The following is a 55,768-nucleotide window of genomic DNA, read 5'->3' as shown; positions in this document are numbered from 1 at the left end:
GGCCGATGTCGTTGTGCGCCAGCGTGATGCCGCGGCCGTTGCCGACCAGGATGCCGACGCAGTCCTGGTACTCCTGGCCGACGTAGGAGATCGCGTTGTCGGAGACGGTGTCGCCGGAGGTCATGCGGGCGGGGTCGGTCAGATAGAAGTCGTCGAACTCGCCGACGCTGACGCCGCTGCCGGAGGTGTCGTAGATGCGGTTGCCGCTGACGGTGCTGTCCTGGGTGCCGTTCGCCAGATCCACGGCGGTCCCGCCGAGATGCGCGAACGTGCCGCCGGATATCTCGATCCGCTGCCCGCGACTGACCTGCACGGCGGCCCCGACCCGGCCGGCGACGGCCGGGGTGCCGGTCCAGGTGACGCCGGCCTGGTTGTCGCGGTAGCCGTCAGGGCCGTTGGAACCGAGCCAGGTGGCGTAGGAGAAAGTGATGCCGCGCAGGGCGATGTCGTGCACGGGGGCGATCGGGGCGGCGATGGGGACGTAGCCGTCGATCAGCAGGTAGCTGTTGTCCTTCTTGACCAGCTTGATGGTGTGCGTGCCCTGGGACAGGCCGGTCTTGGTGTAGACGACTTGTTGGGCGAGGCGTTCGGCGGTGCGGTTCGCCGTGACGGTGCGGTCCAACACACCATCCACATAGACGTCGATGTCACCTTCGTCGTTGTTGGCCTCGGACAGGACGTCGATCCCGGTGCCGGCGAAGGTGATCGTCGCGGAGTCGCCGTTCGTCTGCGTGTAGTGGACGTCGTCACCGAGGTCGCCGTAGGTACGGCCGCTGCTGTATCCCCAGCTGCCGGTGTAGGTGATGCTCGGGTCGGTGTCGTTGACGGGGGTCAGGTGGCCGGGGGTGCCGGCGAGGGAGACCAGGGTCTGGGTGGTCGGGAGTTCGACGTCGGCCTGCGCCAGGTTCTCGCCGGCGCGCGGTATGTAGTAGACGTATCCGGCGGCCGAGTCGAGGTAGAACTGGCCCGGGGCGGACAGCAGCGCGTAGTTGTTCTCGATCCAGCTGATCGAGTCCAGGCCCGGTGATCCGCCGCCGTTGTAGGGGAAGTAGCCCGAAGGGTAGGGCGGGGCGCCGGCGTTGCCGAAGCAGGGCTGCGCGAGCGTGAACGCCGAGCCACCGCCGGAGGCCGGGGTGATGGCGGTGACCGGGCAGCGCAGCTCCTTCCAGGCGTTGAGGTGGACGATCTCGACGCTCGCCGGGTTCGACCAGCTCAGGTACTGCGGGTCGCTGGTGGTGAAGCCGGTCGCGGTGACCGTGAACCCGGCGGGGTTCAGCGCGCCGCGGGCGCGGTCGGCGCGGACGCCGTTGACGAAGAGCTGGCGCGACTGGGTCCCGGCGGGCACCGCGGCGCGGTACACGCCCTTGCCGGAGTCGTAGAGCTGCCAGCCGGAGACCTTCCGGCCGCCGGAGAACACCGGTGTCTCACCGGGGTAGGCCTGCCAGATGACGGTGTGGCCGCCGGTGCCGGAGTCGGCCGGGGTGAAGGACAGCGGCGAGGACAACTGGTAGGTGCCGCCGCGCAGGTCCACGGTGATATCGCCGGACATGGTCGGCGCCAGGGCCCTGACGCTCTGCTGCGCCTTGGCCAGCGAGCAGGGGTTGTCGAGGGTGCACGCGGCTCCGTCGCCGCCGGGGCTGGCGTAGAGCATGGTCGCCGCCCGGGCACGGGCGGCAGCAGCCTGATGGGCTCCGGCCGGCACCAGCGCGGCGGCAAGGAGCGCCGCACCGGTCCAGCTGAGCAGTTTCCGCCGGAAAGACATCCGATGACCCTCTCGCCGTTCAGCACATTTTGGCCAGACACACCCGGATCAGAGTGCGTATTCATTGGATGTTTTAGCAACAGCTCCGCATGCTGGCAATCCTTCGGCGATCCTCAATCATGATTGACAACCCAGATTTATCAATTTAGGTTGAGCATATGGACGCCCCCCGCGTGGACGATCTGTCCACCGCGCTCTACAGCGCGATAAGCCTCGTGGTCCGCCGTCTGCGGCAGACCGCCACGCCCGACGAGCCGACCCTGCCGGAGCGCTCGGCGCTGGCCCGGCTGGATCGCCTGGGTCCCACCACGGCCGCCGAGCTGGCGCGGATCGAGCAGATCAGCCCGCAGGCGATGGGCATCACGCTGGCCGCGCTGGAGGAGCAGGGCCTGGTCGAGCGGCGGCGGGACGAGGCGGACCGGCGGCGTTCGGTGACCACCGTGACCGAGGCCGGGCGGGAGATGCTGCGGCTCAAGCGCAGCGCCCGCTCACAGGTCATCGCCGCCGGCCTGGCCGCGGGGTTCACCGACGAGGAACTGCGGACGCTGGCCGCCGCCGCCCCCCTCATAGAGCGCCTCGCGGAGAAGATCTGATGGCGGTCGCCACGGCCGTGGAGCCGGCCGCCGACAAGCGCTACCAGTGGGTCGCGCTGACCAACACCACCGCGGCGATGTTCATGTCGGCGCTGGACGGCTCGATCGTTCTCATCGCGCTGCCACCGATCTTCCGAGGCATCCACCTGGACCCGCTGGCGCCGGGGAACATCGCCTACCTGCTGTGGATGATCATGGGCTACCGGCTGGTGCAGGCGGTGTTCGTGGTCAGCCTGGGCCGGCTCGGCGACATGTTCGGGCGCGTGCGCATCTACAACGCCGGCTTCATGGTGTTCACCATCGCCTCGGTGCTGTTGTCCTTCGATCCCTTCGACGGCGCGCACGGCGCCATGTGGCTGATCGGCTGGCGGCTGTTGCAGGCGGTCGGCGGGTCGATGCTGATGGCCAACTCCGCGGCCATCCTCACCGACGCCTTCCCCGCCCACCGGCGCGGCTTCGCCCTGGGCGTGAACCAGGTCGCGGCGCTGGCCGGGATGTTCATCGGGCTGGTGGCCGGCGGTCTGCTGTCGGCGTGGGACTGGCGCGCGGTGTTCTGGGTGAACGTGCCGGTGGGCATCTTCGGGACGTACTGGGCCTACCGGCGGCTGCGCGAGACCAGCCGGGCCACCGGCGGCCGGATCGACTGGTGGGGCAACGTCACCTTCGCCGTCGGGCTCGGCGCGGTGCTGATCGGCGTCACCCAGGGCCTGCAGCCCTACCACGGACACGCCATGGGCTGGACCAACCCGAGCGTGATCACGCTGCTGACCGTCGGGCTGGCCAGCCTGATCGTGTTCTACCTCATCGAGTCCCGGATCGCCGAGCCGATGTTCGACCTGTCGCTGTTCAAGATCCACGACTTCACCGTCGGCAACGCCGCCTCGCTGGCGATCTCGGTGGCCCGCGGCGGCCTGCAGTTCGTCCTGGTGATCTGGCTGCAGGGCATCTGGCTGCCGCTGCACGGCTACGACTACGCCGACACACCGCTGTGGGCGGGCATCTTCCTGCTCCCGATGACCGTCGGCTTCCTGATATCCGGACCGGTCTCGGGCTACCTGTCCGACCGCTTCGGCTCGCGCGGCCTGTCCACCGCCGGCGCGGCCGTGTTCGGCTCCAGCTTCGTCGGCCTGATGCTGCTGCCGGTGCAGTTCCCGTACTGGGCCTTCGCGACGCTGATCGCCGTGAACGGCATCGGCAGCGGGATGTTCGGCGCCCCGAACACGTCCTCGATCATGAGCAGCGTCCCGGCCGGCAAGCGCGGCGCGGCCTCCGGGATGCGCTCCACGTTCCAGAACTCCGGCACCGCGGTGTCCATCGGCGTGTTCTTCTCGTTGATGATCGCCGGCCTGGCCTCGAAGCTGCCGCGCGCGCTCAGCGGCGGCCTTCAGCAGCAGGGGGTGTCGGCGCACGCCGCGACGCAGGTCGGGCACCTGCCGCCGGTGTCGTCGCTGTTCGCCGCGATGCTGGGGGTGAACCCGGTGCAGCATCTGCTCTCCGGGGTCGGTGCGCTGAACTCGCTGAGTCCGGGGGCGCAGGCGACCCTGACCGGGCGCGAGTTCTTCCCGAACCTGCTGTCGGGGCCGTTCCACCATGGGCTGATCGTGGTGTTCGCGGTGGCCACGGGGCTTTCGGCGCTGGCGATGATCGCGTGTCTGGGACGCAGCAAGGGGCGGAACGTCGCGCAGGACGAGGAGAGCTGACCCTGGCGTATCCGGGTACTGTCTTCCGGCTTCGGACGCTAAGACAGTACTCTGCGAAGGGAGCGCCGTGCGCGGGCCTCGGCGCGACCTGCCGGAAGGTGATCGGCCATGGCCACGTACGACACGCCGCCTGCCGGCGATGACGATGACGATGACTATGACGCCGAGGACATCCCGTCCGTGGTGGTCGCGGCCGCGCAGAGCCAGCGACTCGGTGGCTTCCGCCGGGTCTACATCAACACCCACAAGCCCCGGTTCAAGCCGGAGGCCATCGTCTACAGCCTCTACGAGTTCGCCGAGGGCATCGTCTACCAGCACGAGTCCGAGCTGGAGCGAGCGACCGCGTTCGCTTGGCGGAACGCGATCAAGATCTACCTCGTCGGAATGGAATTCACCGGCTCCGGCCGGAACGAGGTGCAATACGAATATGCCCTTCAGACGGCCGACGGCGGCTCGTTGAAACTGTCCGGAACGTTCACGGTGGCCTCCATGGCCGTCCGCCGGGGCCGGCGTCCGCCGGACATGGAGCAGGACATGTACACAATGCTGGCCACCAGTCAGCAGACCGTCGCTCGACGCCTCCTGCCGATGGCGCTGACCGCTTTGGAGGACGGCAAGAGGGTCCTGTTCGACACGCTCAAGGTGAGCAACACCGGGCTGCACACGCCGAACGGCGTCATCCCGTGGTCCAGCGTGACGTCGGTGAAGGTGGTCAACGGCTCCCTGGTGGTCAAAGAGGCCAACCGGATACGGCCCGCCGTCCACGTGTCGGTGGGCCGGGTGCCGAACAGTCTGCTGTTCCTGGCCCTGGCCGGCCACCTGATGAAGAAGCGATGACCAGGACATCGGTCCGTGAGCTCATCGCACCTCGCGACCCGGAGCTCCCATTCGGACGAATCAGAGACCTTCCCCACGTGTCAGGCACTTGACACAGCTCGGCGCCGGATACACCCACCCGCCCTCGACGCTCACCACCGCCCGCGCCGAGGAGGAGCCGACCGGCAGTGACGCCGGGTACCAGAAGTGGTTCTTCGCCTACGCCGCGATCGAGCTCGTCGGCATCACCGCCGGGGAGACGGCCGAGCCGCGCAAGGTGGTGCCCAAGGCGGTGCGCGCCGTGATCTGGCGGATCGCCGTCTTCTACGTCGGCTGGTGTACCTGGCCGGCGTGCTGCTGAACCTGGTGGTGCCCTCGCGGGCGTTCGGCATCGCCACGTCGACGGCCTCGCTGGGCGTCCTGACGACGTGGGCGACGATCCTGCTGTGCCAGGCCCGGCTCAAGGCGGCCTCGGAACGGCCGGGCAGCCCGGTGGACCGGCCGGGGTTCCGGATGCCGGGCTCGCCGTGGACGAACTATGCGACGCTGCTCTTCCTGGCCGGTGTCCTGGTGCTGATGGCGGACAGCGCCGATGAGCGGCCGGTGCTGGCGCTGGTGCCGCTCATCGTGCTGGTGCTGTGGATCGGGTGGCGCGCGATCAAGCGACGCTTTCCGGCTGATGCGCTGTAGGGGCCGGGACCGTCTCCAGTGCGAACCAGCCGCGCAGCGCGGCGGCGGCCTGGTCCACGGCATGCCGGGCGGCGTCGACGGCCCCGGTCATCGTGAAGAAGCCGTGCACCATCCCCTCGTACCGGGTGAGCTCGACACCGACCCCGGCCGCCGCCAGGCGCCGGGCATAGGCCTCGCCCTGGTCCCGCAGCGGGTCGTACTCGGCGGTGATGACCAGCGCCGGCGGCAGTCCGGCCAGATCCGGGGCGAGCAGGGGCGACGCGAGCGGGTTCGTGGCATCGGCCTGGTCGGCCAGGTAGTGCTCGCGGTACCAGGACACGGAGCGGTGGTTGAACAGCCACGGGTCGACGTTCTCGCGCATCGATCCGTCGACGGCCATCTGGTCGGTGTTGGGGTAGACGAGCAGCTGCCCGGCCAGGCTGCGCCGGTCTTCGCGGGCCAGCAGCGCGGTGACGGCAGCCAGGTTGCCGCCGGCGCTGTCGCCACCGACGGCCAGCGTCCCGGACTCGGTGCCGAAGTCGGCGGGATGGTCGGCGATGTGCCGCAACGCGTCCCGGCAGTCCTCGACCGCGGCGGGGAAGCGATGCTCGGGCGCCAGACGGTAGCCGACCGAGACCACCTGGACGCCGGCCAGGTTGGCCAGCGTGCGGCAGATGCCGTCGCAGGTGTCCAGGCCCCCGAGCGTCCAGCCGCCGCCGTAGAAGTAGAGCAGCGTCGGCAGCACGCGCGCCTCGCTCGGCCGGTACACGCGCACCGGGATGCCGCGCCCGGCGGCCGGCAGCACGCGGTCGGCGACCTCGTGCACCGGCTCCGGATCGTGCGCCTCGGCCTGGATCGCGGCCAGGTCCGCGGCCCGGGCCTCGGCCAGGCTCAGGGTGTAGAGCTGCGGCGCGGCGGCTTCCACGCGGCGGTCGCGCATGGCCTGGATCTGCGGATCGAGCGGCATCAGGGCTCCTTCGGGTGAAGCATCCCGCCCAAGGCGCGGATGGTTTCGGCGGCGGCGACGGACTGGGCGCGCGCGTTGCCGTGCAGACCGTCGGCGCTCGTGGAGTCCATCGCGACGGCGATGGGATGGTCGGCCAGATCGATGTGGACGGTACCGCGCGCCGCGGCCACGGCGGTGGTGCGGGCGCCGAGGGCGGCCATGCGCTCGGTGCCGGTGGGCCGGAGCCAGGACGGCAGGCTCGGATAAGCGGGGCGGACGAAGATCGAGACGGTGATCACGAGAGCCCCACACTCTTGCAGCGCGCTGATGATCGCCGCGAGCTCGGCGTCCACCGCGTCGGCGCGCGCCTGGTAGCCCGGCCGCAGCGCGTCGTTCGCGCCGCAGGCGACCAGCGCGAGGTCGGGGGCGAACGCGAGCGCCGGGGCGAGCTGCCCGGCGCGGACCTCGTGCGCGCGCAGGCCGCGCCGTCCCAGGTTCAGGTAGGCGAGCTCGGGGCGGGCCGCGGCGAGTTCGGCGGCGACCCGGTCGGCGAACGGCATCGGGCTGTAGCCGGGCACGGTGTCCGCGACGCCCTCGGCGATACTGTCGCCGAGTACTGCGAAGCGGCGCCAGGGATGGCCGGCGAGCAGCCTGTCGGCCTCGCCGGCTCGCAGGCAGTACGGATCGAGGCCTTCAGTGAGCACGGTCACGGGAGCCACTCGTTCAGCTCGACGGTGAAGGGGTCGGCGCCGGCCAGGGCGATGGCGGAGCGGAAGCCGTCCGGCGCCTGCACGTCCGCCACCCGGTACACCGACGCTGCGAGCTCGACGACCGCGTCGGACGGGGTCGGCAGCGGCAGGACCTGGGTGAGCCGGCCGCCGGCGGCCTTCGTGACCGCCTCCTTGCGCGCCCACAGCCGCGCGAAGGTGTCCGCGGGATCGGCGGCCTGGACCACCTCGTGCGCCTCGGACTCGGGGAAGTAGCGCCGGGCCATCGCCACGACGTCGAGTCCCGGCATGAGCCGCTGGATGTCGGCGCCGACCGCGCGGTCGCGGGAGACGGCGACCAGACAGCGGTCGCCGGAGTGGGAGAGGTTGGCGTGGATTCCGGTCCATTCGCCGACCAGCTCCGGCTTGCCGTGGGCACCGGCCTTCCAGCGCAGCTCGGCCGGTGGTGCTCCGAGGCACGCTCCGACGATCTGCCGCGTGGCACCGTGCGCGATCACGAAACGGCGGCGGCCCTCGGCGCTCGGCAGCCGCGCGGCCCGGCGGCGTTCTTCGTCGTCGAGGGTGGCCAGCAGGCCGGCGACGGCCGCCGAGGGCACGTCGCCGACAAGCCAGGCGGACGCGTCGCCGCTCACGACACCCGGTCCCGCACGAACTTCCCCAGCCGCCGCACGCCTTCCTCGATCCGCGGCGGTTCCAGGGCACTGCACGACAACCGGATCGCCTGTTCGCCGCCGCCGGCGCCGTAGAAGAACCCCATCGGCGTCCACAACACGCCGTGGTCCCGGGCCGAGACCTCGACCATCGCCTCGTCGGCGACGAACGGCACGGTCAGCACCGCGAAGAACCCGCCGCTGGGCGTGTTCCACGCCATCCGCGCGTCGTCGCCGAACTCCTGCTCCAACGCTGCCAGCAGGGCCCGCATGTTGCGCCGGTAGAACTCGGTCTTGGCGCGGTTGGCGGCGCGCAGGCTGTACTCGGACTCGACCAGGACGCCGCCGACCACCGCCTGCGCGATCGGCGAGGTGTTCACCGTCAGCATGCTCTTGACCGTGGACAGTTCGTCGGCCAGCAGTGTGCGCCGGCCTTCGGCGTCCACCACCTGCTGGTCGGCGACCAGGAATCCGACCCGGGCGCCGGGGAACACCGACTTCGCGAACGATCCGAGATAGACGACCGACCGGTCGTGGTCGAGCGCCTTCAGTGTCGGCCGGGGTTCGTCGTCGAGCCCGAACAGGCCGTAGGGATCGTCTTCCAGGATCAGCAGTTCGGCCTCGGCGGCCACCTCGAGGAGCCGCCGCCGCACCGCCGTGGCCATCGACACCCCCGAGGGGTTGGCGAAGTTCGGCACCGCGTACAGCGCGCGCGGCCGGCGTCCCGACTCCCGCACCTCCCGGGCCACGCGCAGCACCGCTTCGGGGTCCAGTCCGTCGGCCGACTCCGGGACCGGGACGACCTCGATCCCCAGAATCCGCGCCGCCCCGGTGAAACCGACGTAGCAGGGCTCGACGGCGAGCACCACGTCGCCGGGCTCCGCGCACAGCCCGCGCAGGGTGATGATCATCGCCTCCTGGCACCCGGCGGTGACCATCACCGCCTCGGCCGGCACCTCGATGCCCTCGTCGGTGGCGAGCATCCGCGCGATCAGGTCCCCGATGACGCCGTTGGTCCGGCCGTACTGCAACAGCGTCCGGTCCACCGCCGAGCTGGACAGCCCGGTGCTCGCCAGGTGGTCGCGGAAGACCTGGAGATACCGCTCGATGTCGTCGGCCACGTAGAAGCCGTCGTACGGCCGGCCGGCGGCCAGCGACACGGCTTCCGGGAACCGGGCCGCGACCTCGTTGAGGAAGTTCATCGAGGCCGCCGCCGGGTCCCGCACCGCCACGTGCAGGTCCTCGCGCCGCAGGTCCGTGCTCACTGCCCGCTCCGCTCGTCGAAGCGCACCGCGCTGCGGTCGATGACCTCCAGCGACGGCCGTCCGGCCAGCGCCATCGTGTGCGCCAGCTCCCCGGTGGCCAGGTCCAGCAGGCCCGCGACCCCGGCCGCTCCCCCGGCGGCCAGGCCCCACAGCACCGGCCGGCCCAGGAACACCGCCTGCGCGCCCAGCGCCAGGGCCGCGAACGCGTCGCCGCCGCTGCGCACGCCGCCGTCGACCATCACCGGGCAGGCCCCGGCGACCGCCTGCACCACCTCCGGGAGCGCCACCAGGCTCGGCACCGCGCCGTCCAGCTGGCGTCCGCCGTGGTTCGAGACGATGATCGCGTCGGCACCGTGGGAGACCGCGAGGCGCGCGTCCTCGGCGGTGAGGATCCCTTTGAGGACCAGCGGCAGATCGCTGTGTTCGCGCAGCCACGCCAGATCGGCCCACGTCACCGAGGCGTCGATGGCCTGCGCGGTGTGCGCGGCCAGCGCCGAGGTCCCCACGCCCCGCATGTGGGCCGCGGCCATCAGCGCGGCGTCCAGGTTCACCGCGGCGCACTCGGGGCCGACCGCGAAGCCGTTGCGCATGTCGCGCAGCCGCCGGCCCATGCGCGGGATGTCGACGGTCAGCACCAGGGCGCGGTAGCCGGCCGCGGCCGCCCGATCGATGAGCCCGGCCAGGGCCTCGCGCCGGCGCAGCCAGTACAGCTGGAGCCACAGCGGACCGGAGGCGGAGGCCGCGATGTCCTCCAGTGTGCGGCTGGCGAAGATGCTGACCACGTACAGCGCGTCGGCCGCGCCGGCCCCCTGAGCCGTCGCGACCTCGCCGTCGGGGTGCACCAGCCGGTGGTACGCCGACGGCGCGACGGCCACCGGCGTGCCCAGCGTCGCGCCGAGGATCGTGGTGCGGGTGTCGCAGACCTCGGTGTCGACCAGGGCCCGGGGCCGCAGGTCGACCCGGGCGAAGGCGCGCCGGTTGGCCGTGATGGTCCGCTCGGTGTCGGCGCCGCCGTCGATGTAGTCCCAGATCTCGGGGGTGACGCGCTCCTGGGCGGCCTGCCGGTAGTCCTCGAAGCACAGCAGCGGCTGCGCGGCCTCGGGCCCGGAAGCACCCCGGCGCCCCCGGACCTCGACGGCGGCCGTGCACAGGAAGCCGAGGTCGGGATCGGCGTCGGCGAGCACGATGCGGCGCTCGCCCAGCTCGGCCTCCAGCGCCCCGGCCAGTTCCCACCACACGCCGGTGAAGGGCCGCCCCGGCGAGGCCAGCACGACGTCCGCCCGCTCGGCGAGCGCGTCGGCCTCGGCTTTGAGGACGGCACCGAGGATCACAGTTTGGGCCCGGGCCACGGGCTGTGCCTCGCTGAGCTCCTCGATCTCGGCGCACGGCGAGCCCTCGAACGCCCCGGCCCGCACCCGGACCGGCCCGAGCGTCGCCACCGGCTCGGACGCGCCGGGCTGAGCGGCCGGGACCGGCAGGTCCGGCTCCCCGACGGGCTCCGCCATCCCGGCGCACTCGGCGTCGCCGAACAGCAGCGCGACGCCGCTGTGCCCGGACGGCATGGCCGCCGGGACCCCGGGGTCGTAGGCCAGCCAGGCCTGCTCGACCACCACCAGCAGCGCGCGCCGGAACCCGCCGCCGCGCGCGTATTCGCGGATCAGCCGCAGCCCGGTGAACCCCGCCGCGGTGCCCTCGTCGCTGATGGCGAAGGCCATCGGGTTGCCGGGGCAGACGTGGCTCAGGTAGGTGGTGGTGGCCCGACCGGGCGTGATGTCGGGGATCGCGTACGCCATGACCAGCAGGTCGACGCCCTCCCCGGCCGGCACCGCCAGCTCGATCAGCGCCTCGGCCATCTCCCCGTAGGACTGGCCGCGCGGGGCCAGCGCTCCGGGGTTCAGCGCGAGCCCGTGCGGCTGCAGCAGGTCGGTGAGGTAGACGTCGAGCCTTGCCGTATGCACCGTGTCGGCGGCCAGGCTCGACGGTCCGGGGAACGCCAGCCGCACCGCACGGCGGATCCCCCACTGGTCGGCCGGCCCGGCGGCGGTGCCGGGGCCGGGCGGGACGGTTGTGTGCACGGCCTGGTTACCTCAGTCTTCGGGGATCACGTTGCCGGCGACGTAGTCGGCCAGCGTTCCGACGGTTTCGAAGTGCTCGCGGCCCAGATCCTCGACGCTGATCTCGACCTCCAGGTTCTCCTCCAGCAGCAGCACGATCTCCAGCGCGCCGGTGGAGCTCATGCCCAGGTCCTCCATCAGGGTCGTGCTCTCCCCCGCGCCCTCGACCTCGTGCTTGAGGACGTCGGGCAACAGACCGCAGACGGTGTCCACGATCTTGGCGCGGAACACCGGATCGGCCTCCGCGATGGCGCCGATGTGCAGCTCCAGACTCTGCTCCGTCATGACGGTCCTTTCCCAGGGGGCTGTGTTGCCTTGCGTACTCAGTGTTCGAGGGGTCTTCAGTGTTCGAAGACCATGGCGGAGAAGGTCGCGCCGCGCCCGGCGCCGGCCGCCGCGACGACGTACCGCTCCCCGGGCCGCAGCAGGCCGCGGCGGGCGGCCGTGCGGTAGTTCAGGAAGGCATCCGCGCAGAACACGTGCCCGTCGGCGGCCACGTTGTCCAGCACCACCTTGGCCAGCGGGAACCCGATCCGCTTGCAGACCCGCTGCCAGGCCACGACGTTGACGTTGTGCGGCAGCACCAGGGCGATGTCTTCCATCTCAAGGCCGGCGCCCTCGACGGCGGCCAGGATCGCCTCGCCGAGCGCCTCGGAGTAGACCCGCTGGAACTCCAGCGCCTGCTCCATCGAGTCGCCGTCGAACTCCCCGTGCAGGTCTGCGCTGTAGGACAGCAGCCGGTCGCGGTCCCCGGAGGCGCTGATCAGGCACGCCGCGGCGCCCTCGCCGAAGAACGAGGTCTCCGGCACCATCTGCGCCTCGCCGGTGAACGCCTTCTCCCCGGCCAGGACCAGCGCGAGCGCGTCGGGGTGGGTGCCGGCGTCGGCGGCCAGCAGGCGGCCGGCGACGTCGATGGCCAGCAGCCCGGAGGCGCAGGCGTGGTGGCCGACGGCGAAGGTCTCGGCGTGCTCCAGGCCGCGTTCCCGGCACAGCTCGCGCAGCGGGTTCAGCGGGTAGGGCGTGACCGTGGGGAAGGTGCGGGCGTGGATGACGTACCGCACGCGGTGCTCGTTGCCGGCCAGGCCCTCCAGGTCGTCCAGGGCACCGCGCAGCAGGTCCGACAGCGTGCCGCCGGCGTCGCGGCTGACGGCGCCGAGCTTGTGGTAGCGCCGGAAGACCTTGGTCTGCATGGCGGTCAGCCCGAACCGCTCGGCCAGGTCCTCGATCGGCACGCGTTCGGGCGGCAGGTAGGTGCCGATCGCGGTCAGTGCGGTCACCGGGCACCGCTTTCGGCCGCGGCGGTGCTTGCGGGGACGGTGACTGCGTCGGCGGCGGTTGCGGCGGCGGCGGTTGGGTCGGCAGCGGTTGCGTCGGCGGCGGTTGTGTTGGCAGCCACCGCGTCGGCGGCGTGCCGCTGGCGCATCAGGAACTTGCGGACCTTGCCGGTCGGGCCGATGACCAGCTTGTCGTCGCCGATCACCAGGACGCTGCGAAGGGTCGCGGCCGCGGCGTCCGACAGCGCGCCGCGCACCGCCGGCTCCCAGTCGCGGTGCGGGTCGGCCCACGGATGCAGGGTGAGCAGCACGTCCGTCACGACGCCGGCGTCGGTCGGCACGGCCACGACCGTGCAGTCCAGGACATCCGGGCTGGCCTTGAGGATCCGCTCCTCCGACATCGCCGTGTACAGCCAGCGGCCCTGGCCGAGGTCGACCGCGTCGACCATGCGGTCCACGTGGTAGTAGTAGCCCTCCTCGTCCCGGTAGAGCAGGTCGCCGGTGAGGTAGTAGCCGTTGCGGTGGTTGCGGTAGGTGTTCAGGGAGTCGTTCCAGTAGCCCGGCGACAGCGACGCCGACTTCATCCCGCACAGCCCCACCTCGCCGACCGGGACCTCGTCGCCGGTGGCCGGGTCGAGCAGCTTGATCTCCACGAAGTCGTGGACCTGGCCGACGCAGCGGCCGTAGCGCTCGGTGTCGGGGGTGTGGGTGATGTGGAACGCCGAGTGGCCCATCTCGGAGGAGCCCAGGCCGTCGACGAACATCGAGCCGGGGACGCGCTGCACGCCCTCGCGCGTGACCCGCTCGTAGGAGCCGGCGGTGACCAGGTGGCGGATGTGCGGCTCGTGCGCGCAGTCGCCGGTGTTGTACCAGAGCGACACCGAGTCCACGGCCCGCTCGGACAGGTCGATCCGGGCCAGCTCGGCCCAGGTGACCGCGAAGCCGAACACGCCGGTGGGCCGCCAGGACTCGATGGCGTCCACCACCGCCGGGCCGTCGTCGGGACGGGAGATGTACAGCAGCTCGCTGCGGTTGCACAGCGCGTGGTTGATCGCCATGATCCCGGCGGCGTGCGGCGCCGGCAGGACGCTGAGGATCCGGTCGGTGCCGCGGGCCCGGGGCTTCTTCAGGCGCAGCAGGCGCGTGCCGACGAACAGGTTCCCGTGCGTCTGGGTCACCGCGGCGGGCATCCGGGTGGTGCCTGAGGAGTGGGTGATCGCGATCGGGTCCTCGTCGGCGTGCCGGTAGGGCACCGGTGCCGCGGCCGGGTCGCCGACCGGCGTGGCCGTCACGTCGTACACCGCGTCGATCCGGAACCCCAGTTCCAGACCGCGCTCGGACCGGGCGAGCAGCCGCCGGTGATCCGCGTCTGTGAGCAGCCCGACGGCCCGCAGACGGCGGATGTACTCGGCGGCCACGTCGCCCGGCAGATTGGGGTTCATCAGCGCCGGGATCGCGCCGAGCCAGTTCAGGGCCATGAAGTGCAGGAAGGTGTCGGCGGCGGTGGTGACGTAGACGGCCACCGGGTCGCGCGGGCCGATGCCCTGCTCGGACAGCCAGGCGGCGCGCGCCGCGACGGCGTCGCGCAGCTCGCCCAGGGTGAGCGGGTGCCCGGCGGGGTGCTCGTCGACGGCGGTGTCGAAGGTCATGCCGGGGCTGTCCAGGGCCGCGCCGTGCTCGATGAGCTTGTGCAGGACGTTGCCCGCGCCCAGGCCCGGATCGGCGGCGAGCGCGGCGCGGATGCCGGAGACGGTCATGGCGTGTCCTCCTTCTTCGGCGCCTTGCTCAGGAAGGGCCGGAACTGCGCCTGGGTGCCGTCGGGCATCAGGGTCGTGGGCAGCGGGGGGAAGGCGAAGGGCTGGGGCGGGCGGCCGGCGACCAGGGTCCAGGCCTGCCCGGTGCCGGGCGTGTCCAGGACGGTCAGCGCGGCGGCGGCGACGTCGTCGGGACTCAGCAGCGGGAAGCGCTGCTTGCGGATCAGGAGGCGGGTGATGCCGAGGATCGCGGTGTCGGTGAAGCCGGGACACAGGGCATTGATGCTGACGCCACGTTGCGTGAGCGAGGCGGCGATGGCGCGGACGTAGCCGATGGCGGCGGTCTTGGTGAGCGCGTAGAGCGGGTTCGCCTGGTCCGGGCCGAGGCCGGCCAGGGAGGCGGTGACCAGGATGCGCCCGCCGTGGTGCGCCAGTTCGGGGGCCGCGGCGTCGATGCCGAAGGCCAGGCCGTCGATGTTCACGCCCAGGACGCGGCGGTAGCGGTCGAGGTCCAGCGGGAGGTCCGGCGGCTGGTCGGAGCTGACTCCGGCGTTGAGGACGGCGACGTCCAGGCGGCCGAAGCAATCGACGGCGTGGGCGACCATCGCAAGGTTCTGCTTCGGGTCGCTGACGTCGGCCTCGAAGGGGAGGCCGCCGCAGCTCTCCGCGACCTTCGCGGCGGCCTCGCCGTCGACGTCCACGACCACGACGCGGTGGCCGGCCCCGGCGAGCTTCGCGCACAGCGCCTCGCCGATGCCGTTGCCGCCGCCGGTGACCAGAGCCACGGGGGTCGCGGAGTTCGCGGAGTTCGCGGAGTTCGCGGAGTTCGCGGAGTTCGCGGAGTTCGCGGAGTTCGCGGAGTTCGCGGAGTTCGCGGAGTTCGCGGAGTTCTTCTCGGTCATGCGGTGGTACCCGCTTTCATCACGCCCTGGATCGCATGGCGCAGTTGCTCGCGCGTCGGCTGGAGCGCGCGGTCGAGGCCTTCGGCGAACGGCAGCACCGCGCCGTCGGGCCGGGTGACGCGTCTGGGCGGGGCGACCAGGCGCATCGTTTCGGCGGCGGTGGCCAGGACCTCGCCGCCGATGCCGCAGGAGCGGTTGCTGTCGTCGACCACGACCAGGCGTCCGGTGCGCTCCAGCGAGGCGGCCAGGCCCTGCCAGTCGAAGGGGTGCAGGCTGCGCGGGTCGAAGACCTCGACGTCGACGGTCTCGGCGAGTTCCTCGGCGACCTCGAGCGCGTCGTGCACCAGGTGGCCGACCGCGACGACGGTGACGTCGGTGCCGGGGCGGTGGATCCGCCCGACGCCCAGCGGCACCGGCGCCAGCTGCGCCAGGTCCATGTCGGCCCGCCGTCCCATCGCGCCGGCCGGGGCGAACACCACCACCGGGTCGTCGTCGCGGATGGCGGTGACCAGCAGCCCGTAGGCATCGGCGGGGGTGGCCGGCACGACGGTCTTCACCCCGATGTGCGCGAACAGGCTGTAGGGGTGGTCGGAGTGCTGGCCCGCCCAGCCGTCGCGGGACCCGGAGCTGGGGACCAGGTACGTCACCGGCACCCTGGCCTGCCCGCCGGTCATCAGCGAGAACTTGTGCGCCTGGTTGACGATCTGCTCGAAGGCGATGAACAGCAGCGCCGGGATCTGGTACTCGATCAGCGGACGCCGCCCGGCCAGCGCCGCCCCGGTCGCGATGCCGGTGAAGGCCTGCTCGGAGATCGGCATGTCGAGCACCCGCTCGGTGCCGAAGCGCTTGACCAGGCCCGCGGTGACGTTCGAGACGGCGACGCGGACGTCCTCGCCGAACACGCACACCGCCGGGTCGCGCTCCATCTCGTCGCCGATGGCGCGGTTCAGGGCCTTGAGGTAGGAGAGGATGGTCATCAGAGCGCTCCGGCGCGGGCGGTGGTGCCGTCTGCGTAGAGGAAGTCCAGCGCCGTGGCCGGATCGGGATGCGGGCTGTCCAGCGCGAAGCGCACGGCGTCCTCGAGCAGCGCCTCGATCTCGGCGTCGATCTGCTCGCGCCGCGCGCCGTCGATCCGCGCACCCTGGATGTCGAGCGGATCCACGCCGCGCCCGAGTTCGATCTCCTCGGGGCTGCGGTAGCGGGGACGCGCGCTGTGCTCCCAGGTGTGGTGGGCGTCGTAGCGGTAGGTGGTGCACTCCAGCAGGGTCGGGCCCTGCGCGCGTCGAGCACGGGCCACGGCCCTGGCGGTCGCGGCGAACACGGCCTCGGGGTCCATGCCGTCGACGCGCTCGGCGGGGATCCCGAAGGCCTCGGCGCGCGCGGTGATGGAGCCGGCGACGGCGTCCTGGGTGCGGGTGGTGGTCGCGAAGCCGTTGTTCTCGCAGACGAAGACGACCGGCGCCCGCCACAGCGCGGCGAGGTTGAACGTCTCCAGCACCACGCCCTGACTGACCGCGCCGTCGCCGAAGTAGGTGAGCACCACCCGATCGGACCCGGCACACCGCGCAGCCCACGCCGCCCCGGTCGCGATGGGCGCGGCGGCCCCGACGATGGCGTTCGCGCCGAGGATGCCGATCCCGAAGTCGGCGGCATGCATCGACCCGCCCCGCCCCTGGTTCAGACCGGTCGAACGCCCGGTGAGCTCGGCCATCATGCGCGCCGGGTCGGCACCCTTGGCCAAAACGTGGCCATGGCCGCGATGCGTGCTGGTGATGAGGTCGTCGGGGCGCAGGGCGGCGCAGGTGCCGGCCGCGATGGCCTCCTGGCCGGTGTAGGGGTGGATGCCGCCGAAGATGTCGCGGGAGCGGACGAGCTCGACGGCGCGCTGCTCGAAGCTGCGGATGAGGCGGACGGTGCGGTAGAGGGCGGCGGAGTCGGCGACCGGAGGGGTGGGGGCGGGGGCATCAGCATTCGCCGAGTCGGCCGCAGCCGAGCCGGCCGCGGGCAAGCCGAGCCCGGCCGGCTCAGCCGCAGTCGCCGAGCCGGCCGCGCTCGAACCCGAGCCGGCCGCCGCAGTCCCGGCCGCAGCCGGGCCGAGCCCAGCCGACTCAACCGCCGAGCCGGCCGCAGCCGAGTCAGCGGCAGCCGAGCCGGCCGCGGCCGAGTCAGCACCCGCCGACCCGGCCGCAGCCGCCGAGCCGGCCGCAGCCGCCGAGCCGGCCCCGGCCGGGCCCACACCCGGCCGGTCCGCCTCAGCCGCGGCCTCCGCCGCGACAGCACCCACCACCTCAGCCATCACTGCTTCCGACCAGCGCCGCCTCGCGCTCCCCGATCGAGGCCAGGATCCCGTCCCACAGCTTCGCCCGGGCCCGCAGCGCGCGCGTCACCGTCTCGGCGCACTCGTCCCACTTCGTGTCGTCGTCGCCGCACAGGTCGGCGAGCATCTGCATGGCCATCGGCGTGTGCTCCTCGCCGTCGACCTCGATGTGGCGCGCCAGGTAGTCCACGAAGGTGTCGAGGCTGCCGACGTTCTCGTTGACCCGGACCACCTGCTGGAACATGTCGGGGATCAGGTCCTCGCGGCCGAAGGCGAAGGCGGCGGCCTGGCAGTGGACCGGGGCGGTGGCGATGATGTCCCAGGTCAGGGCCACGAATTCGGCGGAGGGGGCGGGGACGCCGGCTTCGGTCAGCGCGGTGTCCACCGGGACGCCGGCGCGCAGCAGGGCGATGAAGGCCTCGATGACGGAGGTGTCCGCGCCGGCCTCGGTCATGCCCTGGACGTACAGCTCGAAGTGGCTGATGAAGCCGCCGCGCAGCTCGTCGCTCTCCTCGACCAGGACGATGTCGTTGATCAGGCGGCGGCTGCCGGTGGGGCCGGTCGGCACCCACGGGACCGCGACGCACGTCAGGTTGCGCTGCAGCGACTTCAGCAGCGACATGAAGTCCCACACCGCGAACACGTGGTGCTCCAGGAACGCGCGGATCGCCTCGGTGTCGCGCAGCCGCGCGTACAGCGCGTGCCCGACGACCTCGTTGCGCGCCTCCGCGATCCGGTTCTCCAGCTGCTCGATGCCCGGGTGCCGCTGGCCCCAGTCGTAACGGGTGGCTGCCATTTCAGTTCCTCCAAAGCACAGGGCAGAAATCGGGGTCTGCGTAGTCGGGTCGGCCGTCCGGCAGGCGCCGTACGAGCACGTCGTGGTTGTAGGCGGCGAGGGTCCCGTCGCCGAGTTCGAAGCGCTGGTTCTGGTTGGCGCCGTCCTGCAGGTGGAAGGAGATCGCGCGCCGGGGCCGCGGGCTCAGGTTCGGGCCGCTGCCGTGGTAGGTGCGGCAGTGGTGGAAGCTCATGTGGCCCTTGGGGATGTCCATCGGGATCTTGCGGATCTCGGCGCCGTTGTGCGCGGCGTTCTCGGCCAGCACCCGCTCCAGGTCCGCCTTGTCGCGCTCGGCGAAGTGCTTGACCATCGAGTCCTCGCGGCCGATCTCGGTCCAGCGGTGGCTGCCGTCGACCATGGTGATGGTGCCCATCTCCGGTCCGCAGTCGTGGAACGGGATGAACGCCGTCAGCATGTCCTCGGACGTGCACGAGGCCCAGTAGTGCCGGTCGAAGTGCCAGGGCACGACGTTGCTCGGCTCGCCGGCGATCGGCGGCTTGTAGATCAGCGTGGACTGGAAGACCCGGATCTCGTCGGCGCGCGCCAGCCGGGCGGCGACCGCGCCGATCAGCGGCTTGCACAGGATCTTGGCGATGGCGTCGCTCTCGTAGTGCACGTAGTCGTTGTGCCGCTGCACCGGTCCGTCGGACGGCTTCCACGCGGCCAGCTTCGGCGGGCGCGCCGGCAGCTCCCGGCTGCGCTCGCCGTCGTAGTACCGGTCGGTGGCCTCGACGAGCGCGTCGACCTCGTCATCGGAGAACAGCTTGCCGGTGAGGAACCAGCCGCGCTCCTGGTACTCCCGGACCTCGGCGTCGGTCGGCAGCAGCGCGGTTTCCTCGTCGGTGAGGAGGAACTGCTTCTGTACGGACTCGGTCGTCATCCCGCAGCTCCCATCGCTCCCAGTGCTCCCGTTTCCAAGGAGTCCCGCACACCCGCGAGCTCCCGTTCCTTCGCCGCGTACAGCGCGGGGATGTTGCTGGTGCCGAACGTCTTGGCGCCGTGCCGCTCGATGAGCTCCCAGAAGAAGGTCCGGCGGATGTGCATCGACTTGGCGAAGATCTGGAACATCTGGCCCCAGTGGTCGCGGTCGACCAGCACGCCCAGCGGCCGCAGCCGCTCCACCGGCAGGTCGATGTCGCCGAGGCGCTCGGTCAGCGCGTCGTAGTACGTGCCGGGGGTCTCGGCGAAGCCCGCGCCGTTGGCGGCGAAGGTCTGCACCGTGGTCACGATGTCGTCGGTGCTCAGCGCCAGGTGCTGCACGCCGGCGCCGCCGTGCCAGGCCAGGAAGTCGTCGATCTGGCCGCTCTGCCGGCTCATGTCGGGCTGGATGATGGTGAACGTCGCGCCGCCCGACGGGCTCTGCACCACCTGCGAGTACATCCCCTGCGCGCCGACCTCGATGTACTCCTCGAAGATCAGCTTGAAGCCGAAGACCCGCTGGTAGTACTCGACGGTCGGCTCCAGCTCCCCGGCCGGCACCAGGGCCGCGACGTGGTCGATGGCCCGGACCAGGCTGGGGTGCTCACGCGGTGGGGCCGCCTGAGCCTCGATCGCGCCGGGCCAGAAGGAGTCGCCGTGCCGTTCCACGAAGCGGTGCACCACGTCGCCGAACCCGCTGACGCTCGCGGTGGTCACCGAGTCGGCGCCGTCCTTGTAGGTACGCGGCGCGTCGACGGACGTCGCGCCGGCCGCCACCGCCTCCTCGTAGTCGGCGGTCGCGTCGCCGGTGGCGAAGGCGATGACGCCGACGCCGTCGCCGTGCCGCGAGACGTAGCCGTCCGCGGGGTGCGCGCTGCCCAGGGCCGAGGTCAGCAGGACCCTGCTGTCCCCGTGCGCCAGCAGCAGGCTGCGCTGTCGGGGCAGCTCGGTCTCCGGGCCGCCGTGCCCGGCGATGTGGAATCCGAACGCGGTGCACAGGAAGAACGCGGCTTGTCTCGCGTCTCCCACGTAGAACTCGACATGGTCGATGCCGAGGATGTCCATTCCTATATCGCCTTCCGCTAAGCCGTACGGGTCTGGCGGGTGCTGGGCCGGCCGTAGACGACGCTGACGTTGTGGCCGCCGAACCCGAAGGAGTTGGAGATGACGTGCTCGGCCTGCGCCGCGCGCGGAGTCTTGCGGACGTGGTCGAGGTCGCAGTCGGGGTCGGGGTCTTCCAGGTTGTGGGTGGGCGGCAGCTGGCCGGTGCGCAGCGCGTGGATCGAGACCGCGGACTCCACGACCCCGGAGGCGCCGAGCATGTGGCCGGTCACCGCCTTGGTGGAGCTGACCGGCGGCGTGTCGGCGCCGAACAGGGTCCGGATGGCCAGCGCCTCGGCGTTGTCGCCGAGCTTGGTGCTGGTTCCGTGCGCGTTCAGGTAGCCGATGTCGGCCGGTTCCAACGCGGCGTCCTTCAGGGCGCGGCGCATGCACTGGCTCGCGCCCTCGCCGTCCGGCCGCGGGGTGGTCGGGTGGTGGGCGTCGTTGGTGACGCCCCAGCCGAGCACGTCGGCGTGCGCCGCGGCGCCCCGCGCGTCGGCGAAGTCCTTGCGTTCCAGGACGAAGACGCCCGCGCCCTCGCCGAGCACGAGCCCGTTGCGGCGCCGGTCGAAGGGGCGGCTGGCGCCCTCGGGGTCGTCGGCCCAGCCGCGGGCCAGCGCGCGGGCGTTGCCGAAGGTGTCGGCCAGCGTCGGGAACAGCGGCGCCTCGCTGCATCCGGCCACGACGACGTCCGCCTCGTCGGCGCGCAGCAGCCGCAGCGCCTCGCCGATCGCCTGGCCCCCGGCCGCGCAGGCGGTGCCGCTGGAGGAGACGTAGCCGCGGATGCCGTACTTGATGGCGATGCGGGCCGCGCCCATGTTGGGGAGCATGCCGGGCAGCAGGTACGGGCTGACGCCCAGGCGGCCCTTCGCGGTGCGCAGGACGACCTGCGCTTCCAGCGTGGCCAGCCCGCCGGTCCCGGACAGGATGACGGCGACGCGGTAGGGGTCGGCGTCGCGGCCGACTTCGAAGTCGGCGTCGCGCAGCGCGTCCTCGGCGGCTTTGAGCGCCAGGACGATGTAGCGGTCGACGACGCGCGCCTCGGTGGCGGGCATGAGGGTGGCCGGGTCGATGGGCGGGCCGAACGCGCCGACTTCGAGGGCGTCGCCGACCTGGTGGCCCTCGGGCGGACGGCGCAGGCCGGAGCGGCCTTCGCACATGGCGGCGTGGACGTCGGCGGCGGTGGTGCCGACCGGGGTGACCATGCCCATGCCGGTGACGACCACTTCGGGGCGGGTCATGCGCGGCCTCCTGGGGCTTTAGGGGCTTTGGGGGCGGTGAGAACTGGTGTCGCAGGGCTTTGCGAAGCGCGGGCGGCGAGCAGGACCGCGTGCGCCTGGTCGTGGCCGCCGGTGCCCTGCTCGATGCGCACCAGCAGCGCTTCGTCGGCGTCGCCGTCCTCGATGAGCAGCGCGGCGCTCTCCAGGGCCGAGCCGGGATCGGCCAGGCAGACGACGGGACCGGTGAGGTTCCAGCGCGCGGCGATGTGGCCGGCGACGGCGTTCGGCACCGACTGGAAGAACAGCAGCGGGCCGAGCAGGCCGCCGGTGGCGACGGTGCGCGCGACGTGGGCGGCGCTTTCGCGGTCACCGCGGGCGGTGGTGATGAGGACGGCGGTGACCGGGGCCGCGAAGGTTTCGGCGGCCTCGAAGGTTTCGGGGACTTCGGGGCCGGTGGTCTGTGGTGCTGAACGGCGGCTGAGGCAGCGGGAGGCGGTCTCGGCGGCGATCGGGTTGAAGCTGGAGACGATGAAGCCCGGCAGGGAGGGGGCGGTGTCGTCGTGGGCTGATTCGGGCCAGCGCGCTTCGGCGCGGATGGCGAGGCCGAGGGCGGCCGCCTGCTGATCGGTGGCCGCGGTGATGACGCGGCCGGGTGCCGCGGCGGGATCGGTCGGCAGGTTCTGCGCGACCCCGGCGGCGCTCTTCTGCTCGGGGATGTTCGCGAGCGCTTCGGTGGTGCTGCTCATGGCGCACCTACCAGCAGGGCCGTGTTGGCGCCGCCGAAGGCGACGTTCAGCGTGAGCGCGTAGTCGAGCCGCGCGGCGGCGGGTTCGAGGACGAGCGCGAGCGGGCAGTCCGCGTCCGGGCCGAGGTAGCCGGCGTTGAGCGGCAAACGTCCGGCGCGCAGCGCGGCGATGGTGAGGATGAGTTCGAGCAGCGCGCCGGCTTCCAGGGCCTGGCCGTGGATCGATTTGGTCGAGCTGACCGGGATCTCGGCGGCCGCCTCGCCCAGCGATACGCGCAGGGCGGCGGATTCTGCGACGTCGCTCTGCTTGGTGCCCGAGCCGTGCGCGTTGATGTAGCCGAGGCCGGCGGGCTCGACGCCGCCGCGGTGGAGTGCGTCGTTGATGGCGCGGGCCAGGCCGTGGCCGTCGGGGCGGGGCTTGCAGACGTGGTAGGCGTCGCCGCTGCGTCCCCAGCCGGCGATGCGGGCCAGGGGCTCGGCGCCGCCGGTGGCACCAGCGCCACCGGCGGCTTCCAGGACGAGCGCGCCGACCGCGTCGCCGAGAAGCAGCCCGCTGCGTCCGCTGCTGAAGGGACGGACCCGGCCGTCGAGGGCCAGGGCACGGCCGGCGTCGAAGAGGGCGTACTGGTCGGCGTCGACGAGGTAGCCCGCGCCGACCACGACCCGCTGCACACGACCATGTGCGATCAGGGCGGCGGCATCGGCGACGGCGGTGCTGGCGGCGACGCACGCGGAGGTATAGGCACGAGCGCCGGCGAAACCACACGCCGCGGCGATACCGGCCGCGAACGCGTCGGCGCCACCGTGGGGCTCGCCATGGACGGCCAGAAAGAGATGGCAATCGGCGCGGGCCGAACGCGCGAGCCCGGCATCATCGCAGGCCTCGTTGACGGCCCGAATCAGCTCCCGCACAAGCTCCGGCGACCCGGGCGCCACAGCCGCGACCTTGGCCCGGCGCGCACCGACATCGAAACGCTCGACCGGCGCGAACCCGGACGTCCCCTCGACCGCGGCCCGAAGCAGAGCGTCGACGCCCGCGCCGAACGCGCTGAAGACGGACATGCCGGAGACGACGACCTCGGTCGGGCCGCGCCGGGCTCGGGAAGTGCTTTCCGCCCCGGCCACCGCCCCCGCGCTCACCCCGTCCCCCCGAACCCCAACTCCCCCAGCACCCGCACCACCGCGCTCACCGTCGTCATCCGCGCGAGCGCGTCGTCGTCGGCGTCGAAGGGCCGGCCGTAGCGCTGTTCGACCTGGTGGATGAGCCAGGCCAGCTCCAGGGAGTCCACGCTCTCCGGCACTTCGTCGGGGGTGCGCTCACCGTAGGTCGCCAGCATCGCGACCACCTCGTCGCGGTGCGCCGTCGCGGGCTCGGCGCGCTCCAGGTCCGTCACGGGTCAGGCCGAGGCGTGCGCTGCGAGGCGGGTGGCGACCGCGGTGCAGAACTCGTCGATGGTCAGCGTCGCGAGCTCGTCGAGCTCGTCGTCGCTGAAGCGGATGCCGAAGCGCTCCTCGACGCGGACGCCGAGTTCGGCCAGGGCCAGGGACTCCAGGTCCACGCCGGCCGGGCCGAGCTGGGTGTCGCCGTCGAAGTCGGCGGTGTCGTAGTTCATCTCGCCGAGGGCTTCGAAGGCGAAGGTCTTGATCTCGTCGAACGAGCTCATGGGCTTGTCGTTCCTTCCGGTAGAAAGTTGCTCAGCGCGCGCCGGAGAGCACGCTCTGGTCGCGGACGAGCTTTCCGGTCGCGGTGCGCGGCAGCTGTTGCACGGCGTGCCAGGCCCGCGGCCGCTTGTAGGCCGCCACCCGTTCGGTCAGGGCGTCCTGGACCGCGGACAGTTCGGCGGCCGGCTCCAGGACCACGTACGCCTCGATCGCCTTGCCGAACACCACCACCGCGGCCTCGACGCCGGGCAGGCCGGCCAGGGTGTGCTCGACCTCGCTCAGGTCGACCTTCAGGCCGCCGATCGAGACCTGCGAGTCGCGCCGGCCGCGGACCCGGACCAGGCCGGTCGCCTCCTCGACGCTGCCAGCGTCCTTGGTGTGCAGCCAGCCGTCGGACCAGCGCGCGGGATCCACGAGGCCGACGTAGGGCGAGTTCTCCATCGCGATGTGCAGCTCGCCGTCATCGGCGCGGATCTGGATGCCGGGGGCCGGCAGCACGGCGGGGCGGTGGGTGCCGAACAGGTCCGTCGCGATGACGCCGAGCTCTGTCATCCCGTACATGTTCCCGAGCCGGATGCCGTACCGGTCGGCGAAGGCGTCGTGCACCTGCGCCCGCACCAGTTCCCCGCCGGTGGTCATGCCGGTCAGCTGCGGCAGCCGGGGCGGTTCGGCGACCGCGGCCAGCAGCTCGATGTGGAACGGGACGCCCAGCAGCGTGGTCGGCTCGGGGCCGGCGGCCACGGCGTCCAGGATGGCGTCGGCGGTCATCCGGCCCGGCAGCACCAGCTGCACCCCGGCGTGCAGGCCGTACAGCAGCCCGCCGACCAGGCCCAGCACGTGCACCATCGAGGCCAGCGACACGATCCGCTCGCCGGGGGCCGGCACGCCGGCGCCGATCGCCTTGTACCGGTCGATCTCGGCGATCAGGTCCGAGGCGGTCCGGCCGATCGCCTTCGACGGCCCGGTGGAGCCCGAGCTGAGCTGGATGAGCGCGTGCGAGGTGTCGGAAGGCCGGCCCTCGCTTCGCGCGACGACCTTCTCCTGCACGTCCTGGAACGCCCGCAGCGCACCGCCGCTGGACTTCTCGACGCCCACCACGAACTGCGGCGCGAGCCGCTCGATCGCCTGCTCCACCTCGAACGCGGTCAGCCGGTGGTCCAGCAGCGCGGCGCGGGCGCCGATCCGCCAGATCGCCAGCAGGTTCGCCACGAACGCCAGCGACGGCGGCAGGCACACCGCGACCGAGCCGCCGGCGCGCAGGCCGGCCTCGTGCAGGACCCGCCGCCGCTCGGCGACCAGCGCCCGCAGCCTCGCGCGGTCGACCGGAGCGTCCAGGACCAGGCACACCTGGTCCGCAGGGCCAGCCAACAACACTTCGTCGACCCATTCCGGGTCCGTGGGATTGTCGATTCCCGCAGCCATCACCGACACCTCCGCCCACGCCAAATGGAAATACCGAAAAGAGAGAGCCCGAAAAGATACACACGGTAAGCACGCAAAGAGATCCGCAAGGCTGCGGCACGGACCCGCCACAACCGTTCGGCGACGGCGCAAGCTTTGGCGCAAGGCGACTCGATCGTCAAGGAGTCCGCCAAGTCCCCGTAAAGTTGGCAGGTCAGAGCGCTGAAATAAGGCCATTGCGTCGTGCAAATTTTCACCGTTGACCCAGCACAGGCCACGCCGCTAGCGTCATCGCCGGTCGTCCCGGAATCCCCCTTTCCCGCCCTGCATTCAATGGAGCACCGGTGAAAGCTGACATCAACCCGGCGGTCGAGCGGTATTACGACACGACGCTCGATCTTTACGAAGAACTGTGGGGCGAACACGTCCACCACGGCTATTGGGACGAGGGCGAGCGCCCGGACTCCGACGGCGCGGACCGGCACACCGCCACCGACCGCCTGGTCCACGAACTCGTCTCCTACGCCGGCGTCCCGGACGGGGCGCGCATCCTGGACGTCGGCTGCGGCATCGGCGGCCCGGCGCTGTATCTGGCCGGCGCGCTCGGCGGCACCGTCGTCGGCGTGACCCTGAGCGCGCAGCAGGCGGCCCGCGCCACCGAGAAGGCGGCCGAGGCCGGCCTGGCCGACCGCGCCGAATTCCACCAGCTGGACGCGCTGAGCACCGGCTTCCCCGACGCCTCCTTCGACGTCCTGTGGGCCGTGGAATCCCTGATGCACATCGCCGACCGCGAAGCGTTCTTCGCCGAGGCGATGCGCCTGCTGCGTCCCGGCGGCCGGCTGGCGATCGCCACCTGGTCGCAACGAGACGGGGTCCTCGAGCCGGACGAGCAGGAGCTCATCGACCTGATCCTGAAGCACCAGGTGATGCCCAGCTTCTCCTCGCTGGAGGAGCACGAGCGCATGGCCGCCGCGGCCGGCTTCACCGAGGTCGCCTCGGTCGACTGGAGCCGCGCCGTGGCCAACTCCTGGGACCCGGAGTTCGCGCTGATCAAGAAGCCCGAGCACGGCCGCGCGACGATGGTCTCGCTGGCGCGCGAGCGCGGCGCCGACGTCCTGGGGTTCTTCTACGCCGGGCCGTTGATGAAGAAGGGCTTCGACACCGGCGTCGTGACGTACGGCGCGATCCGCGCGGTCAAGCCGGCCGAAGCGACGCAGAACTCTGACATCTTCGCCGATGTCGTCGAGCAGCTGCGCGTGGTCCTGGACCAGGACGCCGCTTGGACGGCGACCGTCACCCCGGCCACGACGCTGGACGGCGACCTGGAGCTGGAGAGCATCGAGCTGACCGCGCTGAGCCAGGCCCTGCAGGCGCGCCACGGCGCGAGCGTGGACCTGGCCGCACACGTCGCAGAGCTCGATGTCGACCAGATCATCGCGTTCACCGTCGGCGACGTCGCCGCCTTCGTCACCGAGCACGCCGCGCAGGCCGACGGCGCATGAGCCGGTTCCTGTTCGTCAGCCTCCCGCTGACCGGCCACGTGAACCCGATGGCCGCGGTCGCGAAAACGCTGACCGCGCAAGGCCACGACGTCGCGTGGGCCGGCTCGGAGTCGTACCTGCGGCCGCTGGTCGGTCCGGACGCGGTGATCCAGCAGATCCCGCTGCGTCCGCACCGCCGCCAGGCCGATCGCGGGATGGCGGCGGCGAAGACCCGGTGGGAGGAGTACATCGTCCCGCATTGCAAGGTGTCGCTGAAGGGCGTCGACAAGGCGGTGCGGGCCTTCGCGCCGGACGTGGTCGCGGTGGACCAGCACGCGATCGCCGGCGCGCTGGTCACGCACCGGTACGGCCTCCCCTGGGCCTCGATGGCGCCGACCACGATGGAGCTGACGCGGCCCTACCGCGCGCTGCCGAAGGTCGAGGCCTGGATCCAGGCCCACATGGCGAAGATGTGGGCCGACGCCGGCCTGCCCGGCGAGCCGCCGCACGACCTCCGGTTCTCGCCGCACCTGCTGATCGCGTTCACCGGCACCGCGCTGACCGGCGAGCTGTCCTGGCCGGACAACGCGGTCCTGGTGGGTCCGGCCCTGGCCGAGCGTCCCGCCGATCTCGACTTCCCCCGGGATTGGCTGGACCCCGGCCGCAAGCACGTCCTGATCTCGATGGGCACGCTGGCGGCCGAGAACTCGCACGGCTTCTACCAGCGCGCCCTGGAAGCGGTGCGCCCGCTCGGCGACCGGGTCCAGGTCATCGTGACCGCGCCGCCGGAGAGCATCCCCGATCCGCCGGAGCACGTCCTGGTCCGCGCCCGCGTGCCGGTCCTGGAGCTGATGCCGCAGCTGGACGCGGTGGTCTCGCACGGCGGCCTGAACACCGTCTGCGAGGCGCTGGCGCACGGCGTCCCGCTGGTCGTCGCGCCGATCAAGGGCGACCAGCCGATCAACGCCGCCCAGGTGGCCGCGGCCGGGGCCGGTGTGCGCGTCAGCTTCGCCCGGGTCCGGCCCGAGGCACTGCGCGCGGCGCTGGTGTCAGTGCTCGAAGAACCGTCCATCGGCAAGGCCGCGGCAGCCGTCCGCGACTCGTTCGCCGCCGCGGGAGGTGCCGCCGCCGCCAGTGCGCGACTGGCGCGCCTGGCCGGGGCCGGCCAAGACGCCTCACGGCGAGAAAGGGAGGGATCCCTTGAAAGTCCTGCGTGACACCTGGCTGATCTTCCACCGCAACCTCCAGCTGATGCTGCGCTCGCCGCTGTGGGTGGTGCTCGGCGTGTCCCAGCCGGTGGTCTTCCTGCTGCTGTTCGCGCCGCTGCTCAAGCCGGCGCTGGCGACGATGGGCGCGCATTCCCAGGCCCAGGCCTACCGCATCTACGTCCCCGGCATGCTGGTCGCCCTCGCCCTGGCCGGCGGCTTGTACGCGGGCTTCGACCTGCTGCGCGAGCTGGCCTCTGGCATCGTCGAGCGGGCCCGGGTGACCCCGGTGAGCCGGCTGGCGCTGCTGCTGGGCCGGGCCCTGCGCGACGTGGTGGTGCTGGTGGTCCAGGCGGCCATCATCATCGTGCTCTCGCTGCTGTTCGGGCTGACCGTGAGCATCCCGGCGCTGCTCATCGGCTACGGCATCCTGGCCCTGATCACGCTGACCAGCGCGTCGTTCTCCTACGGCGTGGCGCTGAAGATCAAGAACCCGGCGGTGCTCGGCCAGCTGATCAACAACGTGGCGCAGCCGCTGATGCTGCTGTCCGGGACGCTGCTGCCGATCGCGCTGGCGCCGCTGTGGCTGCGCGACACCGCCAACGGCAACCCGTTCAACTGGGCCGTCACCGGGATGCGCGCGCTGTTCACCGGCCACCCGGGCGACCCCTCGATCTGGAAGGCCTTCGCGATGCTCGGCGCCCTGGCGGTCATCACCATCGCGTGGTCGGGCCGCAAGTTCGCCAAGTCGGTCCGCTAAAGCCCCCGGCAAGGAAGGAGAAGACGATGGGCATCATCGAAGTCAAGGGTCTGGCCAAGAGCTACGAGACCCGTTCGAAGCGCAAGACCACCAAGGTGGACGCGGTGGTCGGGGTCGATCTGGACGTCGCCGAGGGCGAGATCTTCGGGTTCCTGGGCCCCAACGGCGCCGGCAAGACCAGCACCCTGCGCATGCTGGCCACGCTCATCCCGCCGGACGCCGGCGAGGCCACGATCGCCGGCGCCGACCTGCGCACCGAGCAGGCCAAGGTCCGCGAGGCGATCGGCTACATCGCGCAGGGCGGCGCCACCACGGACGACGCCACGGCGCGCGAGGAGCTGGTCCTTCAGGCTCGAATGCACGGCATCAGCAAGGCCGAGGCACAGCGCCGGGCCGTGGCGGCCCTGGCCGCCTTCGACCTCACCGAGTACGCCGACCGGCCGTGCAAGACCTACTCCGGCGGCCAGCGCCGGCGCGTCGACATCGCGATGGGCATCATCCACCAGCCCAAGGTGGTCTTCCTCGATGAGCCGACGACCGGCCTGGACCCGCAGAGCCGCGCGCACATGTGGGACGAGGTGCGGCGGCTGCGCTCGGAGGGCATGACCGTCTTCCTCACCACGCACTACCTCGAAGAGGCCGACCAGCTCTGCGACCGCGTGGCGATCATCGACGGCGGCACCGTCGTCGCCGAGGGCACGCCGGACGCGCTCAAGCGGGAGATCTCCGGCGACATCGTCACGGTCGGCGTCGGCGAGGACTTCACCGAGAAGGCGGCCGAGATCCTGAAGGGCCAGGACTACCTGTCCGAGGTCGAGGTCCGCGACGGCGGCCGGCTGCGGCTGGCGGTCGAGGCCGGCGAGACCGCGGTGCCGCGGGTGATGCGCACGCTGGACGAGGCCGGGATCGCCACGGCCACCATCGAGGTGCACCGGCCGACGCTGGACGACGTGTTCCTGACCAAGACCGGCCGCTCGCTGCGCGAGTCGTGAGCGGGGGCAGCATGACCGGCACCACGACAGAACGCGAGATCCGCCGGGCGGTCGTGACCGGCGGCGCCGGTTTCGTCGGCTCCCACCTGTGCGACCGGCTGCGCGACTCCGGCGCGGCCGTGGTGTGCGTCGACAACTTCCTCACCGGCTCGCCGGAGAACGTCGCGCACCTGGCCGGCGACCCCGGATTCGAGCTGCTGGAGCACGACGTCACAGAACCCTTCGACGTCCGGGGCCCGGTGGACGCGGTGTTCCACCTGGCCTCCCCGGCCTCGCCACACGACTACGCGCGCCATCCGCTGGCCACCCTGAAGGCCGGCGCGCACGGCACCCTGCACGCGCTGGAGCTGGCCGGCTGCAAGAACGCGCGTTTCCTGCTGGCCTCCACCTCCGAGGTCTACGGCGACCCGCAGGTGCATCCGCAGGTCGAGTCCTACTGGGGCAACGTGAACCCGATCGGGCCGCGCAGCCAGTACGACGAGGCGAAGCGGTTCGCCGAGGCGCTGACCGCGACGCACCGCGCGCATCTGGGGTTCGACACGACGATCGTGCGGCTGTTCAACACCTACGGCCCGCGGATGCGGCCGCTGGACGGCCGCGCGGTGCCGACGTTCGTCACCCAGGCGCTGGCCGGGCGGCCGATCACGGTCGCCGGGGACGGCTCGCAGACCAGGTCGCTGTGCTACGTGGACGACACGGTCGCCGGCATCCTGGCCGCGGCCCGCTCCGGCCACCCCGGACCGGTCAACATCGGCAACCCTGCCGAGCTGACCATCCTGCAGCTGGCCGACCGGGTGCGGGAGCTGTGCGGGTCGGTGGCGCCGACGGTGTTCGTGCCGCGCCCCGGCGACGACCCGGACCTGCGGCGCCCGGACATCACCCGGGCGATCGAGGCGCTGGGCTGGGCGCCGGTCGTGGACCTCGACAAGGGGCTCACCGCGACCATCGACTGGTTCGCCGGGCGGCAGGATTCTTGAGCGCGGAACGGGCGGTGACACTGATGCGGCACACGATCATGGTGCCCTTCGAAGGCGACGGTGCCGGCACGGAGGAACTCACCTGGGGGCAGTGGACCGTCTGGCGGATGATGAACGGCTTCGGCGGGGTGTTCCTGGTCGGCGGAGCGATGAAGCTGGAGGAGGGGACGACCCTCCAGCACCTCGAGCACCTGCTGGCGTTCATCATGCGGCGGCACGAGTCGCTGCGCACCCTGATCCGCACCGAGGCGGACGGCTCGCCCCGGCAGGTCGTGGCCGACCGGGGCGAGGTCGGGCTCGAAGTGGTCGACATCGCGGACGGCGAGGACCCCGCCGAGGTCGCCGAGGCGGTGCGCGAGCAGTACGAGTTCGAGCCCTTCGACATCGCGAAGGACTGGCCGGTGCGGATGGCCGTCATCCGCAAGGACGGCGTGCCGGACCATTTCGTGGCGATGTACCCGCACATGGCGATCGACGCCTACGGCTTCGACGCCCTGGTCGGGGACCTGGAGAACCTGGACCGCGACAGCGGCGCCGAGCTCGGCGAGCGCGGCGGCGTCCAGCCGCGCGCTCTGGCCCGCAAACAGCGCGAGTCCTCCGCGCAGCGGCAGTGCCAGGCCTCGCTGCGGTACTGGGAACGCTGGCTGATGGAGGTTCCGGCGCGGCGCTTCAACGGGCCCTACCCCGGGAGCGATCCGCGTTGGTGGGACTGCACGTACGACTCGCGCGCGGCGTACCTGGCGGTCGGCGCGATCAGCGCCCGCACCGGCTTGCACAGCGGCCCGGTACTGCTCACCGCCTACGCGGTGGCGCTGGAGAAGGTCACCAAGGCCGGACCGAGCGCGATCCGGATGGTGGTGAGCAACCGGTTCCGGCCGGACTTCGCCCGCTCGGTCAGCGCTTTGGCCCAGCCCGGCCTGTGCGTGTTCGACCTGCGCGACTGCACCTTCGACGAGGCGGTGTCGCGTGCCTGGCACGCGCAGATCGCCACCGGCAAGAACGCGTATTACGACCCGCGCAAACTCGCGGAGCTGCGCGAACGGGTCGAGAAGGAGCGCGGTGAGTCGCTGGACCTGATGCTGTACTTCAACGACCGGCGCAAGACGCTGGCGCAGCCGGTGGCCGAGCCCGAGGCGGTGGCGGACCCCGGGCAGATCTGGGACGCGGTGCCGCTGTCCCGCCTGACCTGGGGGATCCGGTCGAACTCGCCGGACGTCAAGGCGTACCTGGACGTCAACGGCAGCCCGGACACGGTGAACGTGACACTGCGCGCGGACACCCAGGCCCTCACCCCGGCCGAGCAAGTGAGCGTGCTGCGGACGATGGAGGAGATCCTCCTGGCGGCCGCGTTCGACCCCGACTGCCCGACCGGGGTTTGACAGCCCACACATACAAAGGAGCCGGTGTGGAAACCTACCCGATGACGATAGGCCAGTTATCAGTCCATCGCGATGTGGAGCGCCTGCCGGCCGACCGGCTGTGGGAGGCCAACCTGCAGCCGGTGGTGTGGGACATCCGGCAGGAGTGCACCGTCCCGGACGTGTGGCGGGCGCTGGGGGCGCTGGCCGAGCGGCACGAATCGCTGCGCACGAACTACGTGTTCCTGGCCGACGGCTCGCCGCGCCAGTTCCTCGGCGCGCGGGACGCCGCCGAGGTCATGGAGCGCGTCGAGCACAGCGTGGCAGACATCTCCGAGCTGCCGGCGTTGCTGGCCGGCAAGTACCAGGAAGTCCTCGACATCTACCACGGGATCCCGTGGCGGGCCTTCGCCATCACCGAGGACGGCCGGCCGGTGAAGGTCCTGCTCGTGGTGCACCACATCGCCGCCGACGGCGCGGCCGCCCTGATCCTGCAGGACGACTTCCACGCGCTGCTGGCCGGCGAGGCACTGGAGCCGCCGGCCGGGCAGCCGATCGCGATGGCCGTGGACCAGCAGGGCGCGGGCGCGTTCCGCCTGCGCGCCGCCGAGCGGTATTGGCGGCGGACGCTGGAGGCAGCGCCGCGCGTGCCCGAAGTCGCGGCCCCCAACACCGCGATGCTCGGCGCCTCAGTGCACACCGGCATCCCCTTGGAGGCGGCGCACACCGGGGCGGAGCGGCTGGACGTCAGCACGGCGACGATCGTGCTGGCGGCGTACTACCACGCACTGCGCACGGTCCTGGAGCGCCCGGCGATCCTGCTGATGGCGATCTCCGCCAACCGCTTCGACCCGAGCATGGCCGGCGTGGTGACCTCGTTGACGCAGTGGGCCCCGATGCTGCTGGACTTCGACGGCACCGAGACCTTCGCCGACCTGGCCGCCAAGGTCCACGGCAAGGCCCTGAACGCCTTCAAGAACTCCATCTGCGACCCCGACTACGTGGTCGACATCCGCGAGGAGTACTTCGAGAAGACCGACCCCCCGGTCGACAAAGGCTTCAACACCAACGTGATCCTCGCCCCGCCCGGCTTCGCCCCGGCGGTCGCGCAGGAGCCCCGCAGCGTGGAGTACGCCACGCCGGCCCGGGCGACCGGCCCGGGCTTCTACTTCATCGTCAGCGGCATCGAGCGCATCGACGTGGCCGTCCGCTGCAACCGCCCCGACGTCGACCAGGACAAGCTGGCGGCGATCCTCGACGTGTTCCAGGAGACATTGCTGGAGGTCGCCGGCTTGCCGGCGATGGGGTGAGGGGGGCGGCGCCGGTCCGGGTGCCCTAGGGCTGGAGGCATCCGGACCGGTGTGGCCGCTGTTCGGGCTGGTCCACAGGCCGGCGGTAGACCTGCCGCGAACCGCCCTCCGGCCCGACAGGAGCGGGCTCGGCAGGGCTGAAGCCGAGCCGCTCGTAGAACACCCGCGCGCCGCTGACCGCGGCACCGGGGTGGTCGGCACCGAAGGTCTCGACCTCGAGCGTGCCATCGCAGCGCACGAACCTGCGCACCGCTTCGTCCACCGGCGCACGGCCGACGCCCTGCCCGCGCGCCGCTTCGGAGACCACGAGCCAGCGGATGTGGTGCCGCGGCGGCCGAGCGCCGAACAGCAGCCCGCCGAGCAGATCCGGGCCGGAGGGTGCCACGGCGACGAGCGCGGTGCCGCGGTCGATGTTCCGACCGACTGCGGCGTGGAAGCCGAGGTCGTCGACCATGGGGCCGAACCAGGGCTCGACCTGGGCGGCCAGGGTGAGGAAGCCGGGGAGGTCGGCGGGGCAGGCGAGGCGAACCGTCATCCGGGCAGTATCACTGAGGCGGGCCCGCCGCCGACTCACCCCACAGAGTCGGCGACCGCCGCCGTCACCCCGCTCGCCGTCCCCGCATCGCAAGCCGCCGCGACCGCCAGCGCCTCCATCGTGCGCGCGAGCATCTCCATCTCCTCGCACGAGACGTGCCAGGTGTCGGCCGAGACCAGCACCGTGATCGCCTCGTCGTCGTCGGGGACGTTGTCGATGGTGACCATGAGGTGCTCGTTGAAGAACGGCAGCTCGGTCCAGGTGATCTGGCCCTGCTCCGCCGAGTTCACCGCCTCGGTGCTCGGCTGCGTGCCCGGCGCCGTGCCGCCGCGCTGCGAGGGGCGGTCGTTGTAGTAGCACAGCGCCAGTTCCTCGCCGCGTTCGCGTTCGGCGTCCGCCAGCAGGGCCTTCCACTGCTCCAGGTCGAAGTACGCGTACTTATAGGTGCGCGTCACCGCTCGCTGGGCCCGTTCGATCACCTCGTCGACCGTCGCGTCGGCGACGTCGACCACGAACAGGCCGCTCTGGCTGACGTTGCCGACGATGTCGGCCATGCCGGGGCGGAAGCGGTTGCTGACCAGCATCTGCGCGGCTGTCGGGCGGTCGCCGGTCAGGCGGGCCAGCGCGGTGGCGAACAGGCCGAGCAGCACCGCGCTGACATCGCAGTCCAGGCGGTGCGCGATGCGTGTCGCGCCCCGCGACAGGGGAACCGACCGCAGCGTGGCCCGGCGGTAGCGGGATCCGGGTTCGGGCACCGCCGCGGTCGGTCGTCTTCTCGGCAACGCGGCCAGCTGCTTCTCCCAGTAGCGCAGCGACGCATCGCTCTGCCTCCGTCCGGCGGGGGTGGCCTGCTGGGCCGTCAGGTCCAGCGGGTGGGTCGGCGCCGGACCGCGCGCCAGGCCCGTCACCGGGTCGCGGCGCAGGTAGTCCTCGTACATCGCGAAGGCGCCCGCGCCGTCGGTGGCGAAGTGGCTCAGCACGGTCAGCAGGTGCGTCAGGACCCCTGAGCGCCGCAGCAGGACCATGCGGATCGGGTACTCGCGCTCGTCGTCGAAGGAGCGCTGTTCGTGCTCGGCGACCAGTGCCGCGACGGCGGCGGCCGGGTCGGCGTCCTCGGCCAGGTCCAGGATCCGCAGCGGGGCGGTGCCGGTGGCGTGCACGATCTGGATCGGCGGGCCATCCGGTGGGAAGCGCAGCAGGGTCCGCATGGCCTGGAAGCGGTTCAGGTAGAAGCGGAGCTCGTCGGCGAAGTCCTCTACCGTGGCCGTCGCCGACAGCTCTCGCACCGCGCACATGTTCATCGACGAGCCGAGGTTCCGGATCGCGCCGAGGATGTGCTGCTGGCCCCAGTTCAGGCCGCCGCTGCCGGCGCCCTCGCCGGCGAAGGGCACCTCGATGGTCCGGCCGGCGGCGAACAAGGGTGCCTCCGATGAGGAAGCCGCAGACATCGCAGAAGCCGTCATCCCACGCCGCCCATGCTCTTGATCGCCAGCCGCAGCCATCTGCGGGTCTCCTCGGGGCCGAGCGCGGCTGCGCGCTGCTGCTGGAAGGTGAACGTGTACCGGTCGATCTCGTCGCCGCCGTCGACCAGGCACCAGCCGACGACGCCGCCGACGAACCCCACGTGCTCGGCCGGCTTGGCCGCCGTCGGGCTCTGCCTGACCTGCTTGACCTGCTTGCCCGGCTTGCTCTGCTGGTCGCCGGAACCCAGCGTCATCAGCGTGAACCCGGTGTGCGCGCCGGGATAGACCCGGCCGTCGGGGATGACCCGCACCTCGGTGCGCGGATGCCGCGACACCTCCAGCAGGTACGCCGCCTGCCGCACCGCGACCGACCGGTCGCCCCAGCTGCGCAGCACCGCGTGCGCGTCGAGCACGACCTGCACCCGCGGCCCGGCCTCGACCGCCAGCCGGCTCTGCCGCCGGGTCAGCACCGAGGCCAGCGCCTGGCGCTCGCCGGGGTTCTTGTCCGGCCACAGCCCGGCTATCAGCATCCTGGTGTACGCGGCGGTCTGCAGGATGTCCGGGACGAACACCGGCGCGAACACGTCCAGCGCGACGCACGTGTCCTCGTACTCCAGGTAGCGCTGGAACGGGGCCGGCAGCGCCCCGGCCTCGCCCTCCTGCCACCAGGTGCGGCGCAGCGCCTGCGAGGCCTGCTCGACCAGTTCGTCGGTGAGCGCGGCGTCCAGCTCGTACACGCGGCACAGGGCCCGCACGTCGTGCGGGTTGACGGCGTACTGGCCGTTCTCGATCCGGGAGATCTTGGCCGCGGACATGGCGTCGGCCGGGGTGAGCCGGTGGGCCACCCGCTCCAGCGTGAGGCCCGCGTCCACCCGGTGCGCCCGTAACGCGGCCCCGATCCTGCGGTGCCGCAGAGTCGCGCGTTCAGTCATGGATGTCGATCCGCCCCCTGACGTCATCACGGCTCCATCAGGCCTCGACCTTACTGGTCCGCACGCCCGCTGTAAACTGGAGTGAATCGATTGACGCGATGACATTCACGCCAGCTGTCGTGACGCGGTGGCCGACGCACGACGTGCTTCCTCAAATCGCGTTCGATGACGCGGTAGACGTTTCCGTGCTGGGCGCGGAACCCGGAGTTGAGGGCCCGGAGGATCTCCGGGGTCCGCGCGTGGAGCCGAAGGCTCACAGGTTGTACTAAGCGATCAGCTTGTTGCTGATGACCTTGTCGGCGTCGGCGGAAGCGATCAGCTTGGCGCTGATCACCTTGTCCGCGTCCGCAGAAGCGATCAGCTTGTTGCTGATCACCTTGTCCGCGTCGGCCGAGGCGATGATCTTGTTGCTGATGACCTTGTCGGCGTCCGCGGACGCGATCAGCTTGGCGCTGATCACCTTGTCCGCGTCGGCGGAAGCGATCAGCTTGTTGCTGATCACCTTGTCGGCGTCCGCCGAGGCGATCAGCTTGGCCTTGAGCGAGTCGCGGACGTTGCGCTTGAGCGGCTCGCGGACGTTGCACTTGACGTCGCGCAGGTTGGCGGCGCGCAGGGTGTCGCGCACGTTGGTGCTGCGGAGCGTGTCGCGCACATTGGTGCTGCGCAGCGTGTCACGCACGTTGCTCCTGAGCACGTCGCGTACGTTGCGAACGGGCTCGCGGACGTTTGCGGTGGGCATGAACGACCTCCAGGTTGGGAGGGATCAAGGAATGAGTCAGCGGTCTGACCCGTTGGGGAACTTAGAACAATTCATTCTGGCTGACAAGACCTCAAGTCCCGTCCACGACGGCTGACGCCCGGTCGATTAACATGGAAGCGATTTCGGGCTCGTGGGGGCAGGCATTGAGGGGGTCGACGGGGTGGCACATGACGGGCCGGGCGGCCGCCGGACGCTGGCGGAGAAGATCGACATCCTCTTCCAGACGGTGCGGCGGCCCAACCGGGAGTTGTTCAGCAACGACGAGGTGGCCACGGCGTGCCGGGAGGCCACCGGGGAGAGCTTCTCGGCGACCTATTTGTGGCAACTGCGCACCGGTCGCAGGGACAACCCCACAATGCGACATCTGGAAGCCCTGGCGCAGTTCTTCGAAGTCCCGGTAGCCTATTTTTTCGACGATGATCAGAGTACTGCCATCGCCCGGGAACTGGAGCTGCTCGGCGTGCTGCGCGACGCCGGCGTGCGCAACGTCGCGCTGCGGGCCCTGACGTTGTCCCCGGAGGGCATCGACACGCTCAACGACATGATCGACGTCCTGGTACGGCACGAGGAGAAGGCCCGCACGGCGCAGCAGGGCAGGGGCGGCTCGGAAGAAGACTGACGTCGGTCATCCGGCGACGCCAGGAGGCGTGGAAGAGGTGGGCTGTGGGGACGGGCGACGGCCGGACCAAACTGTGGCGAAGGTGCCAGGCCTTGGTGGACCGGCTGGACCTGCCGGACCCGTTCGACGCCGAGTCCTTCATCGCCGCCCTGGCCCGCAAACGCGGCCGGCCGATCGAGCTGATCGGCGTCCCGGCCCGCCCGGACCGCCCCTGCGGCCTGCTGGTCACCACCGCCCGCACCGACCTGATCATCTACTCCAGCGACACCAGCTCGGTGCACCGCCGGCACATCCTGCTGCATGAGGCCGCGCACCTGGTGCGCGGGCATGACGCGGCCGGCGCCGGGACCGGCGGCGTCGGCGCCCTGCTGCCGCACCTGTCCCCCTCGCTGATCCGCAGCGTGCTCGGCCGCACCGTCTACACCGAGCCGCAGGAGCGCGAGGCCGAGCTGATCGCGACGCTGATCCACCACCGGGTGGCCCGCGGCCGCCCGCCCCTGGCCCGCCCCGAGGCGTCGCGCCAGCGGATCGAGACGATGTTCGGCCTCGGCGAGTCCTGAGCCACGATGTCCGATATCGCCGCCTATCTGGGCGCGGCGGTGCTGGTGGCGCTGGCCGCCTGGGCGTTCGCCAGCGAACGGCGCGGCGCCCGGCGGCCGATCCGCCGGGCCGGCCTGGCCTTCGTGCTGTGCGAGGGCTTCTCCCTGGCACTGCTGGCACCCGGCACCGTCGCGCTGAGCCACGCCGGCGTCGACGGCCTGTCGGTGATCGCGCTCGGCGACACCGTGCGCACCGCCGCCCTGAGCTTCCTGATGCTGCTGGCCTGCCTGCTGAACCCGCGCCCGGCCCGCCGCCGCTCGCCGCTGGGCCAGGCGGCGCTGGCGGTGGGCCTGCAGACCGTGATGGTGCTGCTGTTCGTCGCCGCCCGCCCGACCCTGACCCCCGGCGGCGATGTGATCACCGGCTCCGGCGGGCGCTGGCCGCTGGCCGTGCGGGTGGCGCTGTTCGCCGGGTACGCGATCTGGGCGCTGGTCGAGATGTTCATCGCGCTGCTGCCGCAGACCCGCCTGGCCGCGACCGGACCGCTGCGCTGGGGCGTGCGCCTGGTGCTGGCCGCGATCGGCATCGGCGTGGTGTGGACGCTGTGGTCCTACGACGACATCGTCCACGTCCTGCGCTACGGCAGGCTGGACGGCAGCGAGGACACGGTGTCGAACACCCTGGGCGCGCTGTGCGCGACGCTGGTCGTCGCCGGCTCGCTGGCCGGCAGGTGCAGCGCGACGTTCGAGGCCGCGGTGCGCTGGGTGCGGCTGTGCCGCTGCTACGTCGTGATGGGGCCGCTGTGGTCGGCGCTGCGCGAGGCGATGCCGCAGATCGCGTTCCCCGAGGGCGGCCGGCCGCTGTTGGCCGGTTGGCCGGCGGGGATCGAGTACGCGCTGTACCGGCGGGTCATCGAGATCCACGACGGCCGCCTCGTGCTGCGCACGTACCACCATCCGGCGGTGGCTGCGTGGCTGGAGGACGACAGCGGCGCCGCGGCCGCGACCGACGCGGCGCTCATGGAGGCCGCGACGATCGCCACCGCCTTGGAGAACATGCGCCGCGGCCGCCGTTTCACCGGCGCGGGCGAGCGGTCGGCACGCGGCGCGGCGGACGGCGACCCCGCGCTGATCCCGACCGACCTGGACGCCGAGGTCCGGTGGCTGTCGCGGGTGGCCTGGGCCTTCCGGCGCTCGCCGGTGATTCCGGAGCTGCTGGAGAGGCTGCGGGCCGAGGAGGGGTACGGGGTCGCCAGCCGAGGGTGATCGCGAGGGCGAGGGCGAGGGTGATCCGCCGCCTCAGCCGGCCAGCATGATCCCGACGAACACCGAGCCGAGCGCGGTGATCCCGGTCAGCGCCCCGAACGCGGCCATCGCGCCCTTGCTCTTGGCCTGCGAGTGCAGGTAGGCGGTGAGGCCGGAGGCGGCCACCACCGCGTACTTCACGATCAGCGTGACGTGGTAGGCGCCGTGGTCCTTGTCGTGCTCGGCGATGACGTTCCAGATCCCGGTCAGGATCAGCACGGCGAAGGCCGGCCAGGCGATCCGGTTGAAGCCGTTGGCCGCCGCCTTGGTCACCTCGGACCCGGACTTGCGCAGCACCGGGACCAGCGCGGCCAGCGTGATCTGCCCGCCGACCCAGATGGTCGCGGCCACCACATGGAGGAACAGGCGGATCGTGTCCCAGTTCACGGCGAGCATGGTGGGCCTTTCTTCGGGGGCGTGGCGCCCGGGCGGACATGGAGGGCCTGGACGCGGGCCATATTCTGCCGCACGCCCTCCGGCCCGCCCGCAGGTGGTCGGGCCGAACGCGCCGGTGTGAAGCGGATCACCCGCGAGCGGTGATCATGTCAGAGTCCTTATCGGGCGCCTACTAGGGTTCCCATACGGTGTTGCGCGGACTACGGCCCGAGCCAACGGGGGCAGAGCCAGTCCGCTCCGCGAAAGAGTTCAAACCCCATGTCATTGCGTACAAATCGCCGATTCCGCATTCGGGCGGTCGTAGGCGTCACGCTGGCCGCGGGTCTGGCCGCGGCCACCGCGACGGCCGCGATGGCCGCGATGGCCGGAGGCCCGGCTGCGAGATCCGCGTCCGCTTCCGCTTCCGCCTCGGTCACAGTCGGCACCGGTCAGTCGCACAGCCTGTCACCCAGCTACTTCGGCGTCGCCTTCGACTACGGAGGCGGCAGCATCTACCCCAACCCCGGCACCACCGGGTACCCGGCAGCCGCCGACACCCAGCTGGCCGCGCTGTCGCCGGCGACGGTGCGCTGGCCGGCCGGCACGTCGGCGAACTACTGGCACTGGACAAAGGGCCAGCCGGTGGGCGACCCGTACATGACGCCGAATCCCACGCCCGACTTCCACACCTACCTGTCGAGCCTGGTGAAGGCGTACGCGCAGACCAAGGTGCCGCCGGTCTTCGTGCTGAACGTCATGACCTCGAGCTTGTCGGACCAGAAGGCGATGCTGGCGCAGGCCGGCACCGACGGCCTGCCGATCGACTACGTCGAGCTGGGCAACGAGCTGGACCTGTGCTTCAACGCCGACTACGCGAAGGCCTTCCCGACCGGCACGGACTACGGCACGAACGTCGTGGGCCCGTGGTCGCTGGCCCTGCACAACCTCTACCCGAACCTGCAGATCGCCGCGGTCGCCGGCTACGAGGACCCGGCCACCGCCTGCGTCCGCGACCGCACCTGGAACCTGGACACCCAGAACGCCGTCGCGGCCACGGTCGCCGCCGGCACCGGCCGCGAGCCGGACGCGTACGTCGAGCACGTCCACCCGACCTACCCGGACGCCCTGACCGCGACCAACGTCGGCGACTTCCTCGCCGGCCCCGACAATTGGCCGGCGATGGTCCAGAAGACCGCCGCCCAGAGCGACTTCCCCCTCCCCAAGCCGATCTGGCTGACCGAGGTCAGCTTCAGCCTCTCGGACACCTTCACCGATCCCCCGCAGGACACCTACGGTGTCGCCCTGTACAACAGCAGCCTGCTGATGCAGCTCGCAGCCGGCGCCACCGCCACCGACATGGCGGAGTTCTGGTCCTCCTTCGGCAGCGAGAACTCCTTCGCCTACACGGCCGACCCGGAGAACAACGTCCCGCTCGCCCTGACCCCCGACGGCCTGGCGACCCAGTGGCTGAACCGAGCCGCCATCAAGGCGACCACGGTGACCCCGCTGACCTTCACCGGCGGCCCGACCATCGGCACCGGCAGCCCCGGCCTGATCGGCGTCAGCTTCAGCGGCGGCGGCACGACCCACGTGATACTGCTGAACCTGAGCAACGCCCCGGTGAGGCTGCCGGTCGGCGGCCCGGTGCTCGGCGGCACGTACCAGCAGGTGAGCGGCGACCCGACCACCGTCGCGCAGTCGGCCGCCGCGCTGCACCCGACGACGGTCAGTGCGAGCGGGACGCTGACGCTGCCGGCTTACTCGATCAGCGAGATCTGATGCGCTGATGATGTGGATGAGGGTTTGGTGACGGCGATCCCGGCTCGCTTCGGCGGGCCGGGATCGCTCGAGGAAGGTTGGACCTGTGGGTCGCACGGCCGCGTTCTCAGCCCGCCACACCCAACTGGGCATAGAACGGACAGTTCGCCAACACGCTCGCGACGACCTCAGCGATGATCGCCGCGACGGCGGCATCTTCGGTGGCGGTCAGCGGGCCGGCGGTCGCGACGAGTTCCTCGTCCGACTCATCCGCTTCCGGGTCCGGGGCGTCGGCGTTCTCGGCGACCCAAGCGCTGGCCGTGACTTCACCGGCGGCGAAGCGGACGTCGAGCGTGATCCTGACCCCGCGGCGGTAGGCGATGGCGAACTCATAGCCGTCGCGGTAGTGCACCATCCCGGGTTCGGCCAATCCCGCACCCCACTGTGGGCCGATGGCCTCGAAGCCGGTGATCACTCCTTTGGTCGCGCGGTCAAGATCTGTCACGTATTGCCGTATTCGGTGGTGCGCATCGCGAAGCGCCATCACGAGGGCAGTTGAATCAAGCACGGCGCCCGACGCTACCGCTCCCCGCCGACCCCCACCCCACCCGCGATCCAAGCCAGCACCGTATCCAGCACCTCGTCCTGCGGCACGCCCCGCGAAACCCCCTCGGCCGCGAGCACCGCCAGCGCGTGCACCGCCGACCACAGGGCGAAGGCCATGCCGGGGCGCCGGGCCGACAGCGCGTTCAGGAACGGGCCGAGGCGGTCGGTGATCAGCACCCTGATCGTCTCCGGGCTGCCGTGGCACGCCATCGCGAACAGTCCCGGGCACGAGCGCGCGAAGCCCACGTACGCCTCGGCCACCGCTCGCAGGCACGCCGCCGCATCCATGGCCGCGGCCGCGCCGATCGCGGCGTCGACGCGCTCCGCGAGCAGGATCAGCGCCCTGTCCTTCGTCGCCGTCAGCAGCTCCTCCACCTCGGTGAAGTGGCGGTAGGCCGCCGGCGGCGTCACCCCCACGCTGCGGGCCACGCCGCGGACCGTCACCGCCGGCGGGCCGCCGCGGCGGGCCAGCTCCAGGGCGGCGTCGGTCAGGGCGGCGCGCAGGTTTCCGTAGTGGTACGTCGAGCGGTAGACCGGCATCGCGGTCAGCGTTTCGGCTGCGGGGCCGGGAACTGGCGTGCCACGAAGCGGTCGAAGGCCGCGTCCGGGAGCAGGCGGCGCATGCCGAGCGCGCCGCGGGCCAGCGGTCCGACGGGGTAGCGCGCTTTGGGGCGGCGGGAGTGGACCGCGCGCTCGATCGCGGCGGCGACCTTCTCCGGCGGCACTGCGAGGCGTCCGGCCGTGGTGCGCCCCTCATGCACGGCGATCGCCCAGGCCGCCAGCTTGTCGTAGAACTCCTGGTACGGCGACTGGGGCCGGCCGGCGAACTGCATCAGCGCGGTGGCGAAGAACTGCGTGCGCACCGTCGCCGGCTCGATCAGCGACACCCGCACCCCGAACTGCGCCACCTCCATCCGCAGCGAGTCGCTGTACGCCTCCGTCGCATGCTTGGTCGCGTGGTACAGCGCGCCGCCGGGCGGGGAGAAGCGGCCGAGGATCGAGGAGATGTTCACGATCCGTCCCGCGCCCTGCTCGCGCATCCCCGGCAGCACCAGCTGGGTCAGCCGCAGCGCGCCGAACAGGTTCGTCTCGAAGGAGTCGCGCACGCTGTCCAGCGGCACGTCCTCGACCGCGCCGTGCACCCCGCTGCCCGCGTTGTTCACCAGCACGCCGACCGCGCCGTGGTCCTGGACGACGCGCTTCACCGCCGCGTCCGCGGACGCCTCGTCGGTCACATCCAGCCGCAGGGTCTTGATACCCAGGTCGGCCAGCTCGGCCAGGGCCGCGGGATCGCGCCCCGTGGCGTAGACCGGAAGCCCGGCACGGTGCAGCCGCAGGGCGGCGGCCCGGCCGATGCCGCTGGAGCAACCGGTGATCAGCGTCGCACGCGAAATCGTCATCGGACGTTCCCTTCCTCAAGGTCCACTATGACGACAAGCCTCTGCGGGGATTTATCCTAGATTGCCGGATTCGGCTCCAGATCTGCGTCTCCCACCTCAATGGCGCCCAGATCGCGTGCGATCTCCTCCAGCCGCCGGCCCCTGGTCTCCGGCCCCGAGATCAGGAAGCACAGGGCGGCGATCACCAAGGGAATGGCCCCGATCAGCGCGGTGGCGCGGATTCCGGGCACGTTCGGAGATCCGACCACCACCGCCAGGATCAGCACTCCCCCGGCCTTCGTCATCCCGGCGGCCAGCCCCGTCCCGCGGGCCCGGATCCGGGTCGGGTAGACCTCCGAGGCGTACGCCGCCACCATCGCCACCACTGAGCTCACCGCCGACAGCGGCACGATGAGCAGCAACGACAGCAGCATCCGGTGGTGCGCCAGGGAGTCGCCGCCGATGACGAAGCCGGCCATGGCCGCGGCGGTCGCGGCCGAGGAGACGGCGATGGTCCGTCGGCCGCCGAACCGGTCGTACATCCACGCCAGCAGCACGGTCAGCGGCAGCCCGATCAAGGCGGCGTTGCGCACCACGTAGGCGGAGTTGACCGCCGAGTACCCGATCCGCTGCAGGTTCGTCGGGACCCACAGCTGGAAGCCGTAGGTGACCAGGCCGACGCCGAGCCCCAGCACGGTGATGGCAGTGGTCGGCCCGAGGAGCGGCCGGCGCACCAGCGTGCCGTAACCGACGCGCGCGGCGGTGACGTCGGTCGGAGCCATAACAGGACTCTTCACCACTCGGGCGCCGTATCGCGCCATGATCGCCTCGGCCTCGGCGCGCCGGCCCCGGGCGATCAGATACCGCGGCGACTCCGGGATCCAGTGGTTGAGCACCAGCAGCAGCACCCCGGTCGGGATGCCGACCAGCCACAGGATGCGCCAGCTGTAGTGCGGGACCAGCTTCGCGGCCAGCCAGCTGGTGATGACGTACGCCGCGGCGATCTCGCCGCCGATCAGCACCATGAGACCGCCGCGGTGCCGGGCCGGGATGGTCTCGGCCATCAGCGCGAACGTGATCGGCAGCATCCCGCCGGCCGCGATGCCCATCATCAGGCACATCAGCAGGTTCCACTTGAACCCCGGCATCGCGCCGCAGATGGAGGTCGTCACGAACAGCAGGCCGGCGTACATGATCGAGGCCCGACGCCCGGCCCAGTCCGCGAACGAACCCCACACCAGCGAACCCAGCACCGTCCCGCTGATCCCGGTCAGCGGCAGCCAGGCGGCGGCCGGATGCCCGTGCGGGTTGCCGGGGGCCTTCAGGCCGTACTCCTTGGCGAAGCCGGGGACCACGAACCCCAGCGCGGTCGGCTTCATGACGTCGATCGTCACCGCCACCGCCATCACCGCCAGCAGGGCCACGTGCTGCCGCCGGATCGGCGCGTCGTCCAGCGCCTGCACGCGCACGCCGGTGACGGACCGCCGCAGACCGGCGCGATCGCGCGGCAGGACGCCGTAAAGCGCGGCGACCAGTCCGATCCCGATCAGCGCCATCCCGGTCAGCATCGGCGCGTCCGGCGCCATCCCCTTGAGCCGGTAACCCATGTCCCGGGCGCCGTAGTACATGGGCAGGTGGAGCAGCACTCCGGCGGTGCAGCACAGGGCGCCGAACCAGAAGGCGACCGGGTGCTCGAAGCCGCGGGCCCAGCCCGCGCGCTGGCTCGGTCCGGTCTCGGTGGGCGGGGTCGAGGGCACGCGGGGAGCTCCTTTCGGTGGCGGACAGCGGTCGTCACACATATTCGAGCTCTGCTATACGTGCCGCTTCTCCCAACGTGCGGTCTTGCCGTCCGTTTGCCCGCCGCGGGTTTCGTCTCAGGCGCAGCGGGGCGACGCGAGGAGGTCGACGGCTGCCCGCGGGGCCGGCCGTTCGGTCCGCGCGGGACGGGAGCAAGCCCTGGGTTCCGAGCGGATGACGCGTTCGACCGCCTCCGGCAGCGCGGCGCTGTCCAGCTCCGGCAAAGCGATGAGCACCGGCAGGTCCAGCAGGCCCAGCGGATGCAGTTCGAGGTCGAGATCGAGGGTCTTCTCCCGGCGGATGTGCAGGGGTTCGACGGCGCCGACGAACAGCGGCTTGCGGTTCCACGGCCGCGGGTCGACGTCGCGCAGCGCGACGGCCGCGGCCCGGATGAACCACGCTCCGTCCGGGACGCCTTCGAGCCGGAAGCGTCCCGGCGCGTCGAGGACGTCGCAGGCCACTGGCATGCCCTGCGCGATGGGGCTGTCGAAGGCCCCGATGTAGATCCGCAGCGGTCCGGCCTGCTCCGGCAGGCCCACAAGGCCGCGCACCACGCCGCGGGCCCCGGGGACGGCGACCGGCAGCGGGACCGGCATCCCGGAGCGGGACAGCTGCCGGTAGCGGGCCGGCGACACGCCGACGCTCTTCGTGAAGCGGCTGGTGAAGGTGCCCAGGCTGTTGTAGCCGACCTCGTAGGCGATCTCGGTGACGTTCCGGGAGGTCTGCAGCAGGGTGTCCTTGGCCTTGGACAGCCGCACCGCGGCCAGGAACCGGCACGGCGAGGTCCCGGTCAGCGACCGGAAGACCCTGGAGAAGTGGAACCGGCTCAGACTCGCCGCCGCGGCCATCTCGGACAGCGTCAGCGGTTCGTCGTACCGGTCCCACATGGCTTCGATGGCGTGTTCCACCGCCGGTTGCATGATCGCCTCTTCCCTGCACGGAACGCTGAAACAGAACTGTCGAGTCGGGAACGGTGAGGTGGTCCCGGTCCGGCCGACGGCGTGGATCGGCGTAACGACATGATCGATCCTTGATCGTCGATTGCCACCGATGTGGCAGGTCAGCCTGCCACCGGGAATAGGAGTGACGGGTATTCGGCACAGAACACCCGCATCTCCCGTCGCGGCGAGCTTATACGAACACTGAGCAACCCCGCAATAGCCGCATCCCCGCGCATGAGACCCACGTCCGGATGATGAATTCACAATGAGATAGGTCGGTTGATACCGGAAGTTTTCCGACAGATCTCATCGGTCTCACGCATCCGGCGGCGGTGTACGGCCGGCGCCGGCACCGGCCGGCCGGAGGTCCGCCGCGCCGACCAGACCCGGCGGTCAGGCGGCGATCGCCATGGTCACTCCGATGACCTGACCCTGACATCTTCCGGAGTGCTCGACGCGCGGAGCCGTCCTGATGGGCCCGCGAGGCGGGTGCTGGAAGAATTCGGCTTTCGCCGCCGGGTAATTGCCACCGCGGACTCCGGTGTCGGTATAAATACCGTCACGGCTTCGGCGTCGTCCTTTTGCCGGACGCTCTGCTCAAAGGGCTGCGATCCATCCGGCGTGGAACCCGTGCGGCACGCGCACCGGCAGCCGGATCTCGGCGGCCGGCGGCCCGGTGAAGTCGGCGGTGTCCAGCACCACCAGGTCGCTGCGGTCGTCGGCGGCGTCGTAGACGAAGCTGATTAGCCAGCCGTCGCCCTCGGGGGCCCGGGGACCGCGTGGGAGGAACGCCGGCTCGCCGGTCAGGCGGCCAGGGCCGAAGCGGTGGACGTCGGTGCCGCCGGTGACCAGGTCGTGCCGAACCAGCGCCGGTCCGGCCAGGGCGCCGCCGGCGCCGGGGCGCATCGACACCGCGAACGCGTAGCGGTACGGCATGCCCTTGAAACGGTCGTCCATGCGCGGGAACTCCACGACCGTGTCGTCCAGCCGCCGGCTCTCGGTCACGGTGCCGCGCTCGGGGTCCAGGATCCAGCGCCACAGGGTGGGCCGGGACTCGCCGGGGCTCAGGCGGTCGGCGTCGAAGACCCGGTCGTGCCGGACGACGTCCAGGACGAGCCGGCCGCCGGCCTCGTGGGCGTTCACCGGGTGGAAGACGTAGCAGGGGTCGACGTCGATCCAGCGGACGTCGGCGGCGGTGCCTTCACGCGGCAGCACGCCCAGGCGCGCGGGGACGGCGTCGTCCCAGGCGTAGGGGACGCGGCTGCCGGCCGCGACCGCCGCGGGGCTGTAGACGACGGGCAGGTCGTACAGGACGGCGTGCCGGTCGGTCAGGGAGAACGCGTGCATCATCGGGGTGTGGCCGAGCTCGATCGGCTCGCGGCGCCGGACCCGGCCGGCGACGTCGACGGTCAGGTACTGGATGTGCGTGCGGCCGGGCCGGTAGGCGACGGCGTAGAGCTCGCCGGTGACCGGGTCGCGTTCCGGGTGCGCGCACAGGCCGTCCGGAAGCGTCTGGTCGAAGTCCGAGCGCGCGATGGTGGTCAGCTCCGGGCACAGCTCGACCGGGAGCACGCCGCCGTCGCCGAGGGCCAGGGTGCGGCCGGCGTGTCGCAGGATGTTGTCGTTCGCGTTGTCCGACAGGCCGTGCCGGGGCCCGGGCGTCGGCAGCGTGCCGAGCGCGCGGCAGACCCGGTCGGTGCGGATCCAGCGGTTGCGGTACCACTCGGCGCGGCCGGCGCGGATGCGGACGCCGTGGACCATCGCGTCGCCGGCGAAAGCGTGGTGGCGCCGGGCCGGGTCCGGGGCGTGCACGGGGTTCGGGCCGATCCGCAGCAGGGTGCCGTCGAGCTCGGGCGGCAGCAGGCCGGCGACGTCGAGGTCGAAGACACTGACCTCGTCGGCGACCGGCCGGTAGCCGCCGAGCGGACCGGCCGGGACGAGGGTGCGTGATCCGGTCATCGTCAGGCCTCGATCGTTCGATATCAGCGTTACATAACGATGTTATGCCCGCATCTTCCCTCCGGATCCGGGCATCGGTCAAGATGAGCACGGACCCTGATTCCCCTGACTCCCCCCGATTCCCGTGACTCCCCCCGACTCCTTCCACCCGATCGGCGGACCCGTACTGATGAGCCCCCGCCAGGCCGACCCCGAACTCGGCGCGAACCTGCTGGAGGCCGCGGCCCGCCTGCTGGCCGAGCAGGGGCCCTCGGCCCTGACCACCCGCCGCCTGGCCGCCGCCGTCGGCACCTCCACCATGGCCGTTTACACCCGCTTCAGCGGCATGGACGACCTGGTCCGCGCCCTGGTGCACGAGGGCTTCGGCCGGCTGGCCGCGGGCATGGGCGCGGTCGGCGCCTCCGACGACCCGGTCGCCGACGTCGCCGAACTCGGCATCGCCTACCGCGAGAACGCGCTGGAGCACAGCCACCTGTACGCGGTGATGTTCGGCGGCTCCACGCTCGTCGGCTTCTCGCTCACCGACGAGGACCGCAGCCACGGCCGCTACACGCTCGCGATCCTGGTCGACGCGGTGGAGCGCTGCATGCGGGCCGGGCGCTTCGCAGACGGCGACGCGCAGCTGACGGCACATCGGATGTGGATCGCGCTGCACGGCCTGGTGACCCTTGAGCTCGGCGGGTATCTGACGGAGCCGTACGACGCGGACACCTGCTTCGAGGCGCAGGTACTAGGGCTGATTTGCGCAGCCGGGACCGACGCGGACGCGGCCACGGAGTCGATGCGGGCGGCCCGGGAGCGGCACGGCGTGCGCAAGAAGGTGAACCAGGAGCCTGCGAATCAATTGAGCTGACCCCCTGCCCCGCACGCCAGGAGAAGCCCGCGCGGCAGCCATAGCAGCATCCTGAAAAAGACCGATTCCGCCCCGCGGCCGCCCACTGGCGCGCCGCAACCGGCATCCGGGAGACAGGACACTATGGCGCCCTTGCTGGGGACACTACGCCGGCTCGCGCTTACTCCGTCGTTCGCCAAAGTGAGCTTCCGTAAGCGGGGCTTCCCCGTCGAGGCGAACGCCGCGACCGTACGGCTGGAAGCGATCCCCCAGGCGGTGGTGTGCGGGTTCGAGTGGGGCATCGAGGTGCGGCGGCAGTGCGAGCTGGAGCAGCGCCTGGCCCTCGTCCACGACGAGGTGCGCGGCTTCGCCTATGAGGGTGCTGCGATGGCCTACACGATCCGCGACGCGATGGCGGCCGGACGAGGGCACCGGGCCCGGGATCTGCTCATGGGGTCCGGACAGCCGCACATCTTCCTGACGTACATCGGCATCGGTTTCGCGATGTCGCATCTGCCGCGGCCCCTGTGGCGCAACGTAATGCCGGATCTGGCCGGCTCGGCCTTCTACCCGACGATGAGCTGGTTCGCGGTCGACGGGTATGGATTCGACCTGGCCTACTTCAAAACCCGCAAGTGGGTCGAGCGACAGCGGATACCCAAACCGTATCCGTGGGACGACTCGCCCGGCTATTTCCTGCGCGCCGTCGACTTCGGCATCGGCCGGGCGCTGTGGTTCATCCACGGCGGCGACCCGGAAGCGACCGTGGCGGCGGTGCGGCGTTTCGCTCCGCGGCGCCAGGCCGACCTGTTCTCCGGGGTCGGACTGGCCGCGGTGTTCGCAGGGGGCTGCGAAGCGGAGGGCCTCGGTGTGCTCCTGGACGGCGCCGGTGAGCACCGCGCCGAAGTGGCTTTGGGAGCGGTGCTGGCCGTCAAGGGCCGGCACTTCTCCGGCCACGTCCCGGGGCACACCGAGGCCGCCGCGAAGGTGCTGACCGGCCTGGCCGTCGAGCAGGTGGTCGACCTCGCCGACCGCACCGAGGTCCCCCACCGGGACGGCACCCCCGAGCAACCGGCCTACGAGCAGTGGCGCCGGCGCATCCGCGAGCACTTCACCGCCCCGGCGGCCCCCGTCGCCGACGCGAACCCCCACTTGGAGAGGAGTTGACCGTGGCCGGCACCCTGCGCGCGCTCCGGCGCCGCATCCTGACCCCGAATCCCAAGGCCGTGCTGATGACCGAGCGCGGCTTCCACATCAAGAACGCCGACTCCGCGGCCCTGCTGGAGCAGATCGGCGGGGTCTTCCTCGCCGGCTACGCGCACGCCGCCGAAGCCCGGACCATCGCCGACGCCGAAGCCGGCCTGGAGCAGATCCCCGTCCGCTTCCGCGGCTTCGGCTACGAGGGCGCCGGCATGGGCTTCACGATCCGCGACGGCCTGCCGATCGGCGGCTCGCACCACTTCGCCGACTTCCTCGCCGGCCGGGCCAAGAAGCACGAGTACATGGCGTGGGTCGGCCTGGGCTGGGGACTGGCCCGCCTGCCCCGCTTCCGCTGGCGCCGCTTCACGTGCGAGGACCCGCTGATGCGCTGGCTGGTCCTGGACGGCTACGGCTTCCACCAGGCCTTCTTCAAAACCGAGCAGTACGTGCGCCAGCAGTACCGCGAAGCGCACTTCCCCTGGCCGGGAGGCGAGCACGCCTGGTACGCCCCGCGGGCCATCGACCAGGGCATCGGACGCGCGATGTGGTTCGTCTGCGGCACCGACCCTGATCTGGTGGCCGACACCTTCGAGGGCTTCGACGCCGAGCGCCGCGCCGACCTGTACGCCGGCGCCGGCCTGGCCGCCACCTACGCCGGCGGCGTCGACGAAGCCGAGCTGCGCCGGTTCTGGCAGCGCGCGGGGCAGTATCAGCCGCAGGTGGCGCAGGGGGCTGCGTTCGCCGGAACAGCGCGCTACGAGGCCGACCTGGTCGTGCCGCACACCGAGCTGGCCCTGAACGTCTTCTGCGGGATGACAGCACGCGAATCCGCCGAACTGTGCGACAAGGCGCGGCCCTCCGGCGAGGAGGGCCCGATCCCGGCATACGAGGTGTGGCGCCAACAGATCTCCGAAGCCGTCGCCGCCCGCACGAGGAGCTAGGCCATGACCGCCACGAACCTGGCGCCGCCCCCGCAGGCCAAACTCTGGCCCGGCCCCCCACGCCGCCAGACCCCCGGTCTGGTCAGGAAGCTGATGCGAGACCGCCTGGCCCTGATGAGCACAGCGGCCGACGGCTACGGCGACGCCGTCCGCATCGCCATCGGCCCCAAGACCCTGTACTTCGTGAACCACCCCGACTACGCCAAGCACGTCCTGGCCGACAACGCCGGCAACTACCACAAGGGCATCGGCCTGCTCCAAGCCCGCCGCGCCCTCGGCGACGGCCTCCTGACCAGCGAGGGCGACCTGTGGCGCAAGCAGCGCAAGGCGATCCAGCCCGGCTTCCAGGCCAAGCGCATCGCCCAGCAGGCCCCGGCGGTGGCCGAGGAGGCCGCCGCCCTGGTGGCGCGCCTGCGCTCGCACATCGGCCGCGGCCCGGTGGACGTGATGCACGAGATGACCGGCCTGACCCTCGGCGTCCTGGGCCGCACCCTGCTGGACGCCGACCTCGGCGCGCACGAGGGCATCAGCGGCGCCTTCCAGGCCATGCAGGACCAGGCGATGTTCGAGGTCGTCACGCTGAGCATGGTGCCGATGTGGGTACCGCTGCCCAAGCAGCTGCGGTTCCGGCAAGCCCGCCGCGACCTGCAGGGCGTGGTGAACGCACTGATCGCCGAGCGCGACGCGCGCCCGAAGGGGACCGCGGGCGACGACGTGCTGTCGCGCCTGATCCTGTCCACCCGCGCGGAGACCGATCCGCGGGTGCGCGACCTGCGCATGCGCGACGAGCTGGTGACACTGCTCCTGGCCGGCCACGAGACCACGGCCAGCACCCTGAGTTGGACCTTCAACCTGCTGCACGAGAACCCATGGGCCTGGGAGCGCGTACACGCCGAGGCCGGCGAGGTACTCGGCGACCGGCTCCCGACCTTCGAGGACCTGCACCGCCTGCGGTACACGTCGATGGTGATCGAGGAGGCGATGCGCCTGTACCCGCCGGTGTGGATGCTGGGACGCATCGCGCAGGCGGACGACGACTTCGACGGCTACCGAGTCCGCGCAGGATCGGACGTGGTGGTGTGCCCGTACACGATGCACCGGCATCCGGCGTTCTGGGAGCAGCCGACGCGGTTCGATCCGGAGCGGTTCAACCCGGACGTGACGCACGATCGACCCCGCTACGCCTACATCCCCTTCGGCGCCGGCCCGCGCTTCTGCGTCGGGAACAACCTCGGCCTGATGGAGGCGGCGTTCGTGCTGGCGATGGTGGCTCGCGAGCTCAGGCTGGCGACGCAGCCGGGCTACCGGGTGGTGGCGGAGCCGATGTTGTCGTTGCGGGTGCGTGGCGGGTTGCCGATGACGGTGGCTGCGGCGGGGTAACGGCAGCCTCGCGATGAGCTGTACGCGGCCTTGACGGGCGTGGCGACTGTCGGGTGACCATTGGCCGTGACTCGTGATCTGTCGACGCCGCCCGTCATTCCTGCTGGTTCGTTCGCGGACTCTCGGCAGCCCACGCTGCCCGTCGCGCAGGGCTTGGTGCTGCGGCCGTGGCAGCCGGCTGATGTGCCGGCGTTCCTGTCCGCTTACCAGGACGAGGAGATTCGCAAGTGGCATACGCGCCGCCCGTCGTCCGAGGCGCGGGTCCGCGAATGGTTCGACCGCTATCGCCGGGACTGGGAACAGGAGAAGGGTGGCCACTGGGCGATCGCGGGCGAAGACGGTGAGGTGCTCGGCCGTATCGCCCTGGGCAGCGCGGACCTCGACGAAGGCATCGCCGGGGTCGGCTATTGGGTACTCCCCGCAGCCCGCGACGCCGGCGTCGCCACCCGCGCCCTGTCGGCGCTCAGCGCCTGGGCCTTGGACGAGATCGGTTTCTTCCGCCTTCACCTGGACCACTCGACACGCAACAACGCCTCGTGCCGGGTCGCCACCAAGTGCGGGTACTTGCTGGAAGGCACCAAGCGCAGCGCCGGACTCCACGATGACGGCCGCCATGACATGCATTTGCATGCCCGCGTCCGGGACGTCTGAGGAGCTCCGGCCAGCGACGTGCGCGGCTGCATACAGACTGCGCCAGCCACTTCGTTCTGCGGTTCGCGCGCATAGCCACAACTGCGGCGGAGCGTAAGACGCTCCGCCGTACTTAGCGCTACCGTCCTCAAGCCCTCACGAACTGCCCCGCCTTACGCCCCTCCCCAGCCGGCCCCCGATAAGCCTGGGCGATCTCAAGCCAGCGTTCCGCCTCCGCACCGCTCGCGGTAATCGCCAGATCCGCGTGGTGGCGTCGGCGGCTGACCAGCAGGCAGAAGTCGTATGCGGGCCCTGTTATGCGCTCTGCGGCGTCGTCCGGGCCGAAGTTCCACACCAGGCCGCTCGGTGCCGTCAGCTCGAAGCGGAACTCCTCGGCCGGCGGCGTGAGTCCGTGCGCCAGGTAGCCGAAGTCGCGGGTACGCGAACCGAAGAAGGCCAGGTGGCCGATGCGGTCGGTGGGGGTGCGGTCTATGCCGAGGGCGTCGTAGACGTCCTGGCCGTGGCCGAAGAGCTCCATCATCCCGGCAGCGGCCAGGATGGACGGCGGCAGCGGGTTGACGAGCCACGGCACGACCTGCCCCGCCGGGACCTCGGCCAGGGCCTTGGTAGCCGCCGCCTGCTCGGTGCGCCAACGCTCCAGGGTCTGGTCGGGCCCGCCAGTCAGGTAGTCGGTCAGTGCGGCGTTCACCGCGCCCTCGAAGTCGTCCTTGGCGGCGGCGGCCATCTTGGCGAAGGTCTGCGGGTCGGCGGCCGCGGTCCAGGCCAGGTGGGCGACGAAGCCCAGGTGCGCGATCTGGTGCGCCACGGTCCAGCCCGGAGCCGGGGTCGGGGTCGCCCAACCGGCCGGATCCAGGCCGGCTACCGCACGCTCGAGTTCCGCCGCCTCCGCGGCCAGATCGGTGAAGACGTCCTGCATCGCGTTCACGGGTCCTCCCTGTGCGCCACATATTGGGCGAAGGTCGCAAGTCGGGTGCTCACTGACGAGTATCGGGACCAGGGACGCCGCCATCTTCTTCCCCTGTGCGCAGCGAGCTGGATCAGGCCGAAGCCGCAGGCTTCTTCTGCGCAATCTCGAAGGCGCCGAACCTCGGGCATTTCATGGATCATCAAGACATATGCCGCGTCCACAAACCAACCGACCGGTCGTCGAAGGAGCGAAGATGAGCGCCAACCCCATCCGTCCAGTGCTCCGCCGCACAGCCCTGGCGCAGATCCAGCGCGTCACGCCCGTGGACGTGCGCTCAGCGCAGCATCTGGTGGCGCGCGTCTACCGGGAGATGGAACGCGACTTCGGCGTGCTGGCGCCCCCGCTGGCCCTGCACTCCCCCGCCCCCGAACTCCTGGCGGCCAGCTGGCTGACGCTGCGCGAGACCCTGGTCGCCGACGGCCTGGCCGAGCGGCCGACCAAGGAGGTCGCGGCCTCGGCGGTGTCACTGGCGAATTCGTGCCCTTACTGCGTCACCGTGCACACCGCGACCGTGAACGCGCTCGTGCGGGGCCGCGACGCGCAGGCGATCGCCGGCGACCGCTTCGACGACGTCGCCGACGAGCACCTGAGGGCCGTCGCCAAGTGGGCCCGGGAGAGCGCGGTGCGCGAAAGCGCGGCAGAGCACGAACTCCCCTTCCCGCCGGATCAGGCCCCTGAGCTGGTCGGCGTGACCGCCGCCTTCCACTACCTGAACCGCATGGTCAACGTCTTCCTCCCGGACGCCCCCATGCCCGACGGCACGCCGCGCGGTGCGCTGCCGATGGTGGCCCGAGTGCTCGGCGCCCTGATGCGCCGCGCCTCGCGCCGTCCGACCCCCGCCGGCACCTCGGCCGACCTGCTGCCGGCCGCGCCGCTGCCGGCCGATCTGGCCTGGGCCGCGGGCAGCCCGGCGGTGGCCGAGGCCTTCGCCCGGGCGGCCGGGACGGTCGAGCGCGCCGCTCACGAAGCCGTGCCGGAGTCGGTCGCCGAGCTACTGCCGCGGATGCTCGGGTCCTGGGACGGCCGGCCGCCGGGCCTGGACCGCCGCTGGCTGGACCGCGCGCTGGCCGGGCTGCCGCCGGCCGACGTGCCGGCCGGGCGGCTGGCGGTGCTGGTGGCGATGGCGTCCTGGCAGGTCGACCAGGAGAGCGTCGACGCCTACCGGGCCACGGCCGGCGGTGCCAGAACCCTGATCCAGCTGACGTCCTGGGCGAGCTTCACCGCGGCGCGGCACATCGCCTCCTGGACGCCGCTGGGCGACCACCACAACCACCGCTCCGCGCGGTGAGCAGCCATCCCAGCTCCGCGAGCCGCACCTGGGTCCGCCAGATGGTCTCCTGAACCCCCCGCACCGGCCCCCACTTGGGCGAACCC

General features: G+C 71.6%; 55 protein-coding genes and 1 pseudogene (2 of these 56 only partly in view). 22 read left to right on the top strand and 34 right to left on the bottom strand.

Going from position 1 to position 55,768, the window contains the following annotated elements; genetic code table 11:
• Positions 1–1,762: the 5' portion of a hypothetical protein gene (locus tag ABH926_RS15115; protein ID WP_370366167.1), read on the bottom strand. It extends 1,274 nt beyond the left edge of the window; only the first 1,762 of its 3,036 coding nucleotides appear in the window; the start codon lies at positions 1,760–1,762; the stop codon falls past the left edge of the window.
• Between the two features lie 158 nt (positions 1,763–1,920).
• Between ABH926_RS15115 and ABH926_RS15110 the strand changes: the two genes are divergently transcribed.
• The 5 genes from ABH926_RS15110 (at position 1,921) to ABH926_RS15090 (ending at position 5,561) form a co-directional block, all read left to right on the top strand.
• A complete protein-coding gene (locus ABH926_RS15110; RefSeq protein WP_370366166.1) occupies positions 1,921–2,355 on the top strand; it encodes a MarR family winged helix-turn-helix transcriptional regulator in 435 nt (144 codons plus the stop codon).
• Complete coding sequence (locus tag ABH926_RS15105) at positions 2,355–4,055, top strand: MFS transporter (protein WP_370366165.1); 1,701 nt, start codon at positions 2,355–2,357, stop codon at positions 4,053–4,055. The genes ABH926_RS15110 and ABH926_RS15105 overlap by 1 nt, the downstream gene beginning before the upstream one ends.
• A gap of 108 nt (positions 4,056–4,163) precedes the next feature.
• Positions 4,164–4,892, top strand: a complete 729-nt coding sequence (locus ABH926_RS15100; RefSeq protein WP_370366164.1) for a DUF6585 family protein — start codon at positions 4,164–4,166, stop codon at positions 4,890–4,892.
• A gap of 88 nt (positions 4,893–4,980) precedes the next feature.
• A complete protein-coding gene (locus ABH926_RS15095; RefSeq protein WP_370366163.1) occupies positions 4,981–5,232 on the top strand; it encodes a hypothetical protein in 252 nt (83 codons plus the stop codon).
• Positions 5,208–5,561: a hypothetical protein gene (locus ABH926_RS15090; RefSeq protein WP_370366162.1), complete on the top strand. Its 354-nt coding sequence runs from the start codon at positions 5,208–5,210 to the stop codon at positions 5,559–5,561. The genes ABH926_RS15095 and ABH926_RS15090 overlap by 25 nt, the downstream gene beginning before the upstream one ends.
• Here the strand turns inward: ABH926_RS15090 and ABH926_RS15085 are convergent.
• The 20 genes and pseudogenes from ABH926_RS15085 to ABH926_RS14990 all read right to left on the bottom strand — a co-directional run bounded on the left by ABH926_RS15085 (position 5,530) and on the right by ABH926_RS14990 (position 25,393).
• Positions 5,530–6,507: an alpha/beta hydrolase gene (locus ABH926_RS15085; RefSeq protein WP_370366161.1), complete on the bottom strand. Its 978-nt coding sequence runs from the start codon at positions 6,505–6,507 to the stop codon at positions 5,530–5,532. The genes ABH926_RS15090 and ABH926_RS15085 overlap by 32 nt on opposite strands.
• Positions 6,507–7,205: an SGNH/GDSL hydrolase family protein gene (locus ABH926_RS15080; RefSeq protein ID WP_370366159.1), complete on the bottom strand. Its 699-nt coding sequence runs from the start codon at positions 7,203–7,205 to the stop codon at positions 6,507–6,509. Before ABH926_RS15080 ends, ABH926_RS15085 begins: the two co-directional genes overlap by 1 nt.
• Entirely contained in the window at positions 7,193–7,846 is a 654-nt protein-coding gene (locus tag ABH926_RS15075; RefSeq protein ID WP_370366158.1) for a 4'-phosphopantetheinyl transferase superfamily protein, read from the bottom strand. The genes ABH926_RS15080 and ABH926_RS15075 overlap by 13 nt, the downstream gene beginning before the upstream one ends.
• A complete protein-coding gene (locus ABH926_RS15070) occupies positions 7,843–9,066 on the bottom strand; it encodes a PLP-dependent aminotransferase family protein (RefSeq protein ID WP_370366331.1) in 1,224 nt (407 codons plus the stop codon). The genes ABH926_RS15075 and ABH926_RS15070 overlap by 4 nt, the downstream gene beginning before the upstream one ends.
• A gap of 59 nt (positions 9,067–9,125) precedes the next feature.
• Positions 9,126–11,204 (bottom strand): alpha-hydroxy acid oxidase, encoded by a 2,079-nt coding sequence (locus ABH926_RS15065; RefSeq protein WP_370366157.1) that lies wholly within the window; start codon positions 11,202–11,204, stop codon positions 9,126–9,128.
• Between the two features lie 12 nt (positions 11,205–11,216).
• Complete coding sequence (locus ABH926_RS15060; RefSeq protein ID WP_370366156.1) at positions 11,217–11,528, bottom strand: phosphopantetheine-binding protein; 312 nt, start codon at positions 11,526–11,528, stop codon at positions 11,217–11,219.
• 56 nt (positions 11,529–11,584) lie between these two features.
• Positions 11,585–12,520 carry a 3-oxoacyl-[acyl-carrier-protein] synthase III C-terminal domain-containing protein gene (locus ABH926_RS15055; RefSeq protein ID WP_370366155.1) on the bottom strand — a complete coding sequence of 312 codons (936 nt, stop codon included), beginning with the start codon at positions 12,518–12,520 and terminating at the stop codon, positions 11,585–11,587.
• A complete protein-coding gene (locus ABH926_RS15050; RefSeq protein WP_370366154.1) occupies positions 12,517–14,274 on the bottom strand; it encodes a class I adenylate-forming enzyme family protein in 1,758 nt (585 codons plus the stop codon). Before ABH926_RS15050 ends, ABH926_RS15055 begins: the two co-directional genes overlap by 4 nt.
• A complete protein-coding gene (locus ABH926_RS15045; RefSeq protein ID WP_370366153.1) occupies positions 14,271–15,173 on the bottom strand; it encodes an SDR family oxidoreductase in 903 nt (300 codons plus the stop codon). The genes ABH926_RS15050 and ABH926_RS15045 overlap by 4 nt, the downstream gene beginning before the upstream one ends.
• On the bottom strand, positions 15,170–16,150 hold the full coding sequence (locus ABH926_RS15040) for an alpha-ketoacid dehydrogenase subunit beta (RefSeq protein WP_370366152.1): 981 nt from the start codon (positions 16,148–16,150) through the stop codon (positions 15,170–15,172). Before ABH926_RS15040 ends, ABH926_RS15045 begins: the two co-directional genes overlap by 4 nt.
• A complete protein-coding gene (locus tag ABH926_RS15035; protein ID WP_370366330.1) occupies positions 16,150–17,076 on the bottom strand; it encodes a thiamine pyrophosphate-dependent dehydrogenase E1 component subunit alpha in 927 nt (308 codons plus the stop codon). Before ABH926_RS15035 ends, ABH926_RS15040 begins: the two co-directional genes overlap by 1 nt.
• 385 nt (positions 17,077–17,461) lie before the next feature.
• Entirely contained in the window at positions 17,462–18,286 is an 825-nt protein-coding gene (locus ABH926_RS15030; RefSeq protein ID WP_370366151.1) for a DUF3050 domain-containing protein, read from the bottom strand.
• A 1-nt stretch (position 18,287) separates the two neighbouring features.
• Positions 18,288–19,205, bottom strand: a complete 918-nt coding sequence (locus tag ABH926_RS15025) for a phytanoyl-CoA dioxygenase family protein (protein ID WP_370366150.1) — start codon at positions 19,203–19,205, stop codon at positions 18,288–18,290.
• The gene (hppD, locus tag ABH926_RS15020) at positions 19,202–20,308 is read right to left on the bottom strand and encodes a 4-hydroxyphenylpyruvate dioxygenase (protein WP_370366148.1); all 1,107 of its coding nucleotides are present in this window, start codon (positions 20,306–20,308) and stop codon (positions 19,202–19,204) included. Before hppD ends, ABH926_RS15025 begins: the two co-directional genes overlap by 4 nt.
• Positions 20,309–20,325: 17 nt before the next feature.
• Positions 20,326–21,585 (bottom strand): beta-ketoacyl synthase, encoded by a 1,260-nt coding sequence (locus ABH926_RS15015; protein WP_370366147.1) that lies wholly within the window; start codon positions 21,583–21,585, stop codon positions 20,326–20,328.
• A 77-nt stretch (positions 21,586–21,662) separates the two neighbouring features.
• Positions 21,663–22,205 (bottom strand): annotated as a pseudogene (locus tag ABH926_RS15010) (hypothetical protein); the annotation flags it as partial.
• Between the two features lie 101 nt (positions 22,206–22,306).
• A complete protein-coding gene (locus tag ABH926_RS15005; RefSeq protein ID WP_370366329.1) occupies positions 22,307–23,371 on the bottom strand; it encodes a beta-ketoacyl synthase N-terminal-like domain-containing protein in 1,065 nt (354 codons plus the stop codon).
• Positions 23,372–23,445: 74 nt separating this feature from the next.
• Positions 23,446–23,703, bottom strand: a complete 258-nt coding sequence (locus tag ABH926_RS15000; RefSeq protein WP_370366146.1) for a hypothetical protein — start codon at positions 23,701–23,703, stop codon at positions 23,446–23,448.
• 3 nt (positions 23,704–23,706) lie between these two features.
• Complete coding sequence (locus ABH926_RS14995; protein ID WP_370366145.1) at positions 23,707–23,973, bottom strand: acyl carrier protein; 267 nt, start codon at positions 23,971–23,973, stop codon at positions 23,707–23,709.
• A gap of 31 nt (positions 23,974–24,004) precedes the next feature.
• Complete coding sequence (locus ABH926_RS14990) at positions 24,005–25,393, bottom strand: class I adenylate-forming enzyme family protein (protein ID WP_370366144.1); 1,389 nt, start codon at positions 25,391–25,393, stop codon at positions 24,005–24,007.
• A 323-nt stretch (positions 25,394–25,716) separates the two neighbouring features.
• Between ABH926_RS14990 and ABH926_RS14985 the strand changes: the two genes are divergently transcribed.
• The 7 genes from ABH926_RS14985 to ABH926_RS14955 are packed head-to-tail and all read left to right on the top strand — an operon-like array spanning position 25,717 to position 33,455.
• Positions 25,717–26,874 (top strand): methyltransferase domain-containing protein, encoded by a 1,158-nt coding sequence (locus ABH926_RS14985; protein ID WP_370366143.1) that lies wholly within the window; start codon positions 25,717–25,719, stop codon positions 26,872–26,874.
• Entirely contained in the window at positions 26,871–28,070 is a 1,200-nt protein-coding gene (locus ABH926_RS14980; protein WP_370366142.1) for a glycosyltransferase, read from the top strand. Before ABH926_RS14985 ends, ABH926_RS14980 begins: the two co-directional genes overlap by 4 nt.
• Complete coding sequence (locus ABH926_RS14975) at positions 28,054–28,818, top strand: ABC transporter permease (RefSeq protein WP_370366141.1); 765 nt, start codon at positions 28,054–28,056, stop codon at positions 28,816–28,818. Before ABH926_RS14980 ends, ABH926_RS14975 begins: the two co-directional genes overlap by 17 nt.
• A gap of 32 nt (positions 28,819–28,850) precedes the next feature.
• Positions 28,851–29,810, top strand: a complete 960-nt coding sequence (locus tag ABH926_RS14970; protein WP_370366328.1) for an ATP-binding cassette domain-containing protein — start codon at positions 28,851–28,853, stop codon at positions 29,808–29,810.
• Between the two features lie 11 nt (positions 29,811–29,821).
• Positions 29,822–30,787, top strand: a complete 966-nt coding sequence (locus ABH926_RS14965) for a UDP-glucuronic acid decarboxylase family protein (protein WP_370366140.1) — start codon at positions 29,822–29,824, stop codon at positions 30,785–30,787.
• A 23-nt stretch (positions 30,788–30,810) separates the two neighbouring features.
• Positions 30,811–32,166: a condensation domain-containing protein gene (locus tag ABH926_RS14960; RefSeq protein WP_370366139.1), complete on the top strand. Its 1,356-nt coding sequence runs from the start codon at positions 30,811–30,813 to the stop codon at positions 32,164–32,166.
• Between the two features lie 26 nt (positions 32,167–32,192).
• The gene (locus tag ABH926_RS14955) at positions 32,193–33,455 is read left to right on the top strand and encodes a condensation domain-containing protein (RefSeq protein WP_370366138.1); all 1,263 of its coding nucleotides are present in this window, start codon (positions 32,193–32,195) and stop codon (positions 33,453–33,455) included.
• A 25-nt stretch (positions 33,456–33,480) separates the two neighbouring features.
• Here ABH926_RS14955 and ABH926_RS14950 read toward each other — a convergent pair whose 3' ends face one another.
• The 4 genes from ABH926_RS14950 to ABH926_RS14935 all read right to left on the bottom strand — a co-directional run bounded on the left by ABH926_RS14950 (position 33,481) and on the right by ABH926_RS14935 (position 37,124).
• Entirely contained in the window at positions 33,481–33,990 is a 510-nt protein-coding gene (locus tag ABH926_RS14950; RefSeq protein WP_370366137.1) for a GNAT family N-acetyltransferase, read from the bottom strand.
• A gap of 35 nt (positions 33,991–34,025) precedes the next feature.
• Complete coding sequence (locus ABH926_RS14945) at positions 34,026–35,408, bottom strand: condensation domain-containing protein (RefSeq protein WP_370366136.1); 1,383 nt, start codon at positions 35,406–35,408, stop codon at positions 34,026–34,028.
• Between the two features lie 41 nt (positions 35,409–35,449).
• Entirely contained in the window at positions 35,450–36,385 is a 936-nt protein-coding gene (locus ABH926_RS14940) for a helix-turn-helix domain-containing protein (RefSeq protein WP_370366135.1), read from the bottom strand.
• A gap of 265 nt (positions 36,386–36,650) precedes the next feature.
• Entirely contained in the window at positions 36,651–37,124 is a 474-nt protein-coding gene (locus ABH926_RS14935) for a hypothetical protein (protein WP_370366134.1), read from the bottom strand.
• A 181-nt stretch (positions 37,125–37,305) separates the two neighbouring features.
• On the opposite strand from ABH926_RS14935, the gene ABH926_RS14930 reads away from it, so the two are divergent.
• The 3 genes from ABH926_RS14930 (at position 37,306) to ABH926_RS14920 (ending at position 39,569) form a co-directional block, all read left to right on the top strand.
• Positions 37,306–37,764, top strand: coding sequence for a helix-turn-helix domain-containing protein (locus tag ABH926_RS14930; protein WP_370366133.1), 459 nt, complete (start codon positions 37,306–37,308; stop codon positions 37,762–37,764).
• A gap of 95 nt (positions 37,765–37,859) precedes the next feature.
• Positions 37,860–38,324: a hypothetical protein gene (locus ABH926_RS14925; RefSeq protein ID WP_370366327.1), complete on the top strand. Its 465-nt coding sequence runs from the start codon at positions 37,860–37,862 to the stop codon at positions 38,322–38,324.
• A gap of 6 nt (positions 38,325–38,330) precedes the next feature.
• On the top strand, positions 38,331–39,569 hold the full coding sequence (locus ABH926_RS14920) for an MAB_1171c family putative transporter (protein ID WP_370366132.1): 1,239 nt from the start codon (positions 38,331–38,333) through the stop codon (positions 39,567–39,569).
• 33 nt (positions 39,570–39,602) lie between these two features.
• Here ABH926_RS14920 and ABH926_RS14915 read toward each other — a convergent pair whose 3' ends face one another.
• On the bottom strand, positions 39,603–40,004 hold the full coding sequence (locus ABH926_RS14915) for a hypothetical protein (protein WP_370366130.1): 402 nt from the start codon (positions 40,002–40,004) through the stop codon (positions 39,603–39,605).
• Positions 40,005–40,262: 258 nt separating this feature from the next.
• Here ABH926_RS14915 and ABH926_RS14910 point away from each other — a divergent pair, with 258 nt between their 5' ends.
• A complete protein-coding gene (locus ABH926_RS14910; RefSeq protein ID WP_370366128.1) occupies positions 40,263–41,762 on the top strand; it encodes a hypothetical protein in 1,500 nt (499 codons plus the stop codon).
• Positions 41,763–41,868: 106 nt separating this feature from the next.
• Here ABH926_RS14910 and ABH926_RS14905 read toward each other — a convergent pair whose 3' ends face one another.
• The 6 genes from ABH926_RS14905 to ABH926_RS14880 form a co-directional block, all read right to left on the bottom strand.
• Positions 41,869–42,288: a hypothetical protein gene (locus ABH926_RS14905; protein ID WP_370366127.1), complete on the bottom strand. Its 420-nt coding sequence runs from the start codon at positions 42,286–42,288 to the stop codon at positions 41,869–41,871.
• A gap of 32 nt (positions 42,289–42,320) precedes the next feature.
• Positions 42,321–42,887, bottom strand: a complete 567-nt coding sequence (locus tag ABH926_RS14900; RefSeq protein ID WP_370366126.1) for a TetR/AcrR family transcriptional regulator — start codon at positions 42,885–42,887, stop codon at positions 42,321–42,323.
• Between the two features lie 5 nt (positions 42,888–42,892).
• The gene (locus tag ABH926_RS14895; RefSeq protein ID WP_370366125.1) at positions 42,893–43,747 is read right to left on the bottom strand and encodes an SDR family NAD(P)-dependent oxidoreductase; all 855 of its coding nucleotides are present in this window, start codon (positions 43,745–43,747) and stop codon (positions 42,893–42,895) included.
• Positions 43,748–43,803: 56 nt separating this feature from the next.
• Positions 43,804–45,483, bottom strand: a complete 1,680-nt coding sequence (locus ABH926_RS14890; protein ID WP_370366124.1) for an MFS transporter — start codon at positions 45,481–45,483, stop codon at positions 43,804–43,806.
• A gap of 117 nt (positions 45,484–45,600) precedes the next feature.
• Entirely contained in the window at positions 45,601–46,443 is an 843-nt protein-coding gene (locus ABH926_RS14885; RefSeq protein WP_370366123.1) for a helix-turn-helix transcriptional regulator, read from the bottom strand.
• A 618-nt stretch (positions 46,444–47,061) separates the two neighbouring features.
• Complete coding sequence (locus tag ABH926_RS14880; protein ID WP_370366122.1) at positions 47,062–48,423, bottom strand: carotenoid oxygenase family protein; 1,362 nt, start codon at positions 48,421–48,423, stop codon at positions 47,062–47,064.
• 169 nt (positions 48,424–48,592) lie between these two features.
• Here ABH926_RS14880 and ABH926_RS14875 point away from each other — a divergent pair, with 169 nt between their 5' ends.
• From ABH926_RS14875 to ABH926_RS14855, 5 genes are all read left to right on the top strand, one after another.
• On the top strand, positions 48,593–49,276 hold the full coding sequence (locus ABH926_RS14875) for a WHG domain-containing protein (RefSeq protein ID WP_370366121.1): 684 nt from the start codon (positions 48,593–48,595) through the stop codon (positions 49,274–49,276).
• A 123-nt stretch (positions 49,277–49,399) separates the two neighbouring features.
• On the top strand, positions 49,400–50,422 hold the full coding sequence (locus tag ABH926_RS14870) for a DUF1702 family protein (protein WP_370366120.1): 1,023 nt from the start codon (positions 49,400–49,402) through the stop codon (positions 50,420–50,422).
• A gap of 2 nt (positions 50,423–50,424) precedes the next feature.
• Positions 50,425–51,396 carry a DUF1702 family protein gene (locus ABH926_RS14865; RefSeq protein WP_370366118.1) on the top strand — a complete coding sequence of 324 codons (972 nt, stop codon included), beginning with the start codon at positions 50,425–50,427 and terminating at the stop codon, positions 51,394–51,396.
• A 3-nt stretch (positions 51,397–51,399) separates the two neighbouring features.
• Positions 51,400–52,776, top strand: a complete 1,377-nt coding sequence (locus ABH926_RS14860) for a cytochrome P450 (RefSeq protein WP_370366117.1) — start codon at positions 51,400–51,402, stop codon at positions 52,774–52,776.
• A gap of 66 nt (positions 52,777–52,842) precedes the next feature.
• Complete coding sequence (locus tag ABH926_RS14855; RefSeq protein WP_370366116.1) at positions 52,843–53,427, top strand: GNAT family N-acetyltransferase; 585 nt, start codon at positions 52,843–52,845, stop codon at positions 53,425–53,427.
• Positions 53,428–53,554: 127 nt separating this feature from the next.
• Here the strand turns inward: ABH926_RS14855 and ABH926_RS14850 are convergent, their stop codons facing one another.
• A complete protein-coding gene (locus ABH926_RS14850; protein ID WP_370366326.1) occupies positions 53,555–54,343 on the bottom strand; it encodes a TIGR03084 family metal-binding protein in 789 nt (262 codons plus the stop codon).
• A 244-nt stretch (positions 54,344–54,587) separates the two neighbouring features.
• Between ABH926_RS14850 and ABH926_RS14845 the strand changes: the two genes are divergently transcribed.
• Complete coding sequence (locus ABH926_RS14845) at positions 54,588–55,682, top strand: carboxymuconolactone decarboxylase family protein (protein WP_370366115.1); 1,095 nt, start codon at positions 54,588–54,590, stop codon at positions 55,680–55,682.
• Here the strand turns inward: ABH926_RS14845 and ABH926_RS14840 are convergent.
• A protein-coding gene (locus tag ABH926_RS14840; protein WP_370366114.1) for an MFS transporter crosses the window boundary here: on the bottom strand, positions 55,612–55,768 show its final stretch. Its footprint extends 1,535 nt past the window's final position; the window shows 157 of its 1,692 coding nt (coding positions 1,536–1,692); the start codon falls outside the window, past its right edge — the gene reads right to left on this strand; the stop codon is at positions 55,612–55,614. The two genes, ABH926_RS14845 and ABH926_RS14840, sit on opposite strands and share 71 nt — an antisense overlap.

This window comes from Catenulispora sp. GP43, assembly GCF_041260665.1.
In the GTDB taxonomy this organism is placed as follows: Bacteria; Actinomycetota; Actinomycetes; order Streptomycetales; family Catenulisporaceae; genus Catenulispora.
The sequence above is the reverse complement of the archived record's forward strand: the minus strand, read 5'-3'. Positions and strand labels throughout refer to the sequence as shown.

What these genes read in the sequence shown, in the direction of transcription:
- ABH926_RS14875 (WP_370366121.1), top strand. Translation starts at nt 48,593, where the DNA reads ATGAGCCCCCGCCAGGCCGACCCCGAACTCGGCGCGAACCTGCTGGAG.
- ABH926_RS14870 (WP_370366120.1), top strand. Translation starts at nt 49,400, where the DNA reads ATGGCGCCCTTGCTGGGGACACTACGCCGGCTCGCGCTTACTCCGTCG.
- ABH926_RS15030 (WP_370366151.1), bottom strand. Translation starts at nt 18,286, where the DNA reads ATGGCAGCCACCCGTTACGACTGGGGCCAGCGGCACCCGGGCATCGAG.
- ABH926_RS14980 (WP_370366142.1), top strand. Translation starts at nt 26,871, where the DNA reads ATGAGCCGGTTCCTGTTCGTCAGCCTCCCGCTGACCGGCCACGTGAAC.
- ABH926_RS15110 (WP_370366166.1), top strand. Translation starts at nt 1,921, where the DNA reads ATGGACGCCCCCCGCGTGGACGATCTGTCCACCGCGCTCTACAGCGCG.
- ABH926_RS15085 (WP_370366161.1), bottom strand. Translation starts at nt 6,507, where the DNA reads ATGCCGCTCGATCCGCAGATCCAGGCCATGCGCGACCGCCGCGTGGAA.
- ABH926_RS14915 (WP_370366130.1), bottom strand. Translation starts at nt 40,004, where the DNA reads ATGCTCGCCGTGAACTGGGACACGATCCGCCTGTTCCTCCATGTGGTG.
- ABH926_RS15045 (WP_370366153.1), bottom strand. Translation starts at nt 15,173, where the DNA reads ATGACCGAGAAGAACTCCGCGAACTCCGCGAACTCCGCGAACTCCGCG.
- ABH926_RS15060 (WP_370366156.1), bottom strand. Translation starts at nt 11,528, where the DNA reads ATGACGGAGCAGAGTCTGGAGCTGCACATCGGCGCCATCGCGGAGGCC.
- ABH926_RS14990 (WP_370366144.1), bottom strand. Translation starts at nt 25,393, where the DNA reads ATGGCTGCGGGAATCGACAATCCCACGGACCCGGAATGGGTCGACGAA.
- ABH926_RS14885 (WP_370366123.1), bottom strand. Translation starts at nt 46,443, where the DNA reads ATGCAACCGGCGGTGGAACACGCCATCGAAGCCATGTGGGACCGGTAC.
- ABH926_RS14965 (WP_370366140.1), top strand. Translation starts at nt 29,822, where the DNA reads ATGACCGGCACCACGACAGAACGCGAGATCCGCCGGGCGGTCGTGACC.
- ABH926_RS14920 (WP_370366132.1), top strand. Translation starts at nt 38,331, where the DNA reads ATGTCCGATATCGCCGCCTATCTGGGCGCGGCGGTGCTGGTGGCGCTG.
- ABH926_RS15070 (WP_370366331.1), bottom strand. Translation starts at nt 9,066, where the DNA reads ATGAACTTCCTCAACGAGGTCGCGGCCCGGTTCCCGGAAGCCGTGTCG.
- ABH926_RS14950 (WP_370366137.1), bottom strand. Translation starts at nt 33,990, where the DNA reads ATGACGGTTCGCCTCGCCTGCCCCGCCGACCTCCCCGGCTTCCTCACC.
- ABH926_RS15050 (WP_370366154.1), bottom strand. Translation starts at nt 14,274, where the DNA reads ATGACCGTCTCCGGCATCCGCGCCGCGCTCGCCGCCGATCCGGGCCTG.
- hppD (WP_370366148.1), bottom strand. Translation starts at nt 20,308, where the DNA reads ATGGACATCCTCGGCATCGACCATGTCGAGTTCTACGTGGGAGACGCG.
- ABH926_RS14960 (WP_370366139.1), top strand. Translation starts at nt 30,811, where the DNA reads ATGCGGCACACGATCATGGTGCCCTTCGAAGGCGACGGTGCCGGCACG.
- ABH926_RS14995 (WP_370366145.1), bottom strand. Translation starts at nt 23,973, where the DNA reads ATGAGCTCGTTCGACGAGATCAAGACCTTCGCCTTCGAAGCCCTCGGC.
- ABH926_RS15105 (WP_370366165.1), top strand. Translation starts at nt 2,355, where the DNA reads ATGGCGGTCGCCACGGCCGTGGAGCCGGCCGCCGACAAGCGCTACCAG.
- ABH926_RS14860 (WP_370366117.1), top strand. Translation starts at nt 51,400, where the DNA reads ATGACCGCCACGAACCTGGCGCCGCCCCCGCAGGCCAAACTCTGGCCC.
- ABH926_RS14850 (WP_370366326.1), bottom strand. Translation starts at nt 54,343, where the DNA reads ATGCAGGACGTCTTCACCGATCTGGCCGCGGAGGCGGCGGAACTCGAG.
- ABH926_RS15025 (WP_370366150.1), bottom strand. Translation starts at nt 19,205, where the DNA reads ATGACGACCGAGTCCGTACAGAAGCAGTTCCTCCTCACCGACGAGGAA.
- ABH926_RS14940 (WP_370366135.1), bottom strand. Translation starts at nt 36,385, where the DNA reads ATGACTGAACGCGCGACTCTGCGGCACCGCAGGATCGGGGCCGCGTTA.
- ABH926_RS15015 (WP_370366147.1), bottom strand. Translation starts at nt 21,585, where the DNA reads ATGACCCGCCCCGAAGTGGTCGTCACCGGCATGGGCATGGTCACCCCG.
- ABH926_RS15005 (WP_370366329.1), bottom strand. Translation starts at nt 23,371, where the DNA reads ATGTCCGTCTTCAGCGCGTTCGGCGCGGGCGTCGACGCTCTGCTTCGG.
- ABH926_RS14880 (WP_370366122.1), bottom strand. Translation starts at nt 48,423, where the DNA reads ATGACCGGATCACGCACCCTCGTCCCGGCCGGTCCGCTCGGCGGCTAC.
- ABH926_RS14935 (WP_370366134.1), bottom strand. Translation starts at nt 37,124, where the DNA reads ATGCCCACCGCAAACGTCCGCGAGCCCGTTCGCAACGTACGCGACGTG.
- ABH926_RS14845 (WP_370366115.1), top strand. Translation starts at nt 54,588, where the DNA reads ATGAGCGCCAACCCCATCCGTCCAGTGCTCCGCCGCACAGCCCTGGCG.
- ABH926_RS14900 (WP_370366126.1), bottom strand. Translation starts at nt 42,887, where the DNA reads ATGCCGGTCTACCGCTCGACGTACCACTACGGAAACCTGCGCGCCGCC.
- ABH926_RS14910 (WP_370366128.1), top strand. Translation starts at nt 40,263, where the DNA reads ATGTCATTGCGTACAAATCGCCGATTCCGCATTCGGGCGGTCGTAGGC.
- ABH926_RS15040 (WP_370366152.1), bottom strand. Translation starts at nt 16,150, where the DNA reads ATGACCATCCTCTCCTACCTCAAGGCCCTGAACCGCGCCATCGGCGAC.
- ABH926_RS15100 (WP_370366164.1), top strand. Translation starts at nt 4,164, where the DNA reads ATGGCCACGTACGACACGCCGCCTGCCGGCGATGACGATGACGATGAC.
- ABH926_RS14895 (WP_370366125.1), bottom strand. Translation starts at nt 43,747, where the DNA reads ATGACGATTTCGCGTGCGACGCTGATCACCGGTTGCTCCAGCGGCATC.